The 57,671-nt window shown below is 70.8% G+C and carries 49 protein-coding genes and 1 pseudogene (2 of these 50 running past the window's edge); 23 read left to right on the top strand and 27 right to left on the bottom strand.

Features of this window, described 5'->3' with window-relative positions; genetic code table 11:
• The 4 genes from EAD89_RS12155 to EAD89_RS12140 form a co-directional block, all read right to left on the bottom strand.
• The coding region annotated (locus EAD89_RS12155; RefSeq protein ID WP_147458794.1) for a hypothetical protein crosses the window boundary (this coding region is incomplete at its 3' end): on the bottom strand, positions 1-676 show 676 of its 742 nt. The annotated region extends 66 nt beyond the left edge of the window.
• 300 nt (positions 677-976) lie between these two features.
• The gene (locus tag EAD89_RS12150) at positions 977-2,494 is read right to left on the bottom strand and encodes a VCBS repeat domain-containing M23 family metallopeptidase (protein WP_121675765.1); all 1,518 of its coding nucleotides are present in this window, start codon (positions 2,492-2,494) and stop codon (positions 977-979) included.
• 20 nt (positions 2,495-2,514) lie between these two features.
• A complete protein-coding gene (locus EAD89_RS12145; RefSeq protein WP_121675774.1) occupies positions 2,515-4,578 on the bottom strand; it encodes an N-acetylmuramoyl-L-alanine amidase in 2,064 nt (687 codons plus the stop codon).
• A gap of 20 nt (positions 4,579-4,598) precedes the next feature.
• Positions 4,599-6,041 carry a VCBS repeat-containing protein gene (locus EAD89_RS12140; RefSeq protein WP_121675764.1) on the bottom strand — a complete coding sequence of 481 codons (1,443 nt, stop codon included), beginning with the start codon at positions 6,039-6,041 and terminating at the stop codon, positions 4,599-4,601.
• A gap of 224 nt (positions 6,042-6,265) precedes the next feature.
• On the opposite strand from EAD89_RS12140, the gene EAD89_RS12135 reads away from it, so the two are divergent.
• From EAD89_RS12135 to EAD89_RS12090, 11 genes are all read left to right on the top strand, one after another.
• Positions 6,266-7,393 (top strand): DUF4185 domain-containing protein, encoded by a 1,128-nt coding sequence (locus EAD89_RS12135; RefSeq protein WP_121675763.1) that lies wholly within the window; start codon positions 6,266-6,268, stop codon positions 7,391-7,393.
• A 444-nt stretch (positions 7,394-7,837) separates the two neighbouring features.
• Positions 7,838-9,130 carry a cytochrome P450 gene (locus tag EAD89_RS12130; protein WP_121675762.1) on the top strand — a complete coding sequence of 431 codons (1,293 nt, stop codon included), beginning with the start codon at positions 7,838-7,840 and terminating at the stop codon, positions 9,128-9,130.
• 263 nt (positions 9,131-9,393) lie between these two features.
• The gene (locus EAD89_RS12125) at positions 9,394-9,873 is read left to right on the top strand and encodes a helix-turn-helix transcriptional regulator (protein WP_121675761.1); all 480 of its coding nucleotides are present in this window, start codon (positions 9,394-9,396) and stop codon (positions 9,871-9,873) included.
• A 254-nt stretch (positions 9,874-10,127) separates the two neighbouring features.
• Positions 10,128-12,518 carry a nitrate- and nitrite sensing domain-containing protein gene (locus tag EAD89_RS12120; protein ID WP_121675760.1) on the top strand — a complete coding sequence of 797 codons (2,391 nt, stop codon included), beginning with the start codon at positions 10,128-10,130 and terminating at the stop codon, positions 12,516-12,518.
• A 16-nt stretch (positions 12,519-12,534) separates the two neighbouring features.
• Positions 12,535-12,939: a roadblock/LC7 domain-containing protein gene (locus tag EAD89_RS12115; RefSeq protein WP_089021419.1), complete on the top strand. Its 405-nt coding sequence runs from the start codon at positions 12,535-12,537 to the stop codon at positions 12,937-12,939.
• Between the two features lie 49 nt (positions 12,940-12,988).
• Positions 12,989-14,182, top strand: a complete 1,194-nt coding sequence (locus tag EAD89_RS12110) for an ABC transporter substrate-binding protein (protein ID WP_121655065.1) — start codon at positions 12,989-12,991, stop codon at positions 14,180-14,182.
• Positions 14,179-15,075 carry a branched-chain amino acid ABC transporter permease gene (locus EAD89_RS30725; RefSeq protein ID WP_199723441.1) on the top strand — a complete coding sequence of 299 codons (897 nt, stop codon included), beginning with the start codon at positions 14,179-14,181 and terminating at the stop codon, positions 15,073-15,075. The genes EAD89_RS12110 and EAD89_RS30725 overlap by 4 nt, the downstream gene beginning before the upstream one ends.
• Complete coding sequence (locus EAD89_RS30720) at positions 15,072-16,100, top strand: branched-chain amino acid ABC transporter permease (protein ID WP_199733489.1); 1,029 nt, start codon at positions 15,072-15,074, stop codon at positions 16,098-16,100. The genes EAD89_RS30725 and EAD89_RS30720 overlap by 4 nt, the downstream gene beginning before the upstream one ends.
• Positions 16,097-16,840: an ABC transporter ATP-binding protein gene (locus tag EAD89_RS12100; protein ID WP_121655066.1), complete on the top strand. Its 744-nt coding sequence runs from the start codon at positions 16,097-16,099 to the stop codon at positions 16,838-16,840. Before EAD89_RS30720 ends, EAD89_RS12100 begins: the two co-directional genes overlap by 4 nt.
• Positions 16,840-17,610, top strand: a complete 771-nt coding sequence (locus EAD89_RS12095; RefSeq protein ID WP_121675759.1) for an ABC transporter ATP-binding protein — start codon at positions 16,840-16,842, stop codon at positions 17,608-17,610. Before EAD89_RS12100 ends, EAD89_RS12095 begins: the two co-directional genes overlap by 1 nt.
• Before the next feature lie 33 nt (positions 17,611-17,643).
• A complete protein-coding gene (locus EAD89_RS12090) occupies positions 17,644-18,447 on the top strand; it encodes a bifunctional 2-polyprenyl-6-hydroxyphenol methylase/3-demethylubiquinol 3-O-methyltransferase UbiG (protein ID WP_121675758.1) in 804 nt (267 codons plus the stop codon).
• A 146-nt stretch (positions 18,448-18,593) separates the two neighbouring features.
• Here the strand turns inward: EAD89_RS12090 and EAD89_RS12085 are convergent, their stop codons facing one another.
• Positions 18,594-20,969, bottom strand: a complete 2,376-nt coding sequence (locus tag EAD89_RS12085) for an acylase (protein ID WP_121675757.1) — start codon at positions 20,967-20,969, stop codon at positions 18,594-18,596.
• Positions 20,970-21,234: 265 nt separating this feature from the next.
• Between EAD89_RS12085 and EAD89_RS12080 the strand changes: the two genes are divergently transcribed.
• Both EAD89_RS12080 and EAD89_RS12075 read left to right on the top strand, forming a co-directional pair.
• On the top strand, positions 21,235-22,215 hold the full coding sequence (locus tag EAD89_RS12080; RefSeq protein WP_121655070.1) for an ATP-binding cassette domain-containing protein: 981 nt from the start codon (positions 21,235-21,237) through the stop codon (positions 22,213-22,215).
• Complete coding sequence (locus tag EAD89_RS12075; protein WP_121675756.1) at positions 22,212-23,039, top strand: ABC transporter permease; 828 nt, start codon at positions 22,212-22,214, stop codon at positions 23,037-23,039. The genes EAD89_RS12080 and EAD89_RS12075 overlap by 4 nt, the downstream gene beginning before the upstream one ends.
• On the opposite strand, the gene EAD89_RS12070 is transcribed toward EAD89_RS12075, so the two are convergent.
• Positions 23,036-26,215: a BTAD domain-containing putative transcriptional regulator gene (locus tag EAD89_RS12070; protein WP_121675755.1), complete on the bottom strand. Its 3,180-nt coding sequence runs from the start codon at positions 26,213-26,215 to the stop codon at positions 23,036-23,038. The two genes, EAD89_RS12075 and EAD89_RS12070, sit on opposite strands and share 4 nt — an antisense overlap.
• Before the next feature lie 63 nt (positions 26,216-26,278).
• Complete coding sequence (locus tag EAD89_RS12065) at positions 26,279-27,712, bottom strand: NAD(P)/FAD-dependent oxidoreductase (protein WP_199733488.1); 1,434 nt, start codon at positions 27,710-27,712, stop codon at positions 26,279-26,281.
• 217 nt (positions 27,713-27,929) lie between these two features.
• On the opposite strand from EAD89_RS12065, the gene EAD89_RS12060 reads away from it, so the two are divergent.
• From EAD89_RS12060 to EAD89_RS12035, 6 genes are all read left to right on the top strand, one after another.
• Entirely contained in the window at positions 27,930-28,763 is an 834-nt protein-coding gene (locus EAD89_RS12060) for an ABC transporter ATP-binding protein (protein WP_121675753.1), read from the top strand.
• A gap of 35 nt (positions 28,764-28,798) precedes the next feature.
• Positions 28,799-29,782: an ABC transporter substrate-binding protein gene (locus EAD89_RS12055; RefSeq protein WP_121675752.1), complete on the top strand. Its 984-nt coding sequence runs from the start codon at positions 28,799-28,801 to the stop codon at positions 29,780-29,782.
• A gap of 5 nt (positions 29,783-29,787) precedes the next feature.
• Positions 29,788-31,890 (top strand): iron ABC transporter permease, encoded by a 2,103-nt coding sequence (locus tag EAD89_RS12050; protein WP_121675773.1) that lies wholly within the window; start codon positions 29,788-29,790, stop codon positions 31,888-31,890.
• Between the two features lie 29 nt (positions 31,891-31,919).
• Entirely contained in the window at positions 31,920-32,825 is a 906-nt protein-coding gene (locus tag EAD89_RS12045) for a siderophore-interacting protein (protein WP_121655076.1), read from the top strand.
• A gap of 172 nt (positions 32,826-32,997) precedes the next feature.
• A complete protein-coding gene (locus EAD89_RS12040; RefSeq protein WP_121675751.1) occupies positions 32,998-34,458 on the top strand; it encodes an SDR family oxidoreductase in 1,461 nt (486 codons plus the stop codon).
• Positions 34,459-34,551: 93 nt separating this feature from the next.
• Positions 34,552-35,028: a heme-degrading domain-containing protein gene (locus EAD89_RS12035; RefSeq protein ID WP_121655078.1), complete on the top strand. Its 477-nt coding sequence runs from the start codon at positions 34,552-34,554 to the stop codon at positions 35,026-35,028.
• A gap of 21 nt (positions 35,029-35,049) precedes the next feature.
• Here the strand turns inward: EAD89_RS12035 and EAD89_RS12030 are convergent, their stop codons facing one another.
• Both EAD89_RS12030 and EAD89_RS12025 read right to left on the bottom strand, forming a co-directional pair.
• On the bottom strand, positions 35,050-36,426 hold the full coding sequence (locus EAD89_RS12030; protein WP_199733487.1) for an NAD(P)/FAD-dependent oxidoreductase: 1,377 nt from the start codon (positions 36,424-36,426) through the stop codon (positions 35,050-35,052).
• 163 nt (positions 36,427-36,589) lie between these two features.
• Complete coding sequence (locus EAD89_RS12025; protein ID WP_121675750.1) at positions 36,590-37,297, bottom strand: TetR/AcrR family transcriptional regulator; 708 nt, start codon at positions 37,295-37,297, stop codon at positions 36,590-36,592.
• 98 nt (positions 37,298-37,395) lie between these two features.
• Here EAD89_RS12025 and EAD89_RS12020 point away from each other — a divergent pair, with 98 nt between their 5' ends.
• Positions 37,396-38,121 (top strand): DUF4386 domain-containing protein, encoded by a 726-nt coding sequence (locus EAD89_RS12020; protein WP_121675749.1) that lies wholly within the window; start codon positions 37,396-37,398, stop codon positions 38,119-38,121.
• Positions 38,122-38,408: 287 nt separating this feature from the next.
• Here the strand turns inward: EAD89_RS12020 and EAD89_RS12015 are convergent, their stop codons facing one another.
• The 5 genes and pseudogenes from EAD89_RS12015 to EAD89_RS11995 form a co-directional block, all read right to left on the bottom strand.
• A complete protein-coding gene (locus EAD89_RS12015) occupies positions 38,409-39,068 on the bottom strand; it encodes an MSMEG_1061 family FMN-dependent PPOX-type flavoprotein (protein ID WP_121675748.1) in 660 nt (219 codons plus the stop codon).
• Between the two features lie 76 nt (positions 39,069-39,144).
• Complete coding sequence (locus tag EAD89_RS12010) at positions 39,145-40,521, bottom strand: CoA transferase (protein WP_121675747.1); 1,377 nt, start codon at positions 40,519-40,521, stop codon at positions 39,145-39,147.
• A gap of 332 nt (positions 40,522-40,853) precedes the next feature.
• Positions 40,854-41,558 (bottom strand): MOSC domain-containing protein, encoded by a 705-nt coding sequence (locus EAD89_RS12005; RefSeq protein WP_121675746.1) that lies wholly within the window; start codon positions 41,556-41,558, stop codon positions 40,854-40,856.
• 94 nt (positions 41,559-41,652) lie between these two features.
• A pseudogene (locus EAD89_RS31020) lies at positions 41,653-41,876 on the bottom strand (nitroreductase/quinone reductase family protein); the annotation flags it as partial.
• A 176-nt stretch (positions 41,877-42,052) separates the two neighbouring features.
• A complete protein-coding gene (locus EAD89_RS11995; RefSeq protein ID WP_121675745.1) occupies positions 42,053-42,610 on the bottom strand; it encodes a dihydrofolate reductase family protein in 558 nt (185 codons plus the stop codon).
• Positions 42,611-42,994: 384 nt separating this feature from the next.
• On the opposite strand from EAD89_RS11995, the gene EAD89_RS11990 reads away from it, so the two are divergent.
• Complete coding sequence (locus tag EAD89_RS11990; RefSeq protein ID WP_199733486.1) at positions 42,995-43,945, top strand: LD-carboxypeptidase; 951 nt, start codon at positions 42,995-42,997, stop codon at positions 43,943-43,945.
• A gap of 198 nt (positions 43,946-44,143) precedes the next feature.
• Here EAD89_RS11990 and EAD89_RS11985 read toward each other — a convergent pair whose 3' ends face one another.
• The 4 genes from EAD89_RS11985 to EAD89_RS11970 form a co-directional block, all read right to left on the bottom strand.
• A complete protein-coding gene (locus EAD89_RS11985; protein WP_121675743.1) occupies positions 44,144-45,220 on the bottom strand; it encodes a hypothetical protein in 1,077 nt (358 codons plus the stop codon).
• Complete coding sequence (locus EAD89_RS11980; RefSeq protein ID WP_121675742.1) at positions 45,217-45,801, bottom strand: PadR family transcriptional regulator; 585 nt, start codon at positions 45,799-45,801, stop codon at positions 45,217-45,219. Before EAD89_RS11980 ends, EAD89_RS11985 begins: the two co-directional genes overlap by 4 nt.
• Positions 45,802-46,858: 1,057 nt before the next feature.
• Positions 46,859-47,071: a DUF1737 domain-containing protein gene (locus tag EAD89_RS11975; protein ID WP_121655088.1), complete on the bottom strand. Its 213-nt coding sequence runs from the start codon at positions 47,069-47,071 to the stop codon at positions 46,859-46,861.
• A 159-nt stretch (positions 47,072-47,230) separates the two neighbouring features.
• Positions 47,231-48,022 (bottom strand): helix-turn-helix domain-containing protein, encoded by a 792-nt coding sequence (locus EAD89_RS11970; RefSeq protein WP_121675741.1) that lies wholly within the window; start codon positions 48,020-48,022, stop codon positions 47,231-47,233.
• A gap of 251 nt (positions 48,023-48,273) precedes the next feature.
• On the opposite strand from EAD89_RS11970, the gene EAD89_RS11965 reads away from it, so the two are divergent.
• Positions 48,274-49,206: a patatin family protein gene (locus EAD89_RS11965; RefSeq protein WP_121675740.1), complete on the top strand. Its 933-nt coding sequence runs from the start codon at positions 48,274-48,276 to the stop codon at positions 49,204-49,206.
• Between the two features lie 13 nt (positions 49,207-49,219).
• Positions 49,220-50,098, top strand: a complete 879-nt coding sequence (locus EAD89_RS11960) for an alpha/beta fold hydrolase (RefSeq protein WP_233578543.1) — start codon at positions 49,220-49,222, stop codon at positions 50,096-50,098.
• A 191-nt stretch (positions 50,099-50,289) separates the two neighbouring features.
• On the opposite strand, the gene EAD89_RS11955 is transcribed toward EAD89_RS11960, so the two are convergent.
• The 9 genes from EAD89_RS11955 to EAD89_RS11915 all read right to left on the bottom strand — a co-directional run.
• Complete coding sequence (locus EAD89_RS11955; protein WP_121675739.1) at positions 50,290-50,796, bottom strand: GNAT family N-acetyltransferase; 507 nt, start codon at positions 50,794-50,796, stop codon at positions 50,290-50,292.
• Positions 50,797-51,175: 379 nt separating this feature from the next.
• Complete coding sequence (locus tag EAD89_RS11950) at positions 51,176-51,829, bottom strand: Type 1 glutamine amidotransferase-like domain-containing protein (RefSeq protein ID WP_121675738.1); 654 nt, start codon at positions 51,827-51,829, stop codon at positions 51,176-51,178.
• Positions 51,830-52,064: 235 nt separating this feature from the next.
• Positions 52,065-52,784 carry an SDR family oxidoreductase gene (locus tag EAD89_RS11945; protein WP_121675737.1) on the bottom strand — a complete coding sequence of 240 codons (720 nt, stop codon included), beginning with the start codon at positions 52,782-52,784 and terminating at the stop codon, positions 52,065-52,067.
• A gap of 86 nt (positions 52,785-52,870) precedes the next feature.
• Positions 52,871-53,848, bottom strand: a complete 978-nt coding sequence (locus tag EAD89_RS11940) for an ABC transporter permease subunit (protein ID WP_121675736.1) — start codon at positions 53,846-53,848, stop codon at positions 52,871-52,873.
• Positions 53,845-54,744 carry an ABC transporter ATP-binding protein gene (locus EAD89_RS11935; RefSeq protein WP_121675735.1) on the bottom strand — a complete coding sequence of 300 codons (900 nt, stop codon included), beginning with the start codon at positions 54,742-54,744 and terminating at the stop codon, positions 53,845-53,847. Before EAD89_RS11935 ends, EAD89_RS11940 begins: the two co-directional genes overlap by 4 nt.
• Positions 54,741-55,136, bottom strand: coding sequence for a GntR family transcriptional regulator (locus tag EAD89_RS11930; RefSeq protein WP_121675734.1), 396 nt, complete (start codon positions 55,134-55,136; stop codon positions 54,741-54,743). The genes EAD89_RS11935 and EAD89_RS11930 overlap by 4 nt, the downstream gene beginning before the upstream one ends.
• Before the next feature lie 91 nt (positions 55,137-55,227).
• The gene (locus EAD89_RS11925) at positions 55,228-56,517 is read right to left on the bottom strand and encodes a D-alanyl-D-alanine carboxypeptidase family protein (protein ID WP_121675733.1); all 1,290 of its coding nucleotides are present in this window, start codon (positions 56,515-56,517) and stop codon (positions 55,228-55,230) included.
• Between the two features lie 111 nt (positions 56,518-56,628).
• On the bottom strand, positions 56,629-57,537 hold the full coding sequence (locus tag EAD89_RS11920; RefSeq protein ID WP_158610734.1) for a hypothetical protein: 909 nt from the start codon (positions 57,535-57,537) through the stop codon (positions 56,629-56,631).
• Between the two features lie 63 nt (positions 57,538-57,600).
• On the bottom strand, positions 57,601-57,671 hold the 3' portion of the coding sequence (locus EAD89_RS11915) for a hypothetical protein (protein WP_121675731.1). Its footprint extends 499 nt past the window's final position; only the last 71 of its 570 coding nucleotides appear in the window; its start codon lies beyond the right edge, outside the window — the gene reads right to left on this strand; the stop codon is at positions 57,601-57,603.

The following is a 57,671-nucleotide window of genomic DNA, read 5'->3' as shown; positions in this document are numbered from 1 at the left end:
CCGGTGTGGGCTGGGTCGGTGTCGGTGTCGGCGACGGGCCCAGCGGACGCTCGCAACGCGCCTCGGCGAGGATGACGGTACCGACCGGGATGTCGAGCAGCGGCCCGCCGACGACGCTGCCGGTCAGGGTCAGCGTCGCCTGCACGGCGATGGCGACAGCGCCGTCTTCGGTGACGGTCTCCACGTTGGTGAGCGTCGCGTTGAGAGCGGCCTCCACCAGGCCGGGGACGGTGACCGCGGCGCTCGCGGTGACGCCGGGCGTGTCCGGGAGCAGCTCGACCGGCTCGCCGAACAGCTCCAGCCCGACGAAGGTGGTGTCGGCGGTCTGGGCGCCGACCTGCGGGCAGGTGACCGCCGCGGTGATCACGTCGGCGTCGATGACCGGGGTGCCGAGGACGGCCAGGGCCAGATCCGCGATCTCGGCGTTCGCCGACGAGGCGGTCTCACCACGGGTGGCGCTGACCTCGACGACGGTGCCGGTGGCGGTGACCCCGAGGGCGCCCGGAATGGCGATCGCCAGCGCGGTGTCGGTGTCGGTGCCGCCGCCCGCGGGTGCGGTGGCCGAGCCGATGACCGCGTCCGCGGTGATGACCGTCGTGCCCAGGACCGTTGCGGACAGGTCGACCACCACTCCCCGGGCGCTGGCGTCGCCGGGCGCCGCGATCGCGGGAGTCACAGTGGACAGGGCCACGGCGCCTGAGGCCGCGACGGCCATTGCCCCGATAGCCGGAAGTCGCCGGATGAGTCTCACGTTTGCCTCTGCTCTTTTCAGTCCCCCTCTCGACCATCGAGAAGGCCGACTCGAAGGTATAGGGCATTCAGGGACTTATCAGGAGTATTGGGGCATTCGTCAGACCCGAAGGATTCACGGTTCCGCCGCGTCGCCGCTCAGCCTGCGCCGCGCAGGAGCCCGAGCGTGCCGTTGAGGTCCTGGATGAACAGTGCGCGGCGGAGAGGCCGCGTACGGACGGGCGGGTCAGAGGGTCGTCTCGTTGGGCAGGCCGAAGAAGTCGTGCCACTTGACGCCGCCGCCGAAGGCGGTGCCGGTCGAGAGGCCGACGTAGACGTCGTTGAGGCTGCCCTTGGTGAAGGCGATGACGTCGTCCCTGCCGTCGCCGTCGTAGTCACCCAGGTAGGGGAACTCGCCGGGCAGGCAGAAGAAGTCGTTCCACTTGACGGTGGTGCCGGCGAACGAGGTGCCGGTGGAGACGGCCGCGTAGACGTCCGCGTCGGCGTTGCAGGTGAACGTCACGATGTCGTCGCGGCCGTCGCCGTTGATGTCCCCGACCCGGGGCTGTTCCGTTCCGACGGCGAACAGGTCGTGCCACGTCTGCGGGGCGCCGAACGAACTGCCCGTCGAGAGGGCGACGATCACGTCCGACGCCGTGGCCGGCCCCTGGGTGAAGGTGATGATGTCGTCCCTGCCGTCGCCGTTGACGTCGCCGAGGGCCGGGTACTCACCGGCAATCGAGAAGTATTCGTGCCACTTGAGCGCCGTGCCGGTGAACGACGACCCGGCGGACAGTGCGACGTACACGTCCCCGGCGCCGTCGTGGGTGAAGGCGACGATGTCGTCGCGGCCGTCGCCGTTGACGTCCCCCACCGCGGCGACCTCGGCGTTCGGCGCGAACCAGTCATGCCACTTCGTGGCGCCCGCGAACGACGACCCGTTCGACAGTGCCACGTACACGTCGGCCAGCGAACCGTGGGTGAACGCCACGATGTCGTCGCGCCCGTCGCCGTTGAAGTCCCCGGACAGCAGCGTCTCGTCGTTCAGTCCGAAGAAGTCGTTCCACTTCACCGACGTCCCGGCGAACGAGGATCCGGTGGACGGCGACACGTACACGTCGTTGAACGATCCACGGGTGAACGCGACGATGTCGTCGCGGCCGTCGCCGGTGAAGTCCGTCGGCGAGCCGGCCAGGTACCGGCCGCCGGACGACCCGCCGCAGTTGTCACTGACCAGGTACTTCTGGTTGTACTGGGCGGGGTACGGGGCGAGCGAGACGCCGTTGATGGCGATCGTCTGCCCGACGCCGTTGTAGAGCTGCTCGTAGTGGACGTGCGGCCCGGAGGAGTTTCCCGTGCTGCCCGTGATGCCGATCTGCTGGCCCTGCTGCACGTACGCGCCGTTGGGCACCGAGTAGGCGCTGAGGTGGAAGTGGTAGGTGGTCCAGCCGCCTCCGTGATCGATGACGATGTAGTTGCCAGCCCCGCTGGGCTGCGAGTAGTGCCGCGCCACACCGGCGGCGGAGGCGACCTGCGGTGTTCCTCCGGTGGTGCCGCCGTCGGCGCGGACGAAGTCCAGCGCCTGTCGGACCTCGGCGCTGTGGTGGTCGTACGTCCACCGTTGCCCGCAGGGGAACGGCGCCTTGAAGTTCGGTGCCGCGAACGCGGGTGAGGGCGGCGCCACCACGGCGGCCAGGACCGCCGCGGCCAGGGTGAGAAGCGCGACCAGGGCGCGACGCGCGGGGGTACGCGAATGCCGGAACATGGCGTGCTCCTGTCGAGTGCTCAGAGGGTCGTTTCGCCGTTGAGGCCGAAGTAGTCGTGCCATTTGGTGGCGCCGGAAAAGCCGGTGCCGGTGGAGAGGCCGACGTAGACGTCGTTGAGGCTGCCCTTGGTGAACACGATGATGTCGTCCCTGCCGTCGCCGTTGGCGTCGCCGAGGTAGGGGAACTCGCCGGCCAGGCAGAAGAAGTCGTTCCACTTGACGGTGGTGCCGGCGAACGAGGTGCCGGTGGAGACGGCCGCGTAGACGTCCGCGTCGGCGTTGCAGGTGAACGTCACGATGTCGTCGCGGCCGTCACCGTTGATGTCCCCGACCCGGGGCTGTTCCGATCCGACGGCGAACAGGTCGTGCCACGTCTGCGGGGCGCCGAACGAACTGCCCGACGACAGGGCGACGATCACGTCCGACGCCGTGGCCGGCCCCTGCGTGAAGGTGATGATGTCGTCCCGGCCGTCGCCGTTGACGTCGCCGAGGGCCGGGTACTCCCCGGGGATCGAGAAGTACTCGTGCCATTTCACGCCGGGCCCGAAGCCGGTGCCGGTGGACAGCGCCACGTACACGTCGGCGTTGGTGTCGTGGGTGAAGGCGACGATGTCGTCGCGGCCGTCGCCGTTGACGTCGCCGACGGCGGCGACCTCGGCCCCCGGCGCGAACCAGTCGTGCCACTTCACTCCACCGCCGAAGCTCGTGCCGGTGGACAGGGCCACGTACACGTCGGCGAGGGTGCCGTGGGTGAACGCGATGATGTCGTCCCTGCCGTCGCCGTTCACGTCTCCGGTGAGCAGGGTTTCGCCGGTGAGACCGAAGAAGTCGTTCCACTTCACGGAGGTGCCGGCGAAGGCACTGCCGGTGGAGGCGGCCACGTAGACGTCGTTCAAGCTGCCCTGCGTGAAGGCGACCACGTCGTCCCGACCGTCACCGGTGAAGTCCGTCGGTGATCCCGCCAGGTACCGACCGCCCGAACCACCGGCGTTGACCAGCGAGATGTAGTAGTTCCAGTTCCAGTTCGGGCCGGGATCGGTGTGGTCGTTGCCGGGCATCTCGTGATGCCCCTTGATCGCTGTCCGGTTCTTCGGCAGCCCGTACCTGTCGCAGAGGTAGCGGGTCAACGCGGCTGACGACCGGTACATGGCATCGGTGAACCAGGCCGGGTTGTCCACGAACCCCTCGTGCTCGATACCGACGGAGTACGGATTGGCCGAACGCGCGTGGTAGGCCGTGTCGCCCTCGCGCACCATCTGGGTGACCTCACCGTTGCTCGACTTCACGACGTAGTGCGCGCTGACCCCGGCCGACGGGTTCTGGAACCAGCTCACCGTGCCCGCGTACGACCCCTGGGTCACGTGCACCACCACGGTGGTGATCCGCGACGATCGGCCCGCCTGGTAGTTGCCGCCGTAGGCGGGGACCCAGCGGGCCGGCCCGTACTCCGGCACCGCCGCGGCGGCGAGGTGCGGACCGGCGGCGCCCGCGGGGGCGACCCGCGCGTAACGGCCGAGTTCGGGGCGGACCGGTGAGGGCACGACCCGTACCGTGCCGGCCGCGATGCCGCCTCGCAGGAGGTCGTAGACGTGGTCGGCGTAGAGCCGGGCCGTCGCGTCGTTGACGGCGGCGCTGTACCGCGCCACGACCGGATACCAGGCGGAGAGCCGGTCCCGCGCACCAGGCGTCAGCCCTTCGCTGTCGGCCAGGTCGCGGAGCACCGCGGCGCCGCCCCGGACGTTGACCGAGGTGACCGAGCGCAACCGGTCGACGGGTTCGCCGGTGAGCGTGGCCGCCCGTTCGAGGCTGTGCTGGGTGGGGTTGCTGACGAGGTGCATGACGCCGTATCCGTTGGCCTGGCTGGGCAGGCCGCCGTGGTCCTTCAGGCGCGACTCACCGTAGGCGACCGCGACCAGCAGGTCCCGTGGTACGTCGAACTCGCCGGCGGCCCGGTCGAAGGCCGCGGCGAGTGGACCGGCGGCGACGGGTGGGGAGGCGGCCGCCGGCGTCGCCGTCATCTGGCCGGCGAGCGCCGCCGCCACGAGCAGGGCGCAGGCGCGCCACGAGAGCCTGGTCAGTCGCATGGGGGCCTCCGGTTCGCCGGTCACAGCGTCGCCTCGCCGTTGAGGCCGAAGTAGTCGTGCCATTTGGTGGCGCCGAGGAAGCCGGTGCCGGTGGAGAGTCCGACGTGAACGTCGTTGGTCGCGCCCTTGGTGAACACGATGATGTCGTCCCTGCCGTCGCCGTTGGCGTCGCCGAGGTAGGGGAACTCCCCGGCCAGGCAGAAGAAGTCGTTCCACTTGACGGTGGTCCCGACGAAGCCCGTGCCGGTGGAGACGGCCGCGTAGACGTCCGCGTCGGCGTTGCAGGTGAACGTCACGATGTCGTCGCGGCCGTCACCGTTGATGTCCCCGACCCGGGGCTGTTCCGCGCCGACGGCGAACAGGTCGTGCCACGTCTGCGGGGCGCCGAACGAACCACCCGACGACAGGGCGACGATCACGTCCGACGCCGCGGCCGGCCCCTGCGTGAACGTGATGATGTCATCCCGGCCGTCCCCGTTGACATCGCCGAGGGCCGGGAACTCGCCGAACGGGCTGAAGTACTCGTGCCATTTCAGGCCGGGTCCGAACGAGGTGCCGGTGGAGAGGGCGACGTACACGTCGCCGGCGGGGTTGTGGGTGAACGCGACGATGTCGTCCCGGCCGTCGCCGTTGACGTCGCCGACCGCGCCGATCTCCGCCCCCGGAGCGAACCAGTCGTGCCACTTCAGGCCGCCGCCGAAGGAGGTGCCGGTGGACAGCGCGACGTAGACGTCGCCGGTGTTGCTGTGGGCGAAGGTGACGATGTCGTCCCTGCCGTCGCCGTTGACGTCGCCGGTCGAGGCGGTCTCCCCACCGATGGAGAAGAAGTCGTTCCACTTCACGGAGGTGCCGGCGAAGGAGGCACCGGTGGAGGCGCCGACGTAGACGTCGGCGAGAGTGTTCTGGGTGAAGGTGACGATGTCGTCGCGACCGTCGCCCGTGACGTCGGTGGCGGAACCGCCGGCGATGGCGTGGGTACGGGCCGCCTCGTCGAGCTGGGCCCGGGCGACGGCGGCCACCTGGTCGTACCGGTCGGGGAAGCCCGACCGTTGCACACACTGGGCGACCTGACCCGCGCTGTACCCCGGGTTGTTGCGGTCGCAGACGATCGCCCTGGTCACGTATTGGGTGCTGGCGTAGACCGGATCCATGATCTGCTCCGGCGTGCCCCACCCGTAGTCCCAGCGCTGCTGGAACACCCCGAGCGACGACTTGTCGCCACACGGCAGGTTGTTCATGTGCGACTCGACCCAGCCCGCCTCGAAGGCGGACAGCGTCACCTTGTCGTTGGCGTTGTGGGCGCGCGCGACCCGGTAGACCACCAGGGTCACGGCGGGGTCGCGGTAGGCGGGGATGGACGGGCAGGCCAGGGTGCCGATCGGTTCGGCGTGGGCCGGCGCCGCCGCGACCGTCGCCACGGCCGCGCCGAGGGCGACCAACAGGGCCAGGAGAGTACGTCTCACGGTGCTCCTCGCGAGGTCGGGGGGTCAGCTTGCTGGCTTCGCGTAGCTGTCACCGGCGCGGATATCGATTGCTGAGTGTGGCATCAGGACGACGACTTCTGTCAATGTCCGCTGAAGATTTTCTTCACAGTGCTGCCAGGAGTGGGCAGCCATTGACATCGACGGTCGTCGCAGGTTTACTCGCCGGTAATCGATGTCCAGCCGCTCTCCAGCAGGGGACCCCCATGGGTATGCGTCGCCGCACGTTCATCGGTCGCCTCGCCGCGGTCGGCGCCGCCGGCGCCCTCGGCAGCGCCGGAGCCGTCCTGACGGCGGCCGGACCGGCACAGGCAGCGGCGTGGAAGAAGCGGCTGACCGGCGCGGACCTCGACACCAACAGCCGGTGGCGGGTCGCCGGCACCGACCTGGGCATCCCCTACGTGCTGGAGAACGGGTCGATCGGCTACCTCTTCGGTGACACCTTCAACACGCCGTGGCCCGAGGGCCCACCGCTGCCGAACGACTGGCGGTCACCGGTCATGTTGCGCTCCGCCATCCACCCGGGCGCGCCGGGCGGAGTGGTCTTCGACAGCGCGGCACGAGTCGCGGGCAACGGTCGCGCCCCGGAGCTGATGCACAACGGCCACCACGGCATCGGCATCGACGGCCTTCCGGAGGTGACCGTCATCCCCAACGACGGCATCAGCTTCCCCGAGACCGGCCGGCAGCTCATCTCGTACATGAGCATCGAGAACTGGAACTCCGCCGGCCCCGCGGGGCCGCACTGGAGGTCGCGCTACGCGGGGCTGGCCTACTCCGACAACGGCAACGACTTCGTTCGTACGCCGCTGAAGTGGTGGAACAGCCCGGACAACAGGGACCCGTTCCAAATGTGGACCATGCAGAGGGCCGGGGATCACGTCTACGTCTTCTCCGTACGAGCAGGCCGCCAGAACGGCCCGATGATGCTGCGTCGCGTCCGGTGGGACCGCCTCTTCTACCCGGAATCGTATGAGGGGTGGGGCTGGAACGGCGCGAACTGGGGTTGGGGACGGCCCTGCACCGCCATCCTCACCGGCCGCTTCGGCGAGCCGTCCGTACGCCGCCTGGCTGACGGCACCTGGGTGATGTCGTACCTGAACTGCCAGAACGGGTGTGTGGTCACCCGGACCGCGTCCGGGCCGGACCAGGCGTGGACGGCGGAGAAGATCCAGGTGACGAGTTGGCAGGAGCCCGGCCTCTACGGTGGATTCATCCACCCCTGGTCCAGTCGCGACGCCAACGACCTGCACCTGATGGTGTCGAAGTGGACCCGCACACCGGACGGCCGCAGCACCGCCTACCACGTCAGCCAGTTCGTCGGCTCGGTGTAATCGCGCCGGCGATCGGACCAGCGTCACCTGCTGTCGCGGGTGTCGTTTCCCGGTTATGAGGGAAATGCGGCGACCTGTTCTTTCACCGCCCATCGTGGTCGGCGCGATCGGGTCCGTCCCTGTTCGATCGGACGCGGCGTCCTGGCCGGCCATGACCGACACGGCGTTCACCTTCGGGTTTCCGACGCACCGATGCGACCTCCCCAGCTGGGCTGACTCGGGCAAGGACCGGCTCGCAACTTGCATCCGGCTCGGATTGACCCGTCCGTTGCACCACGCAATTATGACGTCCAATAAATAGACGTCGACCAATCTTGACTTGTGCAGCTGGTCAGCGCACCGTGAAGAGCAAGAGGCAGATGAGCGCCATTATCGGCCCGGCTGAAGCGGTTCGTTGAATGGGGGCGCTGCCGATTTCACGCCGCGCGCAACAGGAGGCGTCACATGCGGTTGAATCCGTTCACCGGAGCCTATCTCACCGATCCGGCCAGCGTGTGGCGACGCATTCTCGACGATCCCGCCGGGGTGCACCACGCCGAAGATCTGGGCCTGTGGTTGATCAGCAGGCACGAGCACGTCCGGCGCGCTCTCGCCGATGCCGGGACGTTCGCCAACGCCCTCACCCTCGCTCCGGTCTACGAGGTCTGCCCGGAGGCGATGAGCGTGATCATGCAGATCGACGCGCCGCCCACCACCGCCGCCGCGGATCCACCCGTACACCCCCGCACCCGCCGGGCCCTTCGCGCGACCTTCGCGAACACCCCCGACCGGGTCGAGGCCGACTACGGCCAGATCGTGCGTCGCCGCGTCGACCAGCTGGTGTCCCGGCTCGTCGCGCGCCAGGGCGAACAGGTCGATCTGATCCGGGAGTTCGCCACCGAGCTTCCCCTGCTGGTCGTCCTGGACATCCTCGGAGTGCCCGACGCCGACATCGCACGGATCCGGCGCTGGGCGGACGGCCAGATCGCCCTCATCTGGGGGCAGCCCGACCCTGAGGAACAGGTACGCCTGGCGCGGGGTCTGCTGGAGTTCTGGCACTACTGCCAGGAACTGGTCCGCCAGCGGGCCGACAGTGGACACCTCGGCGACGACTTCATCAGCCGGTCCCTGATGTACCGCGACGACGATGACGCCGTGCTGACGGAGAACGAGGTGGCGAGCCTCGCGTTCAACCTCCTGGTCGCCGGCCACGAGACCACCGCCGGGCTGCTCGCCCACGCCCTCGACCAGGCGCTGTCCAGCCCGCAGCGGTGGCGGGCGATCGCCGCCGACCCGCGGTCCGTCCCCGCGTTCGTGGCCGAGACACTGCGGTTCGCGCCCGCCATCGACGGCTGGCTCCGGGTGACCCGCAGAGAGGTCACCCTGGGGGAGGTCACCATCCCGGCGGGGGCACGCTGCCTGCTGCTGATCGGCGCCGCGAACCGGGACCCCGCGGTGTTCGCCCACCCGGACCGGTTCGACCCGCACCGCTCGGACGGCAGAGATCACCTGTCCTTCGGCCACGGACCACATTTCTGCATCGGCGCGGCATTGGCGCGACTGGAGGCCGGGGTCGCACTCAGCCGACTCGCGGCCGCCATTCCTGGCCTACGGCTAACACCGGAGCAACGTCGTTCCTACAAACCCAATGTTGCATTTCGCGCACACCACACACTGGTCGCAACAATCGATATCGTCGGGCCGGCCGACGACCCGACGGTGCTGGGTGCGACGGGCGCCGGGATGCACGTCGTCTGACCAGGACGGCGATCCGTCCGCATGCGAGCGGGGTTGACCTGCGGACGGATCGGGTATGGGGCGATCGGGCCCGCCCCGCACGGCGGCGTCCCGGAGCGAGTCCGTCGCACCCTGGTCGCGCTTTCCTCGACGATCCATGTCGGCCAACGTCTTCACACCCATACCATCCTGGGTTAAGAATTGCCCCCTATGAATGTTCGGCCCGTCGGCTAATCTCGATCGGACGCCCACTGTCGATTTGCTGGTGCCATGAAGGTGAGCGCATGGAACACACGTCCCCGTCGAGCGCTGCTCACTCCGCCGCCAGTGCGCGGTTCCGATGGGAGCTCCGCAGCTGCCGGGTCAGACGGGGCCTGACGCAGCGCGCGCTGGCGGATCTGGTGCGGTTCAGCCGGGAGACGGTCGCGGCGGTGGAGTCGGGTCGCCGCTTCGGCAGTCACGAGTTCGCGGTCCGCTGCGACGACGTCCTCGACACCGGCGGGCGACTGGCGGCGCTGTGGCCGCAGGTCGCGGCCGAGCAACTGGCGGCCGATGGTCGCCGCGGCCCCCGCTCCCCGGACCCGGTGCGACCGGATCCACCGGTGCCGCACCAGCGTGGTCGGCGCGACGCGCGCGACCCGGGCGCGGTGGTGGACGCCATCGACGAGTTGCGTGAGCTGATCGGTCAGGTGCTCAACGGCCAGCCCGACCCGGACGACGGTGCGCGGCCCCGGGCCGCCGGCCCCCACGACGACCAGCGCTGACCCTCGCCACCCCGGGTCGCCCCCGGCGCGTCACCGGCCGCTGACTCTGGGTACAGATGCTGGTACGGGCAGTTTGTACCACGGTCAGGTCTGGTCTCCGGCCGCGCGTTCCGGCCGAATGGGACTTGCATTCAGCAAGGTGCGTATAGACCGTCATCGACGAGTCGTGGGAGTCAATCTTGGCGTCGAGCACGAGGTCCCACGCGGCCCGACCCTACCCGACCCGGCGACGCGGTTGGAAGATTGCGGGGCGGATGCGCCTCATCGTCGCGGCGCCGTTGGTCGCCGTGATCGGGTTCGCCGGCCTGGCACTGACCGAGAGCGCACGTCAGACGACCCGCGCCAGCGACCTGGAGGTGCTGGCGCGTCTCGGCGCCGAGGCCGGCGACCTGGCCTACCGGCTGCAACGCGAGCGCATCGCCGCCGCCGACCTGCTCACCTACGCCGCCACCGAACAGCAGGACGCCTTCGGCACGGAAATGGCCGCCACCGACGACGCCGTCGCTCGCTACCGTCGCCAGCGCGACCGGGTGCCCGCCGACGCCGACGCCAACCGGCCCCTCCTGCGCCGCATCGACGCGGCCCTGGACGGCCTCGCTCCGCTGCGGACGCAGGTGCGCACGGCGGCGCACGCCTCGGTGTCGGCGATGACCTTCAGCTACCGCATCGCGATCGCCGACCTGATCAATTTCCGGGAGAACGTCTCGCACGGAGTGGTCAACGCTCAGCTCGCCGACGGGATCCGGGCCTCGGCAGCACTGTCGAAGACGGCCGAGGCGATCGGTCAGCAGCAGGTCGCCGTGCTCCGCGCGGCCGCGGCCGGCGAGCTGACGCCCGCCATGCAGCAGGACATCACCGCCGCCCGGACCAGCTACACCGAATCCAGCCTGTCGTTCCTCGCCCTGGCGCCACCCGACTGGAGCCTCTGGTGGGACCAGGTCGGCACCGGCAAGGAGGCGCTCGTCCTGCAACGGATGCAGGACGAGGTGTCCCGAGCCCAGCCGGGGGCGCGACTGCAACTGGCGACCGACTCCTGGGTGTCCACGACGCAGGACCGCGCCGCCCGCCTGTCCGAGCTGCGGGGCCGGGTCGACGACGCGGTGCTCGACGACGTCCGGGCCGCGCACACCGACCAGCGCCGCCGGGCGGTGGCCGAGGCTGTCGGCGTCCTCCTGGCGCTGCTGCTGACCGCGTTGGTGACCTGGGCTGTCGCCCGGCAGATCACCCGTCGGCTGCGTCGCCTGCGCGACGCGGCCAACGCCGTCGCGTTCGAACAGCTCCCGGCCGTGGTGGCCCGGCTCCAGCAGCCCGGCAGCGCCGCCGTCGACCCGCACGAGCTGGCCCGCCAGCAGTCCAGCGCCGCCCTCGAACCATCCAGCGACGACGAGATCGGCGAGCTGGGCCAGGCGTTCAGCGCCGTGCACCGGGCCGCGGTGCGGACCGCCGCCGAACAGGCGGTCATGCGCGCCAACACCGCCGACATCTTCATCCACCTGAGCCGCCGTGAGCAGCGGCTGGTCGACGCCGTCCTGGCCCAGGTGGACCTGGTCGAGCGGGACGAGACCGACCCCGACCGCCTCCACCAGCTCTACACACTGGACAACCTGGCCACCCGGATGGGACGGATCAACGCCAGCCTGCTGGTGCTCGGCGGCGTCGGCGTGGGCCGGGTACGCCAGCACGACGTGCCGCTGCAACAGGTGCTCCAGGCGGCGCTGTCCCAGATCGAGCACTACGCGCGGATCCGGCTCGGCATGGTCGACGGGGACGTCGCCGTGGCGGCCAAGTCCGTCGACGAGGTCGTGCACCTGCTCGCCGAACTCATGGACAACGCGACGACGTACTCGCCACCGGGGAGCGAGGCATGGGTCACCGGCCGGAGCCTCGGGGACCGGGTCATCGTCCAGATCAGCGACGAGGGCGTGGGGTTGTCCCCGCACCGGCTGCAACAGCTCAACGAACTGCTGGCCCGGCCGCCGGCCATCGACGTCGCCGCCGTGCGCGCGATGGGCCTGGTCGTCGTGGGCCAGCTCGCGGCCCGGCTGGGGGCGAGCGTCCAACTGCGACGCGGCCCCCGACGCGGCACCCTCGCCGAGGCGACCCTGCCCGCGGCGATGATCCGGTCTCTGCCACCGGAGGAGTACCTGCTCGCGCCCGGCCGGTTGTCCCGCCGGGCGGCCCGTACGACCAACCCTCCACCGCCGTACCAGCCGCGTCCGCAGCCCACCGCCGGGCACCCCCCGGTCGAGCGGACCCTGCCGGCGGCGCCGGTGTTCCGACCCGCCCCCGCGCCCACGAGCCGGGGTGAGGCGCCGACCGAGGAGCTGCTCATCTTCGAACAGGTCAACCACTGGTTCCACACCGACGTCGTCGACGGGCACGACGGCCGGGAGTGGTCCAGCCCGGCCGACGACGCCTGGCGTACCGCCGCCGAGGCACACACTCCCGAGGTCGCCACGACCACGACGTCCGGCCTGCCCAAACGACAGCCGCAACGGCATCTCGTGCCCGGTGGCGTGACCGTGCCCCAGCAGCAGCAACGGTCGGAATACCGCGACCCGGCCCAGGTGGCCACGGCGATGGCCGCGTACGCACGCGGAGTGGCGACCCGACGACGTACCCCGATCAACCTCGGCAACAAATGACGCGACAGGAGAGCACGTGAGCGACCAACAGGACCTCGGCTGGCTGCTGGACAACTTCGCCGCGCGCGCGACCGAGGTCAGCCATGCGATCGCCATCTCCAGCGACGGTCTGATGGTGGCCGCCACCCGCGACCTGCCGCCGGACCGCGCCGACCAGCTCGCCGCGACGGGCAGCGGGCTGGTCAGCCTGCTGCGGGGCGCGGCGGCCTTCTTCGACGCCGGCGCGGTGATCTCCAACGTCACACAGCTCGAAGGCGGGTTCATGTTCTCGATGGCCTTCAACGACGGCGCCTCGCTGCTGGTGCTCGCCGCGCCGGAGTGTGACGTCGGCAAGGTCTCGTACGAGATGACCGAGCTGGCCAACCGGATCGGGGACGCGCTGACCCCCGCGGCCCGAGCCGCCCTGGCCCGCAGCCGCTGACACCCGGCGCCCCCACGCCGGACATCCCCTCCCTTCCCCTGGAGAAGACATGTCTCTCACCACCCCTCGGCGCAGCCGTGCCGTCACCGCCTCGTTGCTCGCGCTCGTGCTGTCCGTCGGCACGGCCTGCGGCGACGACGGGCCCGGCACGAGTGCCAGCGGCTCGATAAAGATCGGCCTGCTCGCGTCGCTGTCCGGGACGTACCAGGCCGTCGGTAAGGAGATCCGCGACGGCTTCGAGCTCTACCTGGCCACCCACGACGGCAAACTCGGCGGCCGTCAGGTCGACCTCGTCGTCGCCGACGAGGGCAACGGCGCCGCGACCGCGGTGCCGGCGGCGACCAAACTGCTCAAGCAGGACCGCGTGGTCGCGCTCACCGGCATCGTCGGTGGCGGCTCGGTCGCCGGTGTCTACCCCCTGCTCAACGAGACCAAGGTGCCACTCGTGGGCTCCAACGGCCGGCCCGAGCTCAAGGAGGTCTCCCGGGTCTGGCACACCTCGTACCTCTCCGACGAGCCCGGGGCGGCGATCGCCCAGCACGTCCGGGACAACGTGAAGGGCTCCGTGTACGCGATCGGCCCGGACTACCAGGGCGGGTGGGACGAGCTGCGTGGTTTCACCGACGCGTTCGACAAGGCCGGCGGGAAGCTCGCCAACCCGGACGGCAAGACCACGTTCACGCCGTTCCCGGCCACGACGAACTTCACCCCGTACTTCGCCCGGATCAAGGCGTCCGGCGCCGCCGCCGTCTACACCTTCTACGCCGGCAGCGCCGCGGTGGACTTCGTGAAGCAGTACGCGCAGTCCGAGATCAAGGACGTCCCGCTGTACGCGGCCGGGTTCCTCACCGAGGGCGGCGTGCTCAACGCGCAGGGCGAAGCCGCCCGGGACATCTACTCGGTGCTCAACTACTCGCCCGACCTCGACAACGCCGAGAACCGCGCCTTCGTGGCGGCGTGGAAGGCGAAGCACGACGGCTCCCCCACGACGTACGCGTTGGCCTCCTACGACGCGGCGGCGGTGCTGGACCGGGCCATCGGGGCCGCCGGGAACGACCCGACGCCGGAGGCCATCAACAAGGCCATCGGTCAGCTCGGTCAGATCGCCAGCCCGCGCGGCACCTGGCAGTTCTCCACCACCACGCACTCCCCGGTGCAGAAGTGGTACCTGCGGCAGGTCCGCCAGGACGGTCGGGCGCTGTCCAACACCGTCGTGGGTGACCTCGCGACCATCGGCCGGTGATCGCGGTGGCGGCCGGCACGAACCGGATCGACCCGTACCTGATCCCTGCGCTGGACGGGGTCGCCTACGGGCTGCTCGTCTTCGTCGCGGCGTCGGGTCTGGTCTTCTGTTTCGGCGTCGCCAACATCCTCAACCTGGCGCACGGCATGCTCTACGCGATCGGCGGGTACACCGCCGCCGCCCTGCTCGACGGCGGTTGGGCGAGCCTGGCGTTGGCGCTGGGGGTCGGTGTGCTGGCCGCCGCCGCGGCGGGTGTGCTGCTGGCCGGCCTGCTCACACCCGTGGCCACCGGCAACCACCTCACCCAGGCGCTGTTGACCTTCGGGGTGGCACTGGCCGGCGGCAGCCTGCTCGTCGCCGGCTTCGGGCCGGACGATCCGCAGGTCCAGGTGCCCGCCGCCCTGGACGGGTCGGTTGTCGTCGCCGGCCACCGTTACGCCGCGTACCGGCTGGTCTTCATCGTCGTCGCCGCGGTGATCGCCGCCGGGCTCTACCTCGCGGTGCGACGGACCCGGGCCGGGATGCTGATCCGGGCCGCCGTCGACGACGCGGAGATGGTCGCCTGCATGGGGGTCAGTCCCGCGCGGATCCGGGCCGGTGTGCTCGCCGCCGCCGGCGCGCTGGCCGGCGCCGCCGGGGTCCTGGGCGCGCCCATCATCGGCCCCGGTACGGACACCGCCGACACGGTGCTGTTGCTGTCCCTGGTGGTCGTCGTCCTCGGTGGCCTCGGGTCGATGGCGGGCACGCTGCTCGCCGCGCTCGCGATCGGGGAGATCCAGACCCTGGGCGTGGCGCTGCTGCCGTCCGCCGCGCCGTTTCTGCTGTTCGCGGCCATGGCAGCCGTCCTCGCCGTGCGGGCGCGTGGCTTCGCCACCAGCCGGAGGGTGACATGAGGGACGAGCTGATCCGCCGGGCGCGTGGCGCCGTCGCGGCGCTCGTGCTGGCCGGCCTGGTCGTGGCGCCCTGGGTGGTCGACGACTACACCGCGGCGATCCTCGCCCGGACGCTGGCGCTGGGCCTGGTCGGGGTGAGCGTGGCGCTGCTCACCGGCGTCGCCGGCATGCCCACCCTCGGCCAGACCGCACCGTACGCGGCCGGCGCCTACGCCTGCGCGGTGCTCGGCAGCCAGATCTCCGACGTCGGCGTCGTGCAGGTCGCCGTCGCGGCGGGCGCCGGGGCGGTGCTGGCCGCGTTGACCGTGCCGCTCGTCGTCCCCGCCCGAGGCTTGATCGTCCTGATGATCACTCTGGCCATCGGGGAACTGGTCGTGACCGTCCTCGGCCGCTGGCGGTCGGTGACCGGTGGCACGGACGGGTTGGCCGGCATCACCCCGGTCCGCCCGTTCTGGGGGCTGCCGGTGCTCGCCACCGACCAGGCGCGCTACCTGTACACGCTGGTCGTCGTCGCGACGCTGGTCGGCGCGGTGCTGTTGCTGCTGCGTACCCGGTTCGGGCTGCTGCTGCGTGCCGGCCGGGACGACGAGACCCGGCTGCGGGCCAGTGGGCACCGGGTGCCGCTGCACCTGTCCGGCGCGCACATCACCGCGGGGGCGATAGCCGGTGCCGCCGGCTCCCTGCTGGTCGTCGCCCAGCAGTACATCTCGCCCGCCGATTTCGGCTTCGACACCTCCGCGCTGCTGCTGCTCGGTGTCGTCATCGGCGGTACGGCCTCGGTTGGTGGCGCCCTGGTGGGCGCGGCGCTCGTCATCGCCGTCCGGGACTGGCTGTTCGGGGTGCTGCCCGGTCACGCGCCGCTGGTGCTGGGCGCGCTGTTCGTGGCGACGGTCTACCTGCTGCCCACCGGCGTCAACCGGGTACGGGGCCCTCGCGGCAGGCTGCGCCCGCCGGCCGCCCCGCCGAGCCGGCCCGACGCGCCGGCGGCCCGCGACCACGTGACGGTGCCGGAGCTACGCGCATGACCTGCCTGCTCAGCGCCCAGGACGTCAGCGTGCGCTACGGCTCGCTGGCCGCGCTCGCCGGCGTCGACCTGTGCGTCCACGACGGCCAGCGGCACGCGCTCATCGGCCCCAACGGCGCCGGCAAGACGACCCTGCTCAACGTGATCGGCGGGTCGACGAAGCCGCACCGCGGCACCGTGCGCTTCAACGGACGGGACGTCAGCCGGCTCGGCCCGGCGGCGCGGGCCCGCCGAGGCATCAACCGGATACACCAACGGCCCGCGGTCTTTGCGACGCTCACCGCGACCGACAACGTCGTGGTCGCCGCGCTGCCCCGGGTCACCCGGCGCCGCGGGTGGTGGCCCGGCGGACGTCGACGTGCCGCCCAGCACCGGGCGGGCCCGCTGCTGGACCAGATGGGCCTGACCGACGTCGCGGCGGTGCCCGCCGGCCACCTCGCACACGGGCAACGACGTCAGTTGGAGATCGCCATGGCCCTTGCCGGTCGTCCCCGCCTGCTGCTGCTCGACGAACCGGCGGCCGGGCTGTCCGCCACCGAGGTCGGCCGCCTGGCCGAGCTGCTCCGGGCGCTGCCCAGGGAGGTCGCCGTGCTGCTGGTCGAACACCGGCTGGACCTGGTGTACGCCCTGTCCGACACGGTCACCGTGCTGCGCGACGGCCGGACGTTGGCCGCCGGGGCGCCGGACGAGATCCGTACCTCGCCGCTGGTGCGGCAGGCCTACGCCGACGGGATGTCCTGATGCTGTGTGTGGAGCGTCTCTGCGCCGGCTACGCCGGCGGAATCGTGCTGCACGAGGTGAGCCTGCGGGTGCCTCCGGGCGGCATCCAGGCCGTGGTCGGTCGCAACGGCGCGGGCAAGAGCACCCTCGTGCACACGATCGCCGGCCTCGTTCGAGCCTCCAGCGGTCGCATCGAGATCGGCGGGGTGCGGGTGGCCGGCCGGCAACCCCACCGCATCGCCCAGTCCGGGGTCGGTCTCGTCCCGCAGGGCCGACGGGTCTTCTCCCGGTTGACGGTGGCCGAGCACCTCGTCCTGGCGGCCGCGCCGTGGCGGGCCGCGACTCCCGGCGGTGAGGGCTGGACGGTGGCGCGGATCCTTGAGCTGCTGCCCCGGCTGGCGGTGCGGCTGCGGCACCGCGGCTGCGAGCTGTCCGGCGGCGAGCAGCAGATGCTGGCGATAGCCCGAGCGCTGCTCGGTCAACCACGGGTGCTGCTGCTCGACGAACCGTGTGAGGGGCTCGCCCCCGACCTGGCCGCGCGGGTGCGTGAGCTGATCAGCGGCCTGGCCGCCGACGGGTTGACCGTGCTGCTCGTCGAGCAGCAGCTCCAGCACGCGATCGAGATCGCGGACCGGGTGGCGGTGCTGGAGTACGGCCAGGTGGTCTACGACCGACCGACGGCCGAGGCCCGCGCCGACCCGGCCCCGCTGGCCGCGATGTTGAGCGTCGCCGCCGTTCCGCCGTCCCCGGCCATCCGACCGACCCCTCGGCTCTGGGCCGACACCCCGTAGGTCACCCGACCCCTCTCGGAGAGGTAGACACCGATGGCAACCGCCACCACCGATGGTGCGTACACCTTTGACAACGGCGCACCGGACGCCGTCCCACAGATGCAGGCGCTGGAGTCGTTCCTGGATCCCATCACGATGCGTCGCCTGGCCCGCCCGGTGCTGCGCCTGGGTACGCGGTGCTGGGAGGTCGGAGCCGGTGGGGGTTCGATGGCCCGGCGCATCGCCCGGGCGGTCGGCGAGGACGGTCAGGTGCTGGCCACGGACATCGACCCCACGCACCTGGTGGCCGACGGCAACCTGCACGTACGCCAGCACGACGTCCGTACCGAACCGCCACCCGGGGACGCGTTCGACCTGATCCACGCGCGGCTGGTGCTGCTGCACCTGCCCGATCGACGACGGGTTCTGCGTACGCTCGCCGGCGCGCTGGCTCCCGGCGGGTGGCTGGTGGTCGAGGAGTTCGACTGCACCGCGCCACTGCGGGTGCTGACCGCACCGAGCGACGACGCGGCGAAGCTCTTCGCGCAGGTGATGGACACCATGATGGGTGTCCTGCAGGAGCACGGCGCCGACCTGGGGTGGGCGCAGGACGTGCACACCGAGATGGCCCTCGCCGGTCTGACCGACCTCGACACCATCACCCACTCGCAGAGCTGGGTGGGCGGTTCGACCGGAACGTCGCTCTACGAGACGAACTCCCGGCAGTTGGAGCCGGACCTGCTCGCGGCGGGGCTGTCGCCCAACCAACTGAACGCGTTCCGACGGCTGGTCCGCGACCCCGCGTTCGCCGTCATGTCGTACCACTTCGTCTCCACGCGAGGGCGTCTACCGGGCTGAGAGGCCGGTGGACCACCGCGCGGAGAACGGTCGCGCCGTCCGTACCCTTCCCGCCCCAGCCCGCCCCCCGCTGAGCCGGACAGCACTATGGAGGCGCCGACCGAACCGGCCGGGCTCCCCGCCAGGGAGCCCGGCCGGACCGCGTCTCAGTGGTGGCGGCCCTCCCCCACCCGGTAGGTGCGCAGGTTCGGGTCCGCCTTGATCTGCGCCTCGGTGTACTTGATCGTGTCCCAGCCCTTGCCGGAGTAGAGCGCGGTCTGGTCGGCGTACCAGGGTGAGTTCGGGTTGGTCGACTGGGAGTAGGTCAGGATCTGCCGCCCGGACGGCCCGTTGCGGCCCAGCTCGACGGCCATCACGAACGACGATCCGTGCACCACCTTCGGGTAGCCGACGCCCGGCACCCGGTTGTTGATGATCATGTTGAAGATGCCGGCCTCGGCGCGTCCACCGTGGATCGGGATCCGCCGGTCACCGCGCGGCTCGGTCTGGATGTCGCCCAGACGGGCGTCGAGCGGAATGCCGGCGAGGCGCTGCACGGCGTCGGCGAGCGCGGTGCGCACGGCGGGGTTGGCGGTGTCGAGCCGGCGCGGCGTGCGCACCGGGTCGGTGGCGGCGAAGGTGTCGGCGAAGCGCAGCCCGTTGGCCAGGACGAACTCGGTGAACAGGTGCGCGCCGCGGCTGCCCAGGTCGGCGTGCAGGTCCCAGCGGGCCAGCGCGGTGCAGGCGGCCCGCAGGTCGACCGTCGCGCCGTTCGAGGCGGTGGCGGTGGGCTGGACGGTGCAGAGCGCGACCAGGTCGTCGCGAACCAGTTCACCGCCGTACACCCGGTTGCCGAAGACCGTCCGCCACAGCCGGTCGGCGGTGAACCCGCGCCCCGGCAGCCCGTCGGTGCCGGCCAGGCGCTGCTGCACCTGGTCGAGGCCGAGACGGGTACGCAGGCTGCGTGGGGTGCGTTCGTCGCCGAGGATCCGCGCGTAGCCCTCCAGCGGGGCCTGCGGGTTGGCCAGCCAGTAGCTGTCGTTGGAGTTGGTGACGTAGTCGGTGCGGAAGCGCACCGGCAGGTTCGCCGGGCCGAGGATGCCGGGCACGGCGGCGTCCCGATCGGCGCCGAGCGCGCAGGACGACCGGGAACCGTCCAGGACGGCCTGGCCGCTGCTGGCGTAGAGCGGCTGGAACGGCGCCGGGATGCAGGCGGCGGCGAGGGCGTCGGTCACCCGGGGCACCACCGAGTGGTCGGCGTAGAGCGCCTCACCGCGCGCGTCGGCGGCGATCACGTTGACCCAGGGCAGGAACTGGTAGCGGTCGAGCACCCGCTTCAGGTCGCGGACCGTCTCGGCGCGGCCCATCTGCAACCAGCCGTCGAAGGCCCGGTTGTTGGTGGCGTTGATGTCGGTGATGGCGTACGCGGTGTCGGCGGTCCAGTCGAAGGTGCCGGGCACCACGACGACCGGCCCGAAGTGGGTGTCGTGGAAGGTGCGGCTGACCGGCGCCGTGCCGCCGTTCGGGGCGGGCACCTGCACGGTGACCGTGCGGGTCGTCATCCTTCGCGGCTTACCGTCCACGTAGTACGAGGTGGGGTCGCCGGGCACCAGCGCGAGGCGGTGCCAGACGAACCGGCGGGCCGTGGAGACGGTGTGGCTCCACGCGAGGGTGCGGTTGTGCCCGATCTCGACGATCGGGTCGCCGATCAGCGCGGCGCCCTCGACGTCGTAGCGGCCCGGAACCTTGAGGTGCATCCGGTAGAAGCGTTCCGCGCCGTCCCACGGGAAGTGCGGGTTGGCCAGCACCATGCCGCCCCGGTTGGCGGTGGCCGCCTCGCCCAGCCCGTACGCGTTGCTGCCCACCCCGGCGGGGGCGCCGTCGCTGGCGGCGAGCACCGCGGCCGCGCCGGGAGCGTCCTGTACGGCGGCCGGGCCGGTGGCGGTGGGCGGCGCGGCGGCGACGATCCCGTCGAGCATCGCCCGAGAGCCGGCCCGGATCATGCTGGCCCAGGTGGTACGCCAGATGTCCAGCTCGGTCAGCGGACGCACCCACGGCTTGGCCCGGCACGCCGGATCGGTGAGCCGCGCCGCGCCGGTGCGGCGCAGGTAGGAGTTGTAGCCGGCGACGAAGCCGCGGATCTGGTCGCGGACGTCGTCGGACGGCGAGTGCACGCCGTCACGTCGGCCGTCGAGCAGCCGCTCGACCGCCCGGTCGTCGATCGCCTTGCGGAAGAACAGGTCACTGCGCACGTTCGCGTCGGTCGGGCCGGTCGCGCCGAGGTATCGGGAGCGCTCGCCGTTGACCGTCACCACCTTCTCGGCGATCACGCAGAGGTTGTCCTCCGCCTGCACGTACCCGACCCCGAAGCCGAGGTTGGCGTAGCTCGTGGCGGTGATGTGCGGGACGCCGTAGGACGCGCGGCGGATCTCGGCCGAGTAGCCCCGGTCGCGCTGGTGTGCGCCGGCCGGGGGCACGCTCAGCCCGGCCAGGACCAGGCCCAGGACCACCCCCGCCGCGCCGAGGCGTTGTGCTGCTGTCACCGCGTCCTCCCCCCGTCGCGTCCCCCAGACGTCGCTGCCCGAGGGACATTCACGTTGGTCGGCATTCTCGTCGCTGCCGTGCCGCCCCGTACACCCCCGGCGCGCCGACCGCGCGCCGTGGTGCGGTCAGCGGCAGCCCACCGGCGTGCAACGGCGAAGCCGCCACGGCCCCGGCGATGTTTCCGTGGCGGTGTCGGTGGCGTGTCGGCGCCGGTGTCGGTGGCGTGTCAGGGCCGTGTCAGGCGGCCCGCGCAGGCTGTACGGCATGACAGCTGACCTGGTGATCGAGGCCGAGGGCCTCGTCAAGACCTTCGGGAAAACGAGGGCGCTTCAGGGCGTGGACCTCGCCGTTCCCCGCGGAACGGTGCTCGGGGTGCTCGGCCCCAACGGCGCCGGCAAGACCACCGCCGTGCGCATCCTCTCCACCCTCCTGGCCCCGGACGGCGGCACCGCCCGGATCGGTGGTTTCGACGTCGTACGCGACGCCGAGCGGGTCCGGCAGACCATCGGCCTCACCGGCCAGTACGCCTCGGTGGACGAGGACCTGACCGGGCGGCAGAACCTGGAGCTGTTCGGCACGCTGCTGGAACTGGGGCGCAACGGCTCCCGGCGGCGGGCCGCCGAACTGCTCGAATGGTTCGACCTGACCGCCGCCGCCGACCGGCCGGCGAAGACCTACTCCGGTGGTATGCGGCGGCGCCTCGACCTGGCCGCCAGCCTGGTCGGCTCGCCGAACGTGATCTTCCTGGACGAACCGACCACCGGCCTCGACCCGGCCAAACGCGAGGACATGTGGGACGTGGTCCGGTCGCTGGTCACGAACGGCTCGACCGTGCTGCTCACCACGCAGTACCTGGAGGAGGCCGACGCCCTCGCGGACGCGATCACGGTGATCGACCACGGCCGGGTCATCGCGTACGACACACCCGAAGGGCTCAAGCGGGTGGTCGGCGGCCAGACACTCGAGGTCCGGCCGTCCGACCCCGCGCACCTGGGGCGGGTCGCGGCGATCCTGTCCGAGGTCGGCTCCGGCGCGCAGGCCGACGAGATCCGCAAGGGCGTGCTCGCGGTGCCGGTCACCGACGACGAGGCCCTCACCGAGAGCGTCGCGCGGCTCGCCGCCGCCGGCATCGCGGTCACCGAACTGTCCCTGCACCTGCCGAGCCTCGACGAGGTGTTCTTCACCCTCACCGGTCGTACGGCGGCCGAGGACGACACCACCGGCCTGAAGGAGATCGCGGCATGAGCACCCTGGTCAGCACACCACCCACGACGCGCACCGTGCTCTCCACGGCCGTGCCGAACCCACGACCGTTGCGGCTCGTGCGGCACTCCCTGGCGCTCGCCAAGCGCAGCCTCATCAAGACCTGGCGTACGCCCGAGGCGCTGATCGACGTCACACTGCAACCGGTGCTGTTCCTCGTCATCTTCGTGTACGTCTTCGGCGGCGCGGTCGCCGGATCCACCCACGACTACCTGCAGTTCCTGCTGCCCGGAATCCTGGCGCAGACCATCGCCACCGGCGTCATCGCGATCGGCGTCAACCTCAACACCGACATCGCCAAGGGCATCTTCGACCGGTTCCGGTCGCTGCCCATCCCCCGTTCCGCGCCACTGGTCGGCGCAGTCCTGGGTGACGTCGTCCGGTACGTGATCGTCACGGTGTCGACCCTCGCGATCGGCTACCTGATGGGTTTCCGGATCGACACCGACCCGCTGCGGGCGATCGCCGGCTGCCTGCTCGCGGTGCTGTTCGCGCTCTGCCTGAGTTGGCTGCCGGTCTACGTGTCGATGAAGGTGCGCACCCCGGGCGCCGTGCAGGGCCTGATGTTCGCGCTGATCATGCCGCTGACCTTCGCGTCGAACGTGTTCGTCAGCGCCGACACCCTGCCGGGCTGGATGCAGGCGTTCGTGGACGTCAACCCGATGACCCACCTGGTGGCGGCGGTGCGGGGGCTGTTCGTCGGCACACCGCTCGGCTCGCACGTGTGGTGGACCCTGGCCTGGTGCGCCGGCTTCGTGGCGGTGTTCATGCCGCTGGCGCTGCGCGCGTATCGAAAGAAGATCTAGGCCAGCAGGTCGTCCATCAGCTCGCGGATCCGGGCGACGGTGGCGGCGACCGGCCGCTCGCGCCAGGCGGCCAGCAACGGCTCACGCTGCTCCTCGTCCCCGAGGGCGGCGATGAGCCGTTCGCCGCTTCCGGGCGGGAAGAGGATGCCGACGTTGGTGCCGATCCGCTGCCCGAGCACGGACAGCTCCCGAGCGGTCGCCACCTCGTTCCGGTCCGCCGCGAGTTCAGCGCCGCCCAGCGCCCACGCCCCGATCACCGGCAGGTCCTTCGAGGACAGCGCCTCGTCCCGGGCGAGCGTCAGCATCGTGACCGCGCGGGCGTCGGCGTCCCGCACCGAGGTCGGGCGCGCCTGCTCCACCCGCAGGTAGAGGACGGACACCGCGACCCGCAGCACGACGCGCGCCTGTGGCTGCGGCCCGACCCACCCGGCCAGGGTCCGGACCACCCCGTCGGCGTAGGCGAGCGCCTCGTCGTACCGCTCGCGCTGCCAGGCGAGGTGGGCCAACCCGAGGCGCGCCTGCGCGGTGTCCACCTCCTCGGCCTGTCCGGGTACCGCCATCTCGCCCAACCGCCGTTCCGCTTCGGCGTCGCCGGTCAGGGCGAGTTGCACGTCCAGCAGCACCCGGATCGATCGGGCGTCCTGCGCGGCGCCGATCAGGTCCATGTGGCGGACGCTGCGCGCCAGCCACTCCGCCGAGCGGGCATCCCCGCGCAGGCTGAAGAACTGCCCGGCGCCGCCCGCCGCCATCGCCATGCCCCAGTGGTCACCGACCACCTCGAAGCGTCGGTACGCCTGCTCGGCGTCGGCGATGGACTCCGCCGGCATGCCGCCGTTCTCCCGTACCGCCGCGCGGGCGAAGAGGCCGAGACCCTGCACGTACGGGTCCGGGTGCGCGATCATCTCGCCGGCGGCCTTCATGCTCTGCTCCGGGTCGGACGCGTCGAAGCCCGGCAACGCCGACGCGAGCGCGGTCAGCCGGGGCGACACCTCGTCGGGTCGCTCGGCGAGGACCGTCCGCAGGGCCCGCCGGGAGAGGGCGGCGAGCCGCATCTCGCCGCCGATCCCGGCGTTGACGCCGATCACCAGGCAGGTCCAGGCGAGTCGGTCGGCGTCGGGCAGTGGCCGGCCGGTGGCCCGGCCGTGCAGGATCGCCGAGCGTCGCCGCTGCTCGGGGTCCTCGGCGTGCAACAGGCCGCGTGCCCACCCGACGACCTCGAGGTGCAGGCCGCGCACCGTCCAGACGTGCAGCAGCGCGGTCGCGACGTCGACCGCGGCCGGCTCGTCGTCGTGCCCGTGCGCCCAGCGCAGGCCGGCGACCAGGTTGTCCTGCTCGTCGACGCACTGGGCGAACGCCCCGACCTGTCCGGGGCCGACGAATCGGGCGGCGAGCGCGGCGGCCTTGTCCCGGGCCCACCCGACCAGGCCGGCCATGGCGCCATCCCGGTCACCGGCGGTGTCGAGGCGGGCTTCGCCGTACTCCCGGACGGTTTCGAGCATCCGGTAGCGCGGCGGGTCGTCGCCCTCGGCCAGGGTCAGCAGGGACTGTTCGACGAGCGTCGCCAGGCCCCGGCGTACGTCCGGGGTCCCTGCCACCGCGGCGGCGAGGTCCGCGGTGAACGGCCCGGGGATGACGGCGAGCCGTTGGAGCAGCTCGCGGTCGTCGGGCGTGAGCAGTTCCCGGCTCCAGTCGACCATCGCCCACAGGCTCGCGTGCCGTTCCGGCAGGCCGCGTAACGCGGCGTCGAGCAGCGCGAACCGGTCGGTCAGCCCGGCGAGCACGTCGTCGATCGGCATGTGCCGCAGTCGCGCGGCAGCCAGTTCGAGAGCCAGCGGCAGGTTGTCGAGCCGGTGGCACAGCGCGAGCGCCCGAGTGGTGTCCCAGGTCGGCACGGCGCCGCCGGCCCTCGCTCGGGAGTCGAGCAGCCCGAGCGCGTCGGCGTCGGGCAGGACGGTCAGCCGGTGGACCAGCTCGCCGGCCAGGCCCAGCGGTGCCCGGCTCGTCGCGAGGACCGCGACCTCCGGCGACGCCACCGCGATCAGGTCCGCGACGACGGTGGCCACCGCGTCGAGGACGTGCTCGCAGTTGTCCAGCACGACCAGCCCGTCGAGGTCCGGCGCCACGGCGCGCAACCGCTCCTCGGGGCTGAGGACCCGTCGTTCGAGGCCCAGGTTGCCGCCGGTCGCCGCGGTGTCCGCCCCGCCGAGGGCCGCGAGCACCGTCGGCAGGACCTCGTCGGGCGAGCGCAGGCCGGCGAGTTCGACGACGCGGACCGGTCGCCCGGCCGTCGTGGCGCGCCGCGCCACCTCGGCGGCGAGCCGGGTCTTGCCCGCGCCACCGGTCGCCACGATCGTGACCAGGGGCGCCTCGGCGAGCGCCCGATCCACGGTCTCGACGTCGCGCTCCCGACCGACGAGGGCGGTCAGCGGCCGGCGCCACGCGGCGGGCAGGGCGATCCCCGCCGGTGGCCGGGGCGGCGCCACGACGGCCGGCGTGGTGAGTTCGCCGCGCAGCAGCGCCAGATGGACCTGGGTGATCACCGGCGACGGGTCGGTGCCGTACCGGTCGGCCAGGTCGGCGCGCAGTCGCTCGACGACCTCCAGCGCGTCCGCGTCCCGGCCCTGGGCGGCGAGCACCCGGACGAGCAGGGCGGCCGATGGTTCGTCCGGCGGCGTACGCGCCACGAGTCGGCGCAGATCCGCCTCGTCGAACGGCCCGGCGCCGGCGAGTGCGGCCTGGGCGCGCAGCGCGGCGACGTCCGCGAACAGGCGCGCCTCCTCCGCGGTGACGAGTTCGGGGACCTCGGGGAACAGCGCACGCGCCTGATCGGCCAGGCTGCGGGCGGACGGCTCGTCGCCGGTCCGGAGTACGGCTCGCCCCCGCTCGACGAGCGCCCGTGCCTCGACCGCGTCGACGGAGATCTCCTCGGCGGGCAGGCGGTATCCGCCCGGCACCGCGACCACGGGCAGCCCGAGACGGCGTACCCGGGACACGAGCGCCTGGACGGCGCCGGTCGCGTCGTCGGGTGGCGTGCCGTCCCACACGGCGTCCACGAGCAGGGCGGTGGAGACCGCTCGACCGCGCGCGTCGACGAGCGTGCGGACCACCGCCGCGAGCCGCTCTCCCCGGACCGGCCGGCCGTCGACGGCGAGCGGGCCGAGGATCGTGATCTGCACGGACCCAGCATCCCCCACCCGCGCATCGGCCTGCCGGCAACCCGCTCGTGGTCGCTGCCAGCCCTACGGGGTGCGCGTCGGGGTGGCGCCCGAGCGGCTCCGGAACAGGCCGAGCCGGAGTGCCCGCAGCAGGGTGCCGGGCCGGCTCAGCGTCGCCGGGTGGTCGAGCATGGTGGTGACCCGGCCCAGCCGGGCGTTGAGCACCGGATCGGCCAGCGAGGTCCGGAAGAGCAGGTCACCGAACCACTTGGTGACCTTGTACGCGGGTGGGTACGGGCCGTCGACGTGTGGCAGCTCGATGTCGGCCGAGGTGGAGATCTGCCAGGCGGCGTCGACGACCACCCGGACCTGCTCGAAGTACGCCCGCGCCGGCTCCTCGTGCAGCTTCGGATCGGAGCGCAGGTACGCCGACAGGCAGGAGGCGTGCAGCGTGGCGGAGGTCATGCCCTGGCCGTACACCGGGTTGAAGGACGCGATCGCGTCTCCGGCCGCGACCAGTCCGGCGGGCATCCGGTCGAGCTTGTGGAAGTCCCGGCGTCGGCTGTCCGCCTGGTGGTACGTGACCACCCCGCCGAGCATCTCGCCATGTTCGGCGATGTCGCCGAACATTTTCGGATAGTGCTGGCGACAGCGGGCGGTGAAGTCGGCGACGTCGCGGCTGGGCCGGTCCTCGTCGTAGCCGGCGACCAGCATGATCCAGCGGTTTCCCTCGACCGAGTTGATGCCGCCGATGCGGGCGGACCGGCCCTTGCCGGCCATGGTGTGGTAGACGACCACCCAGGTGTCGCTGACCGCCGGGTCCTGCTTGTAGAGCGCGGTCGCGTAGTTCAGCTTGATCGGCATCCGTTGCATCGGCGGGCGCGGCCACCCGTTGTCGGCCAGCCAGTCGCTGAGCCGACTGGACCGGCCCATCGCGTCGACCACGAGGTCCGCCGGTTCGACGATCGGCTCGGTGCCACCGTCCGGCACGTACCGGGCGCCGGTGACGCGCCGGTCGGCGAAGAGCAGGCCGTCCGCGCGGCCGTACACCATCCGGATGTTGTCGATCGCGAGGGTCCGCCGCCGCACCAGCGCCTCCAGGAACGGACGCGTGGTGATCAGCGCCGGACCGGTGCCGGTCGGTGCGGGCGGCAGCCCCAGCACGCCGTTCACGAAGATCTTCGCCGTGCCCGGGTCGCTCGGCGGCGGTGGGGCGCCGAGCGCGAGCGCCTCGTCGACGATCCCGGGAAACCAGCGTTCCAGCTGGATCTGGCCGGAGGGCAGCAGCGCGTGCACCTGGCTGCCCTGCGGAACACCGGGCCGGGGCCCGGAGTCCACGTCGGACGGATCTCGTTCGATGACGAGCACCTCGTCGGCGTGGTCACTCAGGACCCGCGCCGCCATGAGGCCGGCGATGCTGCCACCGAGCACCACCGCCCGCCGCATGACGACCCTGGTCTCGGCCGGGCGTTCAGCTGTCGCTATCTCCGAGAAGAGCCGGGACGGCGAGGGGGGCATGCGGTCACTCCTCGGGTGGTCGGGAAACCTCGGCATCCACGACCGTAACCACCGGAGCCGCCGCAGTCAGTCCGTCATTTTCTCGTGGGCATGCGGCGGGTCGCCATTCGGGCATCGAATCGGGCCGCGTTCAACGATGTCGATGTCGGCAGTCGCGGGAATCCGCAGGTGAGGACCGTCTTGACAGATCGTCCAGGGGTTAGGTTAGCCTAACCTCATGCATGAGCAGCTGGTGTCGATCACCGGGGAACACAGCCTGTCGGGCGTCGACCTCCGCCTCGGGTACCACGGCGTGACCGTGGTGCACGGAGCGGCGATCGGCCTCCGCCGGGGTGCGGTGACCGCACTCGTCGGCCCCAACGGCAGCGGCAAGTCCACGCTGCTGCGCGCCCTGGCCCGGCTGCACCCGATCGAGGCCGGCGCGGTCCACCTCGCCGACGGCGGCTCCGCGACCAACCTGCCGGCCAGGGAGTTCGCCCGTCGGGTCACCCTGCTCGCCCAGAGCCGGCCGGTGCCCAGCGGGGTCACCGTCCGCGACGTGGTGGGGTACGGGCGCCACCCCTACCGGGGACGCTGGCGGGCGGACGACCCGCACGGTCCCGTCGCCATCGCCCGCGCCATGGACGTCACCGGCGTGACCGCGATGGCGGAGCGTCCGGTCGACGAACTCTCCGGCGGCGAGTTGCAGCGGGTGTGGCTGGCCACCTGCCTGGCCCAGGACACCCCGGTCCTGCTCCTCGACGAGCCCACCACCTTCCTCGACCTGCGCTACCAGGTGGAGATCCTCGACCTGGTCCGTGACCTCGCCGACGACCACGGCGTCGCCGTCGGCGTCGTGCTGCACGACCTCAACCAGGCAGCCGCCGTGGCCGACGAGGTGGTCCTGCTGGACAACGGCCGGGTCCGCGCCACCGGCACCCCGGCCGAGGTGTTCACCGAGAACGCCCTGACCGAGACCTACGGAATCCGGATCGAGGTGAGCACCGATCCGCTCAGCGGACTGGTCACCACCCGCCCCGTGGGACGACACCTCACCCGCACCCTGATCTGAACGACCACCCCGATCCGCACCAGAGAAAGATCGTCATGACCCGTACCCGTTTCACCGCCCTCATCGCCGTGATGGCCGCGCTGTCACTCAGCGCCTGCGGCACCACCGAGAACGCCGCGACCCCCGAGGCCTCCGCCTCGGCGGCCGGCGGGCCGGTCACCGTCACCGACAGCCGCGGCAAGGACGTCACCCTCAAGGCCCCGGCGACCAAGGTCGTCGGCCTGGAGTGGGGCGAGGTCGAGATGCTGGTCAGCCTGGGCGTCATGCCCGTCGGCGTCGCCGACCCCAAGGGCTACGGCACGTGGGTCACCGCCGCCAAGCTCGACCCGGGCGTCAAGGACGTCGGCACGCGCGGCGAGCCGAGCGTCGACTCGATCGTCGCCCTGCAGCCCGACCTGGTGGTGATGGAGGACGACCGGGGTGGCACCCTGGTCAGCCAGCTCGAGAAGTACGTCCCCGTCGTGGTCGCCAAGGGCAGCGACGCCAAGGACAACCTCGGCCGGATGCGCACCGAGCTCACCATGATCGCCAAGGCGGTCGGCAAGACCACCGAGGCGCAGAAGCTGCTCGCCGACTTCGACGCGGCCATCGCGGACGGCAAGAAGAAGATCGCCGACGCGGGCGCCGCCGGGCGCCCGTTCGCCATCGCCGACGGTTGGAAGGAGGGCAGCACCGTCAGCATCCGGATGTTCGGCCAGGGTGCGCTCGTCTCCCAGATCGGCATCCAGCTCGGCCTCACCAACGCCTGGACCGGCAAGACCGACGAGGTCTGGGGCCTCGGCCAGACCGACGTCGAGGGCATGAGCGTCCTCAAGGACCCGAACCTGCACCTCTTCTACAACGCCTCCGACGGCGTCGACGTGTTCGCTGACGGTCTCGCCGGCAACGCCATCTGGAAGTCGCTGCCCTTCGTGCAGCGGGGCAACCTGCACAAGATGCCCGACGGCGTCTGGACCTTCGGCGGCCCGCTGTCCGGCAAGCAGTACATCGACCAGCTCGTCAAGACGTACACGGTGTGAGCGTGCTGATCGCACCCCCGCGCCCGGAGCCGGCCACCCGGCCGGCTCCGGGCGGGCGCCTGGCGGTGCCCCGCGTCGTCGGTGTCTTCCTCGCCGCGATCCTGCTGCTGCTCGTGGTCGGCGCGGTGCACCTCACCCAGGGCACCTCCACCGTCGGCGCCCTCGACCTGCTGCGGCTCGCCACCGGCGCCGACGACGAGGCGGCCCGCGTCCTGGTCGCCTCCCGGCTGCCCCGCCTGCTCGCCGGGTTGGCCATCGGCGTCGCGCTCGGTGTCGCCGGAGCCGCGTTGCAGTCGATCGCCCGAAACCCACTCGCCTCCCCCGACACCCTTGCCGTCAACGCGGGCGCCCACCTGGCGATCGTCTCCGTCGCCGCGTTCGGCATCTCGCTGCCCGCGCTGCCGGCCGGCGCACTCGCCTTCGTCGGAGGACTGGCCGCCGCCGGCCTGGTGATGGCGATGTCCGCCGGTGGACAGGCGGGCACCACCCGACTCATCCTCGCCGGTTCGGCGACCGCGCTGGCGCTCAGCTCGGTGACCACCCTGCTGCTGCTCCTGTTCGAGCAGGCCACCATCGGCATGTTCGCCTGGGGAAACGGTTCGCTGGTGCAGAGCGACCTGGTCGCGCTGACCCAGCTCGCCCCGGTGATCGTCGGCGCGCTCATCGTGCTGGTGCTGCTCGGGCACCGCCTGGACATCCTCGCCCTCGGCGACGACACCGCCACCGTGCTCGGCCTCGACGTGCGACGTACGCGACTCACCGTCACCCTGCTCGCGGTGCTGCTGTCCGCGGCGGCGGTGACCCTCACCGGCCCGGTCGGCTTCGTCGGCCTGTGCGCCCCGGTGATCGTCCGGCTGCTCGCCCCCGTGGTGCCCGGGGTGCACCGGCACCGCATCCTGCTGCCGCTGTCCGGCATCGCCGGGGTCGTCATCGTGCTCGGTTCCGACGTGCTGCTGCGGGCCATCATGGGTGGGCAGGCCGGGGTGGAGGTTCCCACCGGCGTCGTCACCACCCTGCTCGGCGCGGCGATCCTCATCTGGTTGGCCCGCCGGCACCGCGACGCCGGCCCCACCCGCCGCCCGCCCGGCGGGCACGCGGCCGTCCGCTCCCCGGCCTTCCACCGCACCGTCGTCGCCGTCAGCGCCGTGGTCACCGTCGCCGCCGTGACGGTCGGCATGCTCGCCGGCGACACCTGGGTGCTCCTCGGTGACCTCGTCAACTGGGTCAACGGCACCACCGGACCGGCGTACACCTTCGTGCTGGACCAGCGGTGGCCGCGCGTCGCCGCGGCGGTCCTGGCCGGCGCGGCGCTCGCGGTTGCCGGCACCACCGTGCAGGCGGTCTGCCGCAATCCGCTCGCCGAACCCGGCATCCTCGGCATCACCGCCGGCGCCGGACTCGGCGCGGTGGCGCTGCTCACCTTCGTGCCGCTGGCCGGCGTGTGGGCCGTCTCCGGCGTCGCCGGGCTCGGCGCGATGCTGGCGTTCACCCTGGTCTACGGCCTTGCCTGGCGGGGCGGCGGGCTCAGCTCCGACCGGCTGGTGCTGATCGGCTTCGGCGCCTGGCAGGGCGGCACCGCGTTGATCACGTACCTGATCGTCGCCTTCGACCCGTGGAACACCGGAAAGGCGTTGACCTGGCTGTCCGGCTCCACCTACGGCCGCACGTCCACACAGGTGCTCCCGGTGCTGATCGCATTGCTGGTGCTCACCCCGGCTGTGGTCGCCGCCCGGCGCGAACTCGACCTGATGACGCTGGACGACGACACCCCCCGCGTGCTCGGCGTCCGACTGGAGCGCACCCGGCTGGTCGCGCTCGGCGCGGCGGCGCTGCTCACCTCCACCGCGGTCTCCGCCGTCGGGGTCATCGGCTTCGTCGGCCTGGTCGCCCCGCACGCCGCCCGAGCGCTCGTGGGCGGCCGGCACTCCCGGGTGCTTCCGGTGGCCGCCCTGCTCGGCGCGGCGCTGGTCAGCATCGCCGACACCCTCGGACGGACGTTCATCGCTCCGGCCCAGATCCCCGCCGGCCTGGTCACCGCCATGATCGGCACCCCGTACTTCGTCTGGCTGCTGTGGCGCTCCCGCGCCGTGGCGAACCACCCCCGGTAGCAGGCCGGACCGAGCACCAGAGAGGCACCATGACCGAGACCATGCCCATCGCACCGTGGCGCCTGTTCACCGTCGAGGTCCGCGCGGTACGCCGGCTGAGCCCGTCGTTCGTCCGGGTGACCTTCACCGGAGCAGACCTCGACCGCTTCGCCGACAACGGTTACGACCAGCGGATCAAGTTGGCCCTGCCGCTGCCCGGTCAGCGCGAGGTACGCCTGCCGGACGGACCGGACTGGTACGCGAAGTGGCGGGCCCTGCCCGAACACCTGCGCAATCCGGTGCGCACCTACACCGTACGGACGGTCCGGTCCCACCTGGCCGAGGTCGACGTCGACCTGGTGCTGCACGGCGACGGCGGCCCGGCGACCCGCTGGGCCCGGCGGGTGAGCGTCGGCGACGAGATCGCCATCCTCGGGCCGGACGCCGGCTACGACGGTGACCACGGGGGCATCGAGTTCCGGCCGTCATCGGCGGCACGGCTGCTGCTGGCCGGGGACGAGACGGCCGTACCGGCCATCAGCGGCATCTGCGAACGGCTTCCCCGCGACGCCCGCGGCACCGTCCTGCTGGAGGTGCCCGACGTCGACGACGTGCTGCCGCTGGTCGCTCCCCCGGGAATCGAGGTCCGCTGGCTGGCCCGAGGCGCGAACGGGCACGGCAGCCGGCTGGTGCCGGCCGTCGCCGCCGCGGCCGGTGAACTGCTGGCCGGGGACGCGACGGGGGCCGCCCAGCCCGTCGCGGACGTGGACGTCGACACCGAGATCCTGTGGGAGGTTCCCGAGGAGGTGCCGCCGGTTCCGCTGTACGCGTGGCTCGCCGGGGAGGCCGGCGTCATCCGGACCCTGCGCCGGCACCTGGTCGCCGAGCGGGGTCTCGACCGACGGGCGGTGGCCTTCATGGGCTACTGGCGGCTCGGCCGCGCCGACCCGGCCTGAGTCGTCGCCGTGCCCACCGCCGAAGCGTCCCCCGCCCGCTGTGACGTCGGCCTCGGCGCGGCGGCAGGGCGCGTGGGGTGCATCGGAGGCCGGGTGGTGCGTACAGTTCCGGGTCGGACTTGGGGTGGGCCGGGCTGGAACCGGCGCAGGGAACGGGACGAGACAGAGACGCATGACGGTGGACAACGGTACGGAAATCGGTCAGCACGGGATCGACCGGAGCCAGCTGGAGACCTGTCTCAGCGTCTTCGAGGCGTTGGAAGCTCTGCCGTCCGACCACCCCGACGTGGTGCGGGTGCAGCGGGCCACCGCGAAGCTCTACAAGGTGATCAAGCAGCGGCGGCGCGAGGAGCGGCGCGACGCGATCATGACCGCCGACCGCGCGGTGACGGCGGCCACCGCCACCGGCGCCCCCGGCCGGATCGACGACGAGACGCAGGGCATCCCCCTCGCCTCTCCCACCGCCGGCGCCACGGCCGGCGTCCTGCACAACCCGCGCGGCTGCTACGTCTGCAAGCAGCGCTACCGCGAGGTGGACGCGTTCTACCACCAGCTCTGCCCGTCCTGCGCCGCGCTCAACCGGGAGCGCCGGGACGCGCGTACCGACCTGACGGGCCGGCGCGCGCTGCTCACCGGCGGCCGGGCGAAGATCGGCATGTACATCGCGCTGCGGCTGCTGCGTGACGGCGCGCACACCACCGTGACCACGCGGTTCCCGCACGACGCGGTCCGCCGGTTCGCCGCGATGCCGGACAGCGCGGACTGGCTGCACCGCCTGCGGATCGTCGGGATCGACCTGCGCGACCCGGCGCAGGTGATCGCACTGGCCGACTCGGTCGCCGAGCAGGGCCCTCTCGACATCCTGATCAACAACGCGGCGCAGACCGTCCGCCGCTCGCCCGGGGCGTACGCGCAGCTCGTGGCGGCGGAGGCCGCCGCCCTGCCGGAGGGCCCGCTGCCGGAGCTGATCACCTTCGCCAAGCCGGACGGCCAGGGCACCCCGGCGGGCAGCCTGACGGCCGGACCGCAATCGACGGCGCTCACCCCGCACGCGTTGACCGCGCTGGCGCTGACCAGCGGCTCCGCATCACCGGAACGGATCGCGGCGTCCACGGCCATCGACGCCGGCGGCCTGGTGCCGGACCTCGACTCGGTCAACAGCTGGGTTCAGCGGGTGCACGAGGTGGACCCGGTCGAGCTTCTCGAAGTGCAGCTGTGCAACGTGACCGCGCCGTTCGTGCTGGTCAGCCGGCTGCGACCGGCGATTGCCGCCGCGAAGGCCCGCCGCAAGTACGTGGTGAACGTGTCGGCGATGGAGGGCCAGTTCGGCCGCGGCTACAAGGGGCCGGGGCACCCGCACACCAACATGGCCAAGGCCGCGCTGAACATGCTGACCCGGACCAGCGCCCAGGAGATGTTGACCGACGGCATCCTGATGACGAGCGTCGACACCGGCTGGATCACCGACGAGCGGCCCCACCCGACGAAGATGCGATTGGCGGACGAGGGCTTCCACGCTCCACTGGACCTGGTCGACGGCGCGGCCCGGGTGTACGACCCGATCGTCCGCGGCGAACAGGGCGAGGACCTGTACGGCTGCTTCCTGAAGGACTACGCCCCCTGCGCCTGGTGACCGCCACGCCGGTCCGCTCCGCCGCGGTGAAGCCACGACCAGCGGGTTTGCGACAATCAACAGGTACGCCCACTCGACGAGGAGACGGTACGCATGCCATCTGACCAGGACCCGTGGCCCACGCTGGACGAGCTGCTGCGCGAGGAGAGCGAGCTGGAGCTCGCGGGCCTGTCGGAGACGGACGCGTACCAGTTGGGGACGCTGGCCGTCGCCGCCGCCAGCGAGCAGCGGCTCCCGATCGCGGTGGGTGTGTGGCGGGCCGGGCGCCAGCTGTTCCACTCCGGCCTGCCGGGCTCCACGGCGGACAACGACGTGTGGCTGCGCCGCAAGGGGCGCGTGGTGACGCGGTTCGAGCACTCGTCGCTGTACGTGGCCCGGCTCTGCCAGGAGAAGCAGACGACGCTGGCGGAGAAGTACGGCCTGCCGGCCTCCCGCTACGCGGCTGCCGGGGGCGCGGTGCCACTGCGTGTCCGCGGTACGGGCGTGGTCGGCTGGATGGGCGTGTCGGGCCTTCCGCAGTTGGACGACCACCGCTTCGTCGTCGACATCCTGCGCAAGATCCAGCACTAGCCGCGCACCACGGCGGACCGGTCAGCGCGCCCGCCGGTTGGCGCGCAGGGCGCCCAGGAGCACGCGGGGTGTGGCCAGCGAACGCGGGTGCTCCCGCATGGAGACGACCTCATTGAACCGTCGCGCGGTCGCCACGTCCGTGACGGTCGCCGTGACGATCTGCCGGCTGGCCCAGCTGGAGAACCGGTAGCCACGCGGGTAGGGGCCGTCGACGTTCGGCAACGCCAGGTCGGCGGAGGTCGACGTCGACCAGGCGGCGTCGACCACGACCTTCTGCAGGTCGAGGTATCTGCGGGCGGGCACGCTCAGATCCGGGCCCGACCGTAGGTACAGCGACAGACAGGCCGCGTGCAGAGCCGCCGCCGTCATCCCCTGCCCGTACACCGGGTTGAACGAGGCGACGGCGTCACCGACGCTGACCAGCCCCGCCGGGAAGCGCTTCAGCGCGTGGAAATCCCGTCGGCGACTGTCGGAATGGCGGTAGGTCTGGACGTCGCCCAGCATCTCGTTCGCGGCGACCTCGCCGAACTCCGGCGGGAACTGCTCCCGCAGCCGACGGACGAAGTCCTCCGCCGTGCGGCCCGGGCGGTTGTCCCCGTAGCCGGCCATCATGGCCATCCACCGGCCGCCCTCGACCGCGAAGAACGCGGCGCCGGCCACGTCCAGCGGCGTCCCCGGCGTGTGCAGGGCCATCACGACCGCCAGAGCCGGGTCCACCTCGGGACGTCGGAACAGGGCCGTCGCGTAGTTCAGGTGCACGGTCAGCCGCCGTGTGGTGGGCCGGTCCCAACCGGCCTGCTCCAGCCAGTCGGAGAGCCTGCTCGACCGTCCCATCGCGTCCACCAGGAGGTCACCGCACTCGACTCCCCGAACCCCGCCGGCGTCGCAGCGGACACCGGCGGCCACGGCACCGTCGAACACGAGACCCGTGGCGCGGGCGGTGATCGTCTTGACGTTGGGCAGTCGGAGCACCTGCTGGCGGATCAGCCCCTCCAGGAGAGGCCGACTGCCCGCCAGGCTGTCGGCATCATCGGGGACGATCACCTTGAGGCGGCCGTCGAGGTAGCTTCGCCGCGCCGCGGGCGGCGCCTCGACCGCTCCCTGGGCCAGGGCCTGCTCGCGGAATCCCGGGAACAGGCGCTCGAACTGGAGGAAGCCACCGGGCAGCAGCGCGTGCAGCTGTGTCCCCTGTGGCACGCCGGGCCGCTCGCCTGTCACCTCCAGGTCGTCCCGGTCGATGATGACGACGCTCTCCGCGTAGTCGGACAACACCCGGGCGGCCAGCAGCCCGGCGATGCTGCCGCCGAGCACGACGGCCTTGCCCAGGACCGGGCACGCCTGGTCGGGGGGCAGCACAGCGTTGAGCGCGGCGAAGACCCGAGGCGGGGAGAGGGGCATCGTGCTCTCCAAGGGGTACGAGGTGTGGCGCCCTCCCCCGTGTCCGGCCGCGACGGTACGCGGACAGACCGGCGGGGTGGGCCGTTCGACATGACGCCCGTCGATCGTTGCACAGCCGTCGGACGTTACCCGCGCAGGTTCGCCGCGCGGGATCTGTCGTGAATCAGCTCTTGACCTGGTTCTGGTCGCGGAGGCGTTCGAGCCCGTCCAGGAGCAGGTCGAGGGTGAACTCGAATTCGAGCTGGCTGTCACACCAGCCGAGGGTGGGGTCGCTGCCGTCGTGCATCTCCATCGCCACCATCGCCGTCAGATGCGGCAGGGCCCCGGCCATCGCGGCGAGGTCCGCTTCCGCCACGTCGGCCTCCATGCTCCCGCCCGCCGCCGCCGGGCTGAAGACCTCCTGCGCGAAGCCGAGCGGCAGGCTGCCGAACGCGTGCACCGCGCGGTGCGCGAGGTGGTGCGAGAACCCGGCCCCGAGAAGGGTCCCCACGATCCCGTCGTAGTACGCGTACAGGCCGACGGGGATGGCGCGGCGCGTTCCCAAAAGCGCCGGCATCCACGGGTGACGCACCATGATCTGACGTGCCGCGAGGAACTGCCCGCGCAGCCGCGTACGCCAGTCTTCGCCGTCACCGTTCGCCGAGAGGCGGCCGACCGCGGCGTCGATCTCCGCGATCACGGTCTCAACGACGCCGTCGAGGAGTGCCTCCTTGGCGGGCAGGTGGTGGTAGAGCGACATGGCCTCGACACCGAGGTCGCCGGCGAGGCGGCGCATCGTCAGGGCCTGAATGCCCTCCGCGTCCGCCACTACGACCGCTGCCGCCAGTACGCGCTCACGGCTGAGCGGCTGCCGAGACGCCTTCGCTGTCACCTGTCTCCCCCTCTTGCCAGCACCTTACATCGTATGGTTCCCTTACGTTGTAAGGCTCTTGGATCGCGACCACCTCACGGCCTCCCCGAGGAGCCACCATGCCCGCGCTGATCCGCACCGCCCGCACGACCGGAATCCTCTACCTCGGCCTCACCATCGCCGGCGCCCTCGGCTTTCTGCTCATCCGGCCGCGCCTCTTCGCGGCCGACGACCCCAGCGCGACGCTCGCCAACCTGGTCCAGCACCAGTCGCTCGCCCGGGCCGGCGTCGCCTTCGAACTGCTCATCGTCGTCACCCAGGCCCTCGCGGCCGTCTGGTTCCACCGGCTGTTCCGCGCCGCCGACGCGCGCGCCGCCAGCGCCATCGCCGCGTTCGGGCTCATCAACGCGGTCGTGATCCTCGTCAGCGCGGCCCTGCTCGCCACGGCACTCGACATCGCGCTGGACCCCGTCGGCGACGCGGCGGCCACCGTCCAGCTCCTCTACCTGGCCAGCGGAAACCTGTGGGGCGTCGGAGGTCTGTTCTTCGGCCTGTGGCTCATCCCCATGGGCACCTGCGTGCTGCGCTCAAACTGGATGCCCCGCCCGCTCGGCTACCTCCTCGTCGGTGGCGGCATCGGCTACCTGCTCAGCGCATTCATCGGATACCTCGCCCCCGGCGCCCAGGCTGTCGCCGACGCCCTCGTCCTGCCGGCGACCATCGGCGAGTTCTGGATGATCGGCTACCTGCTGACGCGCGGCGTCCGCGGCCACGCGCTCGACCAGACACCGCCAGACCAGCAGCCGGCGGCCGCGCCACAGACCATCGGGTCGGCCACCGACTGACCCCGCGATCAGTGCGCTTCACGCTCGGTGCAGGAGCTGGACCGATCAATACAGGTCTCGGTACTGACCCGGCGATGAGCCGCTACCGGGGTGCCACTCTCGGCATGATCCTTTGTTCACCGGTGGCGGCCATCCAAAGTGACATCAGGGCTGAGGGCGGCGACCGCACCGGCGGCGTCACGTGCCTCGCCGACGGCCCGCCACGCCGTGACGGCGTCGAACGGCTGATCCACGGATGCTCCCATGTCCGCTGTCGTCATCAGGGAGGGCTCTGGTTGCGCGGCCCGTCACTCGTACCGGTACTTCAGCGACTCCATCTCCGCCTGCTCGATGTCAGCGATCGTCAGCCCCGGCATCCGCAGCTGGGCCAGCGTCACCTCGGCCGAGGTCGGTTGGGCGTCCGCGGGCAGCCACTGCTCCGGCTTCCAGGCCCCGCCGCGCAGCAGCGCCTTGGGGCAGTGCGGATAGACCTCCTCAATGCCGAGCACCAGCGCGCTGGCCGGTGGCTTACCCACCGCGGTCAGCTGCGACAGCAGCTCGGGGCGAGTGGAGACGCAGGCCCGGCCGTTCACCCTGAGCGTCGTGGTACGCCCCGGGATGACGAACAGCAGCCCGGCCCGCCCGGTGGCGACGACGTTCTGCATTGTGTCCAGACGCTTGTTGCCAGTCGCGTCCGGTACCGCCACCGTCCGCGCGTCCAGGACGGCGACGAACCCGGCGGGACCGCCCCGCGGAGAGACGTCACAGTTGCCCTTGGCGTCCACACTCGCGACCAGAACCAGCGACGAGCAGCCGATCAACCGCTGGGTCTGCTCGGTGAGTTCGGTCATCTGCTTCCGCACGGCCGCGTCGCTCGGAAGATCGTAAGCCCGGCGCAGCGCCTCCTGGTCCGACACGGCATCGAGGCGCAACGAGTCGAAGGCACTGCCGGCAAGGGCTCGCGTCATGCTGCCGACCCTAATGGACCGACCTGGCCGGAGCTACGGCGTAGCTCGAGCCCTCTCGCAGGGTGACTGCGGGAGTTCAGTTCCAATCGGGCGGTGCTTGAGCGTAGGCGGGTGGTAGGTGAGGCCAGCTCAGCGGGCGGCCGTCGAGTTGACCTGGTGGGCTGATCGCGCTCCACCCGTTTCCGAGTGCTGTTCGGTAACTGTCGGCTTGGCGCTTCGGGTCATCGCCCGCGCTCTGCCTGGTTGGCGTGATGCCCTGGTCGAGCAGCCATCGTGCCGTCCTGGCGAGGGATACAGAGACGTGGGTGGCGTCGCCGGTGCGGGCGCGTCGACCCAAGGCGGCCAGTGCACCAGCAGCGATGAGGTAGCCGGTGGCGTGGTCGAGCAACTGACAGGGCAGCGCGCCGGGTTGGATTCCGTCGGTGCTGGTAGCCCAGCCGATGCCGGTGGCGATCTGCACCAGGCTGTCGAACCCGCGCCGTGTGCCCCAAGCTCCGTTTGTTCCCCACGCCGAGAGCGTGACGACGATGGTGCCTGGGTGCTGGTCCGCTACCTGGTCAGGGTCCAGACCGAGACGGCGCAGCGCTCCGGGCCGGTAGCCGGTCACGACAACGTCGGCCTGGTCGACGAGGCGATGCAGAGCGTGACGCCCGTTCTCCGTGCTGGCATCCAGGGTTGTGCTCGCCTTACCGATCACTCCGTCCACGGCATGCAGCGCCAACTCCGGGCGATGTGGATCGTCGACTCGTAGCACGTCGGCACCGAGCGCGCCCAGCATCCGGGTACCAACGGGGCCTGCGATGACTCGCGTCAAGTCGAGCACCTTCACCCCCGACGCCGGAAGCGGGCCCGGTTCGGCTGGCGGCAGCGAGCCACGGCTGAGCGGCACCATGCCCACGAGCGGCGACGTCACCACCGTGCTGCATCCGCTGTCGGCTTGCCACTGGGCCTGCCTGCGAGCCGCCACGGCCAACCCTCCCGCGCCGTACACGACACGCTCGACCTCCAACGCCGGGCGCGCGGCTATGGCGTCAGCCACCAACGCCTGAACTCCGGTGTCTCGACCGTCCGAAACACCGAGGGACGCCAGCAGAGCCGTCCGATGCCACGGATAGTTCGCGTGGGTGCGCACCCAACCGTCCGCAGCCCGCCACAACCGAGACAGTGGAGCGAAGCCGTCGATCCCTCGCCCGTCTGCGTCGCGGAGCCAGACCTCGCTGCGCATCGCCGCCGCCACATGCGCCGTGTCGAGCGCAATGTCAGGCCGCCGACCGGTTCGCGCAGAAGCCAGATCAGCGGCCGCCGCGAGACTGGCGGCCACGGACGCGATTGCGCACTCGGCAACCGCGAGCGGTGACGACAGCACCGCCGGCTGTGGATCTCCGGCCAGCCGGGGCCCGGCGATATCCACCAACCCCAGGTCTGCCAGTACGCCGTCCAACAGAGTCACCATCCGGACATCCTTTCCGACTCCTGCTGGCCCGGAATGACCTGCTGGGGGTGCCGTTGCTCACCCGCCGGCGGGAGCAGGAGGAGCGCCCTTCACGGGACGCCGCTCCTGATGGCGTCTTGACGTCGGCGTAGTCGGGATGTCGATCGTGGTGAGGTGGCCTTTGCCGATGGCATGTACGAGGGATCGCCCGTGGGGAATCAGCCGGTCGATGCGTGCCGGCAGTCGCACGCAAGCGGCGATCTCCCCTGCCCGGTACCACGCGACCACCTCCAGTTCGTATGGGTCGCGCGTGCTCAGCGGCAGTTGCGGATGTCGCGGCGCTCCTTCTCGACCTACGCCCAGGAACACACATGGCCGGCGGCGACCCGGCCTGGCCGCTCGACCGTGGCGAAAACCCCGAAGGTCAGTTCGTGGTACTCAGCGAGGGTCTTGAGCAGGTCGTTCCGCTCGCCCGGCCGATCCTGTGCCATGTCGATCATCACGCACCGAGTGAGCGGCCGGACCGGCCGCAGGACGACGTCCGGGCCAACCTGCAGCCGGCGCCCCGGCCAGCCGTCCTCCGGGAAGCCGCTGCCGGGAACATCGATCAGAAGGTTGGCCCGGAACCGCAGCGGGTCGACGTCCATGCCGCCAGGTTCGCCGCCGCTGAGCTCCGTCAGCCGGCGCAGCGCAGCCGTCGTGATGACGCTGACCGGCCCCTCATCGTGGTGCAGGACCGCTTCCTCCGGGGCGAGCGTCACTGTCCGGCCGAGCACCTCACTGACGGCGCGGTGCCCGACCGGATCGTCAGCCGCGAAGCGACGACCGTCGGGCAACTCCACGATCGGAGCCCGGTCCGTCGCGTACGCCTGAAGCTGGAACAGGCCCGGCATCCGCCGGAACCTGCGGGTGTTCTTGCCGCTGCCGAGCTTGCCGTCCAGGTCGCGCACCGCCCACAGCCGGTCGCCGGCCAAGCCCCGCTCACCTACGTCGGCAAGCGGCACCGCCTCACCGAGCATCGACTTGATCGGGTACCGGCGGATCTCGGCGACTCTCACACGCCGAGAGTAGGTCCCGGGAGTTCCGACGTATGAGCTCGTCCGCCCAACTCAGACTCGGACAGCCGGATCGTTGACCAACTGCCCTTGCGCCACGTTTCGACTCGTTCCCGGCGGCCACTCTGGCGACCAACTCGACTTGTCCGTACCGATCTCCGCTTGGGCCTGCGGGTGAGCGAGCGGGTTGTAGTACCAGTCGGGACTGGTGGGCGCACCGCCCTTGGACGCGAACACGGCGTAGCCGCCGTCGACCTTCTGGCACATCACCAGGTTCACGTGAGGCTGGCCGCTCTCGGCGCCGACCGGGTGCAACAGCAGAAATTGTCCCAACCGGGGCGTGACACTGCGATCCCCTGCGCCGCTGGTGACATCCGCGTAGCCCTCGACCGGCTCTTCGAAGACGTACTCGCCTTCGAAGAGTCGTTCGGCGCTGCGCGGCGAGCGCGAGAGGACACCGTGCTGCCGGTGAGCTGACGGCGATGGACATCTGTGATTCAGCGCGCGCGGCGGTAGTGCATGGCCACCGCGCCGTTGCGGAGCGGCTCCGCCGAGAGCAGCTCGAGCCGGCGTGTGCCGGGCAGCCCGCCCTGGTACAGCGTCGGGCCGTGGCCGGCGATCCTGGGATGGACGAGCATCTTGTACTCGTCGATCAGGTCCAGCCGGTCGAGCTCGGTCGCGAGCTTGCCGCTTCCGAGGAGGACCCCGGCCGGGGTCGCGTCCTTGAGATTCTGCACGCCCTCGCGCAGATCGCCGGCGATGTGGTGGCTGTTGGTCCACGGGAAGTCCTTGCGCGTCGACGACACCACGTACTTGGGTTTGGCCTCTAGCGTGACCGCCCACTCGCGCATTGCCGGCGGCGCCTCCTGGTCGCCGCGCGCGACGGCCGGCCAGTGGCTCTCCATCATCTCGTAGGTGACGCGACCCCACAGCATTGCCCCGCACTCGTCCAGAAGACGGGTGTAACGGGCGTGCGTCTCATCGTCGGCGATCCCCTCCTGGTGGTCGACGCAACCGTCCAGGGTGAGGTTGTAGCTGAAGGTGAGGAGACCCATAGCCGGCGAGTCTAGCGCCACGACACGGTGTCGCGGCCTGTGCGGACGTAGCGTCGGCGAGCTCGAGATTCACGCGCCTCGTCTCGTTGAGGTCGTCGGTCTGGACGAGCCTGCGCTCGCTCGCGGACGTCGCCAGCTCGACCTCGGCGACGATGCGATGAACGCCAGCCCACCCGGAGCGGCAGGTCCGGACGGTGCGCTGGGCCTGCTGTGCGGCCGATCGGTAGATGGGTGGCGACTTTCGGGAGCGGAAGTCACCGCCGTTGACGGTGTCGTAGAACGGCCGGTGCACCGTGTTGGTAGCGGTGTCCGGATACTGGATCGGTGAACGGTTCTGCGCTACCGGAGTTGCTTCGACCTCGTGCCCTGGCACCCGGAGATCTCGTGGTCATCGCGTCGTTGTCCGCGCCGCTGCATGCCGCTTACGAGCCCGATCTCGAGCAGGCGGTCATCGTGCTCGAGGGGATGGGATTCCGTGTGCGACGGGCACCGCTGCTCGAAGCAGGGCGGCACCACTGGTGGAGCGCGGCTACGCCGGCGGAGATCGCCAGGGAATTCAATGCTCTTCTGCGCGATCCTGAGGTGCGGGCCATCATCGCGCACGACGGTGGCCAGACGGCGCTCGGTTACCTCGACCTGATCGACGTCGAGGCGATCGCGGCCGACCCCAAGCCGATCCTTGGCTACAGCGACATCTCGCTGCTGCATCTGGTGCTCTATGCGCGCACGGGCCTGGTCGGATTCCATGCCGACCTGGCGACTCCTGGTCTCGGCGGCGCGTGGCAAACTGCGCCCGCAGCGCGCAGAGCGGAACTTGAGAAGCTCTACTCGGCGCTGCTGACCAGCCCGGAGCCGATCGGTGCGCTGCCGGCCAGCCCCTCGTGGGAGTGCTGGCGTCCTGGTCGCGCCGAAGGTCTCCTCGTCGGCGGGGTGATCAATCGCATTGTGCTGATGCAAGCGACGCGTTACGCGCTGCCGCTGGAATGGTTCGACGGCGCGGTGCTGTTCTGGGAGGAGACGGGCGGCCTGGCATCGTATGTATGGAGCTATCTACAGGTGCTGCGGCACTCCGGCGTCCTCGACCGGATCGCCGGCATGGTCGTGGGCGTGCCGCATGCGATCGACGGACTCGGAGCCCCGGACGTGTCCCCGACCCTGCGCGAGATCGTCCTCGACGTTCTCGGCGACCGCGACATCCCGGTCCTGGGCAACGTCGAGTTCGGACATGCCGGCCCGAATCTGCCGATGCCGGTCGGCATCCGCGTCGCCCTCGATGCGCAACAACGGACACTGTCGCTGCTCGAACCCGTGGTACGGGCCACTCCGCTGGGCTAGCCGATGATTGCCCCGAGCTTCCGGTCACGGCATCGAACGGGGGTTTCGAAACATCCTCAACTCGGCACGTCTGGATGCCCCGTCCCGTGCCGGCCGACCACGCTCCGTGACGCTCGGTCCGCGGCATGTGCGGGCGTTGATCGGCGTACCGGGTCGACCCGACGTGAGCGGGTGATAGCGCGTCGGTGCGTCGGCACTTCAGACCGATGCGGCGCGGGCCAAATAGTGGACATTGGCCCGCCTGCTGCGTTTCGGTTCGCCGCGCTCAGGGATGGCTGTAACGGGCACCTGGCCAGTGCTGCGGACGATGTCTCGGTAGACGGCGAGAGCGGGCTTGGGCCGGTAGGTGTCGGTGACGATGCCCAGTGTCCCGGTGGGTTCCGTGGAACTGCTGTCGGCGTCCCTGAGGCTGAAGAGTTCGTAATGGGTGATGTTCAGAGACTCCTGTTCGGTGAGGATGACGCCGAGCATGTCCGACAGTGAGTCGCACTGTGCCTGCTCGGTGCGCGGTGACCCGCTCGGGGTGCCGTTCTCCACGATGTGGATGGGAGTGCTGGGTGGGATGTGCGCGCGAGGCAGCGACCCGCTCCGCAAGTGGTGCAGGGCGTGGGTGGTGAGGGATGCGGTGTCTCCCGGGTTTCCCCGCGGGGCGACGGGAGAGAAGGCGTCGGGGTACAGGCCCAGGCCGACGTAGTCGACGTGGGCCGCGAAGTCCTGGTACGCGACCGAGGAGAGGTACGACCAGAACGGCTCGTCGCCGCCCAACCATTCCGCTGGTTCGGCGACGGAGAAGCCGATCCGCACGTGTTGGAGACCCTGCCGGTCCAGTGCGGCGCGTGCGTGCGGAATGCCGAGGGTCAGGGCTTCGAGCACGCCAGGTGCGCTTCCGTCGATGAGCGGAATGGGGAAGTTCGGCTCAAGGGTCACCTGGAGGTACCGCGTCAGGTGACCGTAGCGGTCGATGACAGTGTCGAGGAAGGTCAGCCATCCGGAGAGGTCGGCGGCCCGGGGGATGTAGCTGACCACGAGGTCCAGCTCGCGGTTTCCCTCGACGTACCACTGGTCGGGCATCGTGAGGTGAGCGAGTTCGTGTTCGGCGCCGAATGAGGCGACGATGTCCGGTGGTGCCGCGTCGCCGAAGAAGTGCACGTACTCGCGGATGACGAAGGGGCGACCGCCCGGAAGGTCGTCGACGAGGTGGCGGATCGCGGCGACATCGGGTGGCCGGGAGCAGACCGTGCCGGCCCGCCCGCCCGGATAGATACCGAACTTCACGCTTCTGCACTCCCCTGTTGGTCGGTTTGCTGCGTTGGCCAGCCGATTTCGTGTGACCGGATCCGCCGCACCAGGGTCCTGATCCAGGTGACCTCGGCGGCGACGACGGTGCGCCAGTAGTCGACTTCGAGCATGTGCACTTCGAGTACGTCGCCCTCGGGTAGCCCCGAAAGGGCATCCAGTTCCTGGTCGAGTCGGTCGGCGCGACCATCCAGGATGGACGACGCCTGGTCGACCGAAAGAACTCCGACGTAGGCGACCGCCATGACGAAGTCCACGGACGCGGCCGGGGTGTCGCGCACCCCGGCCTCGACCTTGCGGCGAAAGTCGGCGAGACCTGCGGCAGTCAACTGATAGGCCGTACGTGGTGGCCGGTTGCCCACCCGCTCGGGAGGCCGGGAGGAGACCAGGCCCGTCTTCTCGAGCGCCTTCAGCAGGGACGTGACAGTGCTGCGGGTGACCGAGAGGTGCCCGTATCGCTCGCGTAGGCGTGTCGTGACGTCGTAGCCATGCGCCGGCTGCTCGACGAGGAGTCCGAGTATCGGCAACACCAGACTGTTGCGTGACGCGTTCAGAGGCACCCAGCCAACCTATAGGCGTATACGTCTAACGGCAAGACCGAGCCGGGCACCCGAGACAATGGCCAGATTGCGCATCGCTACCGCACCGCCCCGGCTCGACGCCCGCACATCGACATGTCCGCGCAGGTCAAGCGCACCGCAGGGCGATCGCACAACTCCAGTAGCACGTCCACACGGTCTTCGCCGCCGCTGTCCAGTACCCGGTACATGTAGGTAGATGTCGATGACCTGGACCAAGTCGGGCAGGTTCGAGGGGCGGGGCCGGCATCAGAGTGGGCCGCGGCATGGGCGCGCACTGGTACGTGCATCAGATCCTCTGGGGCACCTGTCCGCCGTTGGTCGCGTCAACCAACGTCTACGGCGTCATCGAGGCGCGAACATAGGGAATGATGACGCCATGAGGCGGGGCAGTTGGCCATTGATCGGACTCGTCGCGGGTGCGGTAACCGGCGGGCTGTGGGGCTGGTTCGGCGGTGGCAGCTATGAAGCCATCGATTCCGCCGTCGGCACGAGTTTACTGTGCGCCCTGGCCGGAGTTCTGATCGGTGCCATCGCTTACACCGTGGGCGAGCGCCGAGATCGGAAGCGTCGCTGACGACGTCGGTGGTGGACTAGTCCACCGACTCGACCCTGCCGGCCGACGCTGACGGGGCAACCAGGTTCAGCGGGTGGCCCCAGAGCATGGGCCCTCCACCGCGCTTTCGGGGTTGCCCGTGGACGAGTATCTGATCGTTGTCGAGAACGCGCCCCGGTTGCTGTCGAGCAGTGCCGAGGATCAGCACACGCTGTTCCGGATCCAGTCGCGAGCCGTTCAGTACTGGGTGAGCCCCTCGGCCAGCCAGACGGCAAGGGCATCCCGTTCAGGGTGCTGCTGCTGTGCGACCGCGACGAGGAGGCGGCGCTGTCGCGGCAGGAGATCGCCTGGCAGTCCGTAACATGCGGTAAAAATCGTCGATACTCGCGACCGCCGCCTGCCATCCGCCGATCGGCAGCGTCGGGCGCTGTCGTTGGCCGCCACGTAACGTGAGGCTCGGTAGGCGGCCAGAAACGTCCGCCCCTACCTGGGGCTGCCCTCGGCCGGCTCCGGCCCGGCGACGTTCGGCAGGACCAACGCTTGAGCGGCGATGACGCGTTCCCCGTTGAAGGTCAGCGCCGGTGAGCCGTGAAGCCGGTAGCCCTGGTCGAGAAGGCCGCTGACGCGGGCGCAGAAGTCAGCGTCATCGGGCCCGGTGATGAGCCGGTAGCCGAGCGGCTCAGAATGATCTGACACCGTCGCATTGTGCCGCCCGGTCGTGCCTGAGCAACAGTCGTCGCCACCAGCGCGTCGTGCTCACGCGCGACCAGCGGCAGATCCGGTTGTGTGATCTCGGGCTAATGCCGCTGTTCGATCGTGGAGTGCAGGCTCGCGGGCGTTCACCTCGAAGTCGACCTAGGGGTGGCGGCGCAGGATGGTCTCGGTTTGCTGGTCGGCAGGGAAGAACAGCTCGATTGACAGGTCGGACAGGGTGACGTCCATCGGCGTCCCGAATGTGCTCAGAAGGCTGAACATCGATAGTTCCTCACCGTCGAGCTCCAGCCGCCAGGACAGGACCGGGTCGTCCGCTTCGTCCGAGGAAAGGTGGCCCCAGGTGTGGCGTTCCGGGATGGCGGGCCAGGTCGCGATCTCGTCGGCGAGTGCTAGAAGGCGGGGGTCTTGGGTCCGCACGACGGCCCGGTCGAGCCGGCGCAGCAGGTAGGCGGACCATTGCGGGAAGTTTCGGGTACGACCGGCGAGTCCGGCAGGGTGCAGGGCGATACGGAAAATGTTGGTCGGCACGCCCTGCACGTCCTCAGGGATGCCGGCAACCAGTCGGCGCGCAGCGTGGTTGCTCAGCTGCACATTCCACTGCCGGTCGATTGCGAGGCCGGGGAACGGGTCGTGCGTGTCCAGGAGCGCTTGCACCGAGGCCCGGATGCGGGAGAGCGCCGGCCCGGTGAGCGGCGTCTCCGGATAGCGGGGAGCGTATCCGGCCGCCAGCAGCCAGTCGTTGCGCTCCCGCAGCGGCAGGTCCAGGTGCTCGGCGATCCTCATCAGCAAGCCGACACTCGGCTTCGACTTGCCCAGTTCGACGAAGCTCAGGTGGCGGGGCGAGATGCCGATCTCGTGCGCCAGGTCCATCTGGCTGCGCCGGGCCAGTCCCCGTTGCCGGCGGATCAGATGTCCGACGTTCGCAGCTGTCACGAGACGTCACGATAATCGGGCGACACGCGTCGAAACGAGTACCTGCCAGGTATTCGCATCTGCGTCCCCCGGGCGGGCAGGATGGCAACACCCCGAACCGCGGGTGCAACCGAGAATGCCCCTCTTCGACACCACGGACGGCTCCCGGCCTGCAAATACGGAAGCGGGTGCCGCCGGGTGTCGCGCAGTCGCATTCGCCCGGGCCTGGGCACTTATCGAAAGAATCGGCATCAACAAGAAAAGGTGCAACGGTGACCGCCACTGTCCTTCAGCTGCTACGTGACCGCATGCAACAAGCAAGCATTCCCGGACGACGCGGCGACGACGCGCGCCTGGTACTACTGGTCGAAGGCGGCAGCTCCCGTGGCGCCTACTCGAGTGGCATGACCATCGCCATCGAACAACTCGGGCTGCTACCACTGTTCGACGCCGTCTACGGCAGCTCCGCGGGGGCGCTGAATGCAGCGTGGCTGCTGTGCGGTCGCGCCGCAAGCAGCAAGCACGCCTGGTGGGATCCGATCATCATGCGGACGACCATCAACCCAAGGCGGGTACTGCGCGGACTGCCAATCGTGGACACTCGTTTCCTTGTCCACACCGTGTACACCGAAATCTTGCCGATGGGGTTCCAGGAGATCCTGGACAGCGCGGTTGAATTCCACCCGATCGCCACAGACGCGCTCACGGGCCAGGCCATCGATTTGCACGAGCAGATCCGTGACCGATCCAGCCTGCAGGCCGCGCTGCGTGCGTCGACTGCAATGCCGCTTCTCGCAGGCGAGCCGATCGAGATCGGCGGGCGACCGTTCGTTGACGCCGGGCTGAGCGAGGCGGTCCCGGTACGGACAGCACTCGCTCAGAAGGCCACCCATATCGTTGCGCTACGTACTCGACGCACGGACGAGATCGCGTCAGCGCCGTCCCGCGCCGAACGCCTGGTGATGTCGCGATGGTTCGCCCAACGCGCACCGGGAGCCACCGAGACGTGGCTGCGCCGCGAAGCCATCAGAGCGGAGGAAGAGCGGCTTCTGGCGTCGCACCCCTCGACCTTGCAGATCCGCCCACCGATCGGCAGCGCGAAGATCGGCCGTACCGAGCGACGCCCACACCTGCTTCGCGCGGCCGTCGACACAGGCCGGCAAGCGGCACTGAACGAGCTGACATCCATCGAATGTGTTCTATGATGCTACGCCCGAGGTGACCGCAATCCCCGAGGAGATCCGCACGCTCGACGCGGCAGTTGGCACCGGCAGGACCGTCGCGTTGCCCAGCGGGCGGGTCGCCTACACCGAGCGCGGCCTCGGCCCGCCCATCGTGTTCGTGCATGGTCTGCTGGTCAACGCCAACCTCTGGCGCAACGTCGTGCCGGTCATCTCGGGTGCGGGCTTTCGCTGCATCGCGCCGGATTGGCCGCTCGGCGCGCACCAGGTGCCCATGCCGGCCGACGCTGACCTGACGCCCTCCGGGGTCGCCACGCTGATCGCGGAGTTCCTCGACGCGCTTGACCTGACTGACGTCACCGTGGTCGCCAACGACACCGGCGGCGCCCTCACCCAGATCCTGATGGCCAACCATCCGGAGCGGCTCGGCCGTGTGGTGCTCACCCCGTGTGACGCGTTCGAGGACTTCCTGCCCGAGCCGTTCACCTCGCTGCCCGAACTGGTTCGGCTGCCCGGTGCGGTCTGGCTGGCCAGCCGACTGCTCCGGCTGCCGGTGGTGCAGCGCCGGCCGTCTGCGTTCGGCTGGCTGGCCAAGCGCGGCATCCCCGCAGAGATCATGGACTCCTACATACGGCCAAGCTACGACAGCCGGCAGATTCGCAGGGACGCCAGGCGGTTCATCGTTGGTGCGCACAACAGGTACACGCTGGCCGCTGCCCAGTCGCTGACCGGATTCAGCAAGCCGGTGTTGTTGGTCCGCGCGCAGGACGATCGGATCTTTCCTGCCGGGCTCTTCGAACGACTCGCGGCAACCCTGCCCGACGCCCGACTGGTCACGGTCGCCGATTCGTATACCTTCGTGTCAGAGGATCAGCCGTCCGAACTGGCCCGGCTGGTCGTGGAGTTCGCGGCATGAAGACGTTGAGGTGTCGCGGCGTCAGCAGGACCCGCCCAAGGCGATCAGGGCGACGCTGATCGCCAGTAAGCGGCGGCTGTTCGCCGCGCACGACTAGACCGTGTTCCGGCCAACCGCCTACCGGAGACCTCGCTACATCTCGGACATCGACAAGCTCGTACTCGCCGGCTTGATTCGGCCTGAGCCGACCATCACTCGGCTTCGACCTCGGTGCGATAGGCAGTCAAGCCGCGTCGCTGATAGTTGCGTAGCGCATTCGGATGGTCCAACGAGCATGTGTGCAGCCAAACCCTGCGTACAGCCGGAGAATCCACGGCCTCGCTGTCCCAGGCATGCCGGATGGCCAGCGTCAGCGCATGGCCACCGAGCCCCCTCCCGACATATTCGGGCAACAGCCCGAAGGTGGTGATCTCCACATCACCGTCCGGCTGGGGTTCCAAATTTGCAACCCCCACAGTCTCGTCCTTCAGTGCGATGAGCCAGTACTGGCGCAGCGGACGACACCGCATCAGCTCCTGCCACTCTTCGTTCGTGCGGGACGCACTCCGCCACCCGTAGGGGGCGCCGACTTGAGCATTGGTGGCACGCACGAACGGCAGGCCACCGTCAACGCGCCGTAGGAAAAGCTCCGGCACCACCTTCCCAGGTCGCAGGTCCTTGGCGTTGTTCATCTCCAGGTAGGTGACAACCTTTGCCATCCCGGCAGGCTACCCATCGTTCCGAGCAGGCCCAACACGAGCAAGCTGCTGTAGCTATCCGCGGTACGGCTTTCGACCTGCTCGCCCTCTTCACCCAGAGGCGATGCCGCAAACCGCGTTGCTCGTGCTGCGGCACGAGGTCGGGCGACCGGGCGAGAGACCGCACCCTTCACCCTTCTCGATTCGGCCCGCGGACCGCCACCCCATTCGTCACGCTGACCGCGACCAACGGACCATGCCGTCAGGGCAGTCAGCTTCGTGACCCCCGGGATCCACTCTGCGGCACGTCCGGCCGCCCGAGCGGCAGGCGGCAACCGTCAGTGGCGCGCGGTTGGCGGCATGAGCGGTGCTTCGTCACGCCGGTCACCGTTGGCCGCGGCTACGCGGGGAACCGCTTCCAGTGCCCCTCGGAGACGACCTCGACGGTGCCGTCGGTCACCTTGATGGCCGTCTGGTCGTCGATTGCGTACGCCGGACCCGCGATCTCGGCCGCCCATTTCTCGGCACCAGCCATGGTGTTGTCCGGCTCGAGACCCAGGTGCGGGAAGATCGAGAAGTCGACGACTCCCAGTGTGCGGTCGTCGGGCGCGGACTGCCACTCGACGAAGTCCGCGCCGATCCGGGGGGTCAGCACCATGCTCCCAGCACTCAACCCCACCCAGACGGTGTCCCGCAGCGACGGCAGGAGGTCCGCCAGCCCGGACTGCCGCATCCAGTGGCACAGGTACGTCGCATCGCCGCCGGCCACGAGCATGACGTCAGCCTCCCGGACCCAGGGGACCCACCGCTGCTCGCCGATGCTGGGCAGCGCTGTCAGCTCGAGGACGCCCAGCGACTTCCAGCCCAGGCCGCACATGGGTAGCGGCGTCTGACCGGTGATGAAGCGCCAGGCCGATGCCGGCCCGCCCATGGGGTGGACCGCCGTAGGGATGCACAGGGCACTGGATTCGGCGATCGGCTTGCCCAGCAGGTCGACCAGCGCATCGCGGATGCTCGTGTTCTGGACGCCTGCCGACGTGAGAAGAAGCTTCACGCTTGCCTCCTGTACGTAGCGCTCATGACGCTCTCCTTGAGAGTCGGGAGATCGGGTGTACAGGAATACAGACTGGACGCCGCTACGAAACTCATCGCCGTTGCGACCCCTCAATCCCCCCACAGGCACCTCGACAGATCCGCGCACCTCACCTCGGTTCAGACGGTGACAGTCTCAAGGGCGGATCTCTGCCGAGGGCCCCCGACCGGGCTCGGGCTGCTTCGCGCGGTGAGGGTCAGGGTGTGGACGCCCGCCGAACCTGCTCGAAGTGGAACTCGCGAATGAAGCAGTCCCGTGGTTGGCCGACCGCGAAAAGCGCGCAGTCGACGACCGATCGCGCGGTGAGGTCGCTGTTTGCCTGTCGGGGCCCGTCCTGAACGAAGTCCGGCGGAAACAGTGAGATCACCCGGATCCCTTCTGGCCGGAGCCGGTGCGACAGGATCTCAGCGAGTCCGGCGTGGGCATGCTTAGCGGCGTAGAACGCCGGATGTGCACCCGAGCGGCGGTGCCCCACCTCGCCGCATGCGGAGATCATGTTGACGATGTCGGGCCGCAGAGATGCCCGTAGCAGCGGCAGTAGATGTTTGGTCACCAACATGGTGCCGGTCCCGCCCGCATCCATCACGCTTTCGATCTTGTCGTCCGAGACGTCTCCCAGGTCGTCACCGTCGATGTATGGGGCACCATTGTTGATCAGCACATCGAGGTGCTTCGTCCGTTCGGCCACGGCGGCGGCGAACGCGCGCACCGACTCCGGTACGGCGAGGTCGCAGTGAAATGAATCAGCCCGACCTGGCCCCCGCTGGCTGATCGCATCCGCAACATGTTCGGCCGCAGCCAGGTCGCGGGCCGAGAGGAAGATCTGTGCACCGCGCTCGGCGAAGGCTTCGGCCAGTAGTCGTCCGGTGTCACGTGCGGCACCGGTGATGGCGACGCGCAGGCCGTCAAGATTCATGGCCGAAGTGAAGCATCTGAACTCTGGTTGAGGTCAACCGATCGGGACCCGCCGGGTCCCAGTGTTGTGGGCCAGGTGATCGGGCACTAGATCACACGGCGCCGTACCCGCCATACCACCACACCGATCAGGATCGCCGCGACGGCGACGAACAGGGCCGCCTCGATGAGCTGGAACGTCCAGAACCGGTCGGCCGGGTGGTAGACCCCGAACTGCTGGATGCCCCGCGCGTGCAGGAACTGGTTGAGGTTGGTGCCGGCCCGGTTGGCGGCGCCCTCCAGCTCGTGGTACTCGGTCGAGCTCAGCCTGCGCCCGGTGGCGTCTGCGTAGCCGTGCTCGATCGTCCAGTCGGCGAAGCCGGCCACGGGCCGGTGCCCCGCCTGGTCCTTCGAGCCGCCGACGGGGACCGGCTCCATGGCGGTGAGCGGTGTGGCGTACGCGGGACGGGCCAACAGCGCCACCGACATCCGGGCGGCGAGGAACGCCCCGAACGCGACACCGAACGCGGGCAGGCTGCGCCGCAGGATCGCCCCGGCGGCGGTGGCGACGCCGAACGCGAACAGCGCGTACGCCACCGGAACAAGTCCCTCCAGGTCGAAGGCGTCGTACTGGAACCGCCCTTCCCACGCGTCGAATGGCTGACGGAACCAGGTGAGCACCGCGGTGAACAGCGCGGTGAGCGTGACGGTGACGCCGGCGAGTGCCGCGAGCTTGGCGGCCAGCCAGCGCATCCGCGGCACGGCCTGCGTCCAGGCGAGCTGCCAGGTGCCGCCCTCCAGTTCACGCGCGAGCAGCGGCGCACCGAGGAACGCACCGATGACGACGGGGACCAGATAGAAGGCCGCCAGGAGGTTCTCGACGTACCCGTACTCCTCGTCGAGCCGGCGGAAGGAGGCCGCGCAGCCCTCGTTGATGCCGGCCTCTCCCGCACACCGGGTGGGACCGCCGGGGAACAGGTCGTGGGCCTGCGTCCCGAGCACGAGCAGGGCGATGCCGAACATGCCGACAAGCAGACCCAGGACGCAGACCTCGGTCCGGTGCTGGCGCCAGATCAACCAGGTCATGCCGCCACCGCCGAAGGGGCCGCGGCGCTCGGCTCGGACGGCCGGCGCAGGTACGCCAGCACCAGGTCCTCCAGCGCGACCGGCTGGGGCTGCCACCCGGGCGCGGCGGGGATCCCGCCGTCGCGTACCAGCAGGGTCGTGTGCCGGTCGCTGTGGACGGCCTCCACGACAGTGCCGGCCCGGTCGAGGTCGGTGGCCGTGCGAGGGCCGACGAGCAGCCGGTGCTCGGCGAGGAGGGTGTCGATGTCACCGGTGAGCGTGACCCGGCCGTGGTTGAGCACGATCAGGTGGTCGCAGACGCGCTCCAGCTCGTGCACGAGGTGGGAGGAGAACAGGACGGTCACCCCGCCTTCGGCGACCGCGCCCATGAGGACCTGGAGGAACTCGTGCCGGGCCAGCGGATCGAGGCTGGCCACCGGCTCGTCGAGGACGAGCAGGTCCGGTCGCTTCGCCAGGGCCAGGGCCAACGCGACCTGGGCCTGCTGCCCGCCGGAGAGCGTACCGGTTCTGCGGTCGAGTGGGATGCCCAGCTTCGCCAGCCGGCGTTCGGCCAGCCCCTGGTCGAACCGCAGGTTGCAGGCCCGGCCGAAGCGGAGCATCTCGGCGACGGTGAAGCGCTTGTACAGCGGGTGGTCCTGGGCCAGGAACCCGACCCGGGACAGAGTGTGCGGGGTGCTGACCGTGACGCCGTGGCCGAGGACCTCCACGGTGCCGGTGCTCGGTGCCAGCAACCCGACGACCAGGCGCAGCAGCGTGGTCTTGCCCGCGCCGTTCGGTCCGACCAGGGCGATCACGCCGCCCGCAGGCAGGGCCAGGGTGCAGTCGCGCAGCGCCCAGCCCTTCCGGTATCGCTTGCCCACACCGTCGGTGCGCAGCGCGAACTCGGTCTCTGTCACGCCACGTCCTCATTCCTGGTCTGCTGGTGGACGGAAGCAAAAAGCGCGTTGACCGCCTGCTCGTCGAGGCCGGCGGCGTAGGCGCGGCGCAGCCAGGTCGCCAGGCCGCGGCCCAGCGACGTGTACGTCGATGCCGACATCGCGGCCGACTGCTGTTCATTGACGAACGTGCCCTGACCGGGCCGGCCGGTGACCAGGTTCTCCTGCTCCATCTGCCGGTACGCCTTGGCGACGGTGTTCGGATTGATCGCCAGGTCCTCGACCACCTCGCGGATGAGCGGGAGGCGGTCGCCGGGTTGGAGGAAGCCCAGCAGCACTGCCTGGCGGACCTGCTGGACGAGTTGCAGGTACGGCGGCACGCCGGAGTGGGTGTCGAGCCGGAAGACGAACACGGTAGCCCCTTACTGCTTTACTAGTGGCATAGTAAAGCAGCACGTTGGCGGTCAAGACAGCCGGCGCGCCCGCACGACCGCGGCACCACGATCAGCGGTGGTGGCGGATGCGTTCCCAGGTGCTCGGCGGTTCCATCGCCGCCCCGGTGCGTAGCGCCGTGGCGACCGGCTCGCCGTCACCAACCGTGGCGGTGAGCTGGCCGTGTTCCGCGCCGGCGGCGATCCGCGACGACAGCGCGGGGATCTGCGCGTCGAGCCGTACCGGCAGGCCCGGCCAGCCGACGACCTCGATCTTCCCGGCGGCGTTGATGGTGCTTCCGGAGTCGAGCGGGCCGCGCACGGTGGCAACCTGCTCGCCGGGCTCGACGAGCGTGTGGACCCTGAGCGCGGCCGCTGTCGAGCGCAGCAACGACCGGGTCGCCGCGAAGACCCGATCCAGCTGGACCGGGGTGTTCGCGCCGGGCTGGCCCAGGACGGCGCCGACGATGCTGACCGTGCGGCCGCCCACGGTGACCACCGCCGCGAAGACGAGACAGCCGCCGGCCTCGTCGGTGGAGCCGGTCTTGATTCCCACCACCCCGTCGCGGCCGACCAGCTCGTTGTAGTTCTGCACCGTGCCGGCCACCGGTATGGTCGCCTGCTTCTGCTTGACGATCTCGGCGAATGCCGGCAGTGCCATCGCCCTGCTCGCCAGAATCACCTGGTCGCGCGCCGTGCTCATGGTGTCGGGGTCGAGTCCGGACGGGTCCGTGTAGTGGGTGTCGGACATGCCGAGGTCGTCCGCGACAGCGTTCATCTTCTCGACGAAGGCGGCGACGCTGCCGGAGTCCCAGGCCGCGAGGATGCGCGCCATGTTGTTCGCCGAGGGCAGGAGCACCGCCTGCAACGCCTGCCGTTCGGTGATCACCTCGCCGGCCCGCACCTCGACGAGCGACTCGCCGCGTGCCTGCTCCGCCGGGTACGCGGCCGCCTGCTCGGCGCTGACCGTCAGCTCCGGCCCCTGCTCGCCGACGTCCAGCGGGTGCTCGGTGAGGATGACGTAGGCCGTCATCACCTTCGTCACGCTCGCGATCGGCACGGGCTCCGACCCGCCGAAGGCGCCGAGCGTCCCCAGCCCGTCCACCGAGATCATCGCCTGACCCGAACGCGGCCAGGGCAGTCGCGGCGCCGCGCCGGGGATGGTCATCGACGCCGGCAGGGTCAGCTCGACCGTCGGGGCCGGCAGCGGGTTGCGCAGCGGCGCGACGGCGTACAGCCCGCCGCCGATGAGCAGCAGCAGGACCAGCAGGCCACCCAGCACCCACGGCGAACGACGCCGGGCTGGCGGCGCCGGTGGCAGCTGCCCGAGATCCTCGGTCGGCGATGTCGTCGGACCATCCATCGTGTTACCTCCCCCGAGATGGAATCCCGGAGGTTAACAGTCCTGGTCATGGCCGAGGCGGGCCGTGTCCGGGAGTCACCCGTGCGGGTGGCTGCCTTTGTCGCCGGCTCCTCAGCGCGTGGCGCCGCCCGGTCGACCCGGGCCGGCCCCGGAGCGCCGATGACCGACGCGGGGAGCCCGTACCACCGAGGAGTTGCCGGCTCCCGGCCGGAAACTGCGCGCCGCGCTGGCCACCGTGTCGTCGGGGTCACGCCCGAGGGCCTCCCGGATCCGCGACGGGACGATCTCGGATTTCGCCATCGCCAGTCGGACCTGCGCCGAACGGTCGTCGACCAGGCGCTCCAGATCCGCCTCGTCCAGCTCGACCGCCCGAACGAGCGCGGCGCGGACGTCGACCACGGGATCCTGGGCGAGGACGCTGCGCTGCGCCGCGGTGGTCCGCGGATTGCGGGCAACCCCCTTGCGTACGCGCGCGGTGCGATCGGCCATCAGGGCGGTGATCACGTCCGGGTCGTGGGTGGCGGTGGCGAGTCGTTCCCGTACCTCGGGTGAGACGTCGTTGATCAGCCTGGCGGCCAGCTCCGGCTCCAGCCCCTGCGTCTCCGCGAGCAGGCCGCGAAGCTCCTTGTCGGGCGCCGCCGCCATCACCTGGCGAACCGACTCGTCACAGGCCGGGTTGCCGGCGACCGCCCAGCGGACCCACCGGTCGGCGTCCTTGACGAGCCGCAGGAGATTGCCGACCGAGGTCGAGGAGTTTCTCGCCACGGCCTCCCGGACCTGACGATCCGGGTCCCGGGTCAGCGTTCGCAACGCCTGCGCGGGTGCGTCGGTGCGGGACGCGACCGCCTTACGAACCACCGTCGACGGGTCGGACGCCAGGTCGATGAGGGTCATCTGTGACGTTGCGGGGTCCTGCGCGAGGGCGAGCCGTGCGTCCGCGCCGACCTCGCCCGCAGGGTGGTTGGTGGTGCCTGACCCGCTCTGACGGTCGGGCCCGCCGACGTCCTGCTGCTTCCCCATGAGCGCAATCATGTCACGGGCCGACTGGGGGCAGCGCGAGCGTGACCAGCCGTCGATGACGGATCACCGCCGCCGGCGCCGGACCGCGACGACACCCGCCAACCCGGCGCCGACCAGCACGCCGAGGGGTGCCA

Origin of the sequence: Micromonospora sp. BL4 (assembly GCF_003667505.1) — a bacterium.
In the GTDB taxonomy this organism is placed as follows: Bacteria; Actinomycetota; Actinomycetes; order Mycobacteriales; family Micromonosporaceae; genus Micromonospora.
Note: the sequence above shows the minus strand (reverse complement) of the source record. Positions and strands in the feature narration are given on the sequence as shown.

Coding starts and splice junctions, on each gene's coding strand:
- EAD89_RS12150 (WP_121675765.1), bottom strand. CDS start 2,494: ATGTTCCGGCATTCGCGTACCCCCGCGCGTCGCGCCCTGGTCGCGCTT.
- EAD89_RS12145 (WP_121675774.1), bottom strand. CDS start 4,578: ATGCGACTGACCAGGCTCTCGTGGCGCGCCTGCGCCCTGCTCGTGGCG.
- EAD89_RS12135 (WP_121675763.1), top strand. CDS start 6,266: ATGGGTATGCGTCGCCGCACGTTCATCGGTCGCCTCGCCGCGGTCGGC.
- EAD89_RS12130 (WP_121675762.1), top strand. CDS start 7,838: ATGCGGTTGAATCCGTTCACCGGAGCCTATCTCACCGATCCGGCCAGC.
- EAD89_RS12125 (WP_121675761.1), top strand. CDS start 9,394: ATGGAACACACGTCCCCGTCGAGCGCTGCTCACTCCGCCGCCAGTGCG.
- EAD89_RS12120 (WP_121675760.1), top strand. CDS start 10,128: ATGCGCCTCATCGTCGCGGCGCCGTTGGTCGCCGTGATCGGGTTCGCC.
- EAD89_RS12110 (WP_121655065.1), top strand. CDS start 12,989: ATGTCTCTCACCACCCCTCGGCGCAGCCGTGCCGTCACCGCCTCGTTG.
- EAD89_RS30720 (WP_199733489.1), top strand. CDS start 15,072: ATGAGGGACGAGCTGATCCGCCGGGCGCGTGGCGCCGTCGCGGCGCTC.
- EAD89_RS12100 (WP_121655066.1), top strand. CDS start 16,097: ATGACCTGCCTGCTCAGCGCCCAGGACGTCAGCGTGCGCTACGGCTCG.
- EAD89_RS12095 (WP_121675759.1), top strand. CDS start 16,840: ATGCTGTGTGTGGAGCGTCTCTGCGCCGGCTACGCCGGCGGAATCGTG.
- EAD89_RS12090 (WP_121675758.1), top strand. CDS start 17,644: ATGGCAACCGCCACCACCGATGGTGCGTACACCTTTGACAACGGCGCA.
- EAD89_RS12080 (WP_121655070.1), top strand. CDS start 21,235: ATGACAGCTGACCTGGTGATCGAGGCCGAGGGCCTCGTCAAGACCTTC.
- EAD89_RS12075 (WP_121675756.1), top strand. CDS start 22,212: ATGAGCACCCTGGTCAGCACACCACCCACGACGCGCACCGTGCTCTCC.
- EAD89_RS12065 (WP_199733488.1), bottom strand. CDS start 27,712: ATGCCCCCCTCGCCGTCCCGGCTCTTCTCGGAGATAGCGACAGCTGAA.
- EAD89_RS12060 (WP_121675753.1), top strand. CDS start 27,930: ATGCATGAGCAGCTGGTGTCGATCACCGGGGAACACAGCCTGTCGGGC.
- EAD89_RS12055 (WP_121675752.1), top strand. CDS start 28,799: ATGACCCGTACCCGTTTCACCGCCCTCATCGCCGTGATGGCCGCGCTG.
- EAD89_RS12045 (WP_121655076.1), top strand. CDS start 31,920: ATGACCGAGACCATGCCCATCGCACCGTGGCGCCTGTTCACCGTCGAG.
- EAD89_RS12040 (WP_121675751.1), top strand. CDS start 32,998: ATGACGGTGGACAACGGTACGGAAATCGGTCAGCACGGGATCGACCGG.
- EAD89_RS12035 (WP_121655078.1), top strand. CDS start 34,552: ATGCCATCTGACCAGGACCCGTGGCCCACGCTGGACGAGCTGCTGCGC.
- EAD89_RS12030 (WP_199733487.1), bottom strand. CDS start 36,426: ATGCCCCTCTCCCCGCCTCGGGTCTTCGCCGCGCTCAACGCTGTGCTG.
- EAD89_RS12020 (WP_121675749.1), top strand. CDS start 37,396: ATGCCCGCGCTGATCCGCACCGCCCGCACGACCGGAATCCTCTACCTC.
- EAD89_RS12015 (WP_121675748.1), bottom strand. CDS start 39,068: ATGACGCGAGCCCTTGCCGGCAGTGCCTTCGACTCGTTGCGCCTCGAT.
- EAD89_RS12010 (WP_121675747.1), bottom strand. CDS start 40,521: ATGGTGACTCTGTTGGACGGCGTACTGGCAGACCTGGGGTTGGTGGAT.
- EAD89_RS11995 (WP_121675745.1), bottom strand. CDS start 42,610: ATGGGTCTCCTCACCTTCAGCTACAACCTCACCCTGGACGGTTGCGTC.
- EAD89_RS11955 (WP_121675739.1), bottom strand. CDS start 50,796: ATGGCAAAGGTTGTCACCTACCTGGAGATGAACAACGCCAAGGACCTG.
- EAD89_RS11945 (WP_121675737.1), bottom strand. CDS start 52,784: ATGAATCTTGACGGCCTGCGCGTCGCCATCACCGGTGCCGCACGTGAC.
- EAD89_RS11940 (WP_121675736.1), bottom strand. CDS start 53,848: ATGACCTGGTTGATCTGGCGCCAGCACCGGACCGAGGTCTGCGTCCTG.
- EAD89_RS11925 (WP_121675733.1), bottom strand. CDS start 56,517: ATGGATGGTCCGACGACATCGCCGACCGAGGATCTCGGGCAGCTGCCA.
- EAD89_RS11920 (WP_158610734.1), bottom strand. CDS start 57,537: ATGGGGAAGCAGCAGGACGTCGGCGGGCCCGACCGTCAGAGCGGGTCA.